This window comes from Flavobacterium gawalongense (assembly GCF_007097265.1).
Lineage (GTDB): Bacteria > Bacteroidota > Bacteroidia > Flavobacteriales > Flavobacteriaceae > Flavobacterium > Flavobacterium gawalongense.
The window spans coordinates 1-57,671 of record NZ_VJZP01000018.1; the positions used below are offsets into that span (position 1 = coordinate 1).

Here is a 57,671-nt window from a genome sequence, read left to right on the forward strand (position 1 = left end):
TTAAAAAAATATTAAACAACCTATTTTTAATAGATTACGACATTTTTTGTCATTTTAACTGGTGCGTTTGCCCTGGCATTCGCTTTTAAAAAATTTGTTATTTCAATTATTCAAATTTTATAAAATCTGCTGGATCTGCTAAATCTGCATGCCTATATTTTCACGCAGATTTACGTAGATTCTAAAATAAAAACCACTTAAAAAATTAATTCATCTTACAGATTAAAAGCTGTTAATTCTAAAAGCGAATGCCTTGCTTAAGCAATTAAAAATCTCTTAACCCCAAATTAATAAAATAATTTCGCGCTGTTAAATAGCTAATGCCGTACTGTGCTTGATTTCTCCCATCACAAAAACACTTTGAGTATTGCCTATATTCTCAATAGTCGATAATTTATTCATTACAAAATCCTGGTAACTGGACATATCTTCAACCAAAATTTTCAGCATAAAATCATAATCCCCTGCTATATTGTAACATTCTATAATTTCAGGAAGGGCTACAATATCTTTTACAAAATTACTTCCCACATTTTTGGCATGTTCCTTTAGCCGAACATTACAAAAAACAGTCATTCCAAGATTTAATTTTTTCTTATCTAACAAGGCAACATATTTCATAATATAGCCATCTCGTTCCAATCTCTTTATACGTTCATAGACTGGTGTAACCGTCAGAAATAATTTACCGGCAAGCTCTTTAGTATTGATATTCGAGTTTTCTTGCAGGTGTTTTAAGATTTGCAAATCAATGTTGTCAATATTTTCCATAGTATTTTTTACTGTTAAAAATCATTTTCAAAGTTTCATTCAGAACTAAAACCTACCATATACCTATATAATACTTTTATTCACTTAAATAATAGGCTAAGTTAAGTTTAAATATCCAATACAATAACTTTGCCTAGTAAAAAATACTGTATATAATGAAAACAAACAATCTAGGTTATCCAAGAATTGGTAGCAACAGAGAATTAAAAAAAGCCTGTGAATCGTATTGGGCAGGAAAAATTTCCGTAGAAGAACTTTTAACTGCAGGCGCAACTATCCGCAAGCAAAACTGGCAGTTACAAGCCGAAGCCGGAATCGATTTAATCCCTTCAAACGACTTTTCGTTTTACGATCAAGTATTGGATTTATCGCTTACATTGGGTGTTATTCCCAAACGTTATCAAGGATTAGCCAAAACAAACTCCACTATCGATTTGTATTTTGCCATGGCCAGAGGTTCGCAAAAAGACGGACAAGATGTGGTTGCCATGGAAATGACAAAATGGTTTGACACCAATTATCATTACATCGTACCCGAATTTACAAAAGATCAAGAATTTAAATTATTCTCCGAAAAAATAATCGATGAATTCAAAGAAGCCAATGCTTTAGGGATTGCAACAAAACCGGTACTTATAGGACCTGTAACTTATTTGCTTCTTGGAAAGGAAAAGGAAGAAGGTTTTCATAGAATAGATCTTATCGATAAATTGCTTCCGGTTTATTTTGAAATTTTGCAAAAACTGGAGGATCAAAAAGTAGAATGGATTCAATTTGACGAACCGTTTTTAGCCTTGAATTTAACCGATAAAGAAAGAAATGCAATCACTTATGTATATAATGAAATCAATAAACGTTTCCCAAAAATCAAACTAATTCTTGCTAATTATTTTGATTGCTTTGGAGAGAATCTTGACACTGTTCTTGCTTTACCCGTTCATACTTTGCATTTAGATTTGGTTCGTTGTCATTCCCAATTGGATGATATTCTGGAATCAGGGCAATTGTCCAGTAATGTAAACCTATCACTTGGTGTTGTAGATGGAAGAAATATTTGGAAAAATGATTTCAAAAAATCTTTAGCCCTTATTAAGAAAGCGACAAATGCACTCGGCGAAAACAGAATCCTGATTGCGCCATCGTGTTCCCTTATTCACTCGCCATGTGATTTGGAATTAGAAACTAACAACGCAACACTAACTCCTGAAATCAAGCAATGGTTGGCTTTCGCCAAACAAAAAACTGAAGAAATAGTACTGCTCAAATATTTTGCTTCGAATGAAATAGACATTAGTAATTCTATTCGCTTTGAAGAAAATACTATCGCCAATGAAAACAGAAAAACATCCGCTTTAATACATAATGATGCGGTGAAAAATCGTGTCGCCAGTATTACAACTGGTGATGATCAAAGAGAAAACCCATTTTCCATTCGTAGAAAAAAACAAATAGACGTATTAAATCTTCCTTTATTTCCTACTACAACTATTGGTTCTTTCCCGCAAACTACCGAAGTGCGCAGCTGGAGAGCAAAGTTCAAAAAAGGCGAATTAAACCAACAACAGTATGATGATTTACTCCAAAAAGAAACCGAAGAAACGATTCGCTTTCAAGAAGAAACAGGAATTGATGTATTGGTTCACGGAGAATTTGAACGCAACGACATGGTCGAATATTTTGGAGAACAATTAGACGGATTTACGTTTACCAAAAACGGTTGGGTACAAAGTTACGGCAGCCGTTGTGTAAAACCTCCCGTTATTTATGGTGATGTTTCCCGTCCAAATCCGATGACTGTGAAATGGGCTGAATTTGCACAATCGCTTACGCCAAAATGGGTAAAAGGAATGCTAACCGGCCCCGTAACTATTTTGCAATGGTCCTTTGTGCGTAACGATCAACCGCGTTCTGAAACCTGCACCCAAATTGCATTGGCGATTAGAGATGAAGTAATCGATTTAGAAAATGCAGGAATTAAGATTATTCAAATTGATGAACCCGCCATTCGAGAAGGATTGCCTTTACGCAAAGAAGAATGGGCAACGTATTTGGATTGGGCAGTAAAAGCCTTTAGAATTTCGGCAAGTGGCGTAAAAGATGACACCCAGATTCATACGCATATGTGTTACAGCGAGTTTAATGATATCATACAAAATATTGCCGATATGGATGCCGATGTAATCACCATAGAATGTTCGCGTTCGCAAATGGAATTACTGGATGCTTTTGCCGATTTCAATTATCCAAACGAAATAGGACCTGGCGTATATGATATTCACTCACCTCGCGTACCTTCCAGTACCGAAATGGTGAAGCTATTAGAGAAAGCTTCGGCAGTTATTCCTGTCGACCAACTTTGGGTCAATCCGGATTGTGGTTTAAAAACCCGTCATTGGGACGAAACTAAAAAGGCTTTAGTCGAAATGGTAGCCGCAGCTCAAGAGATGAGAATAGCTGTAGAAAATATAGCAACTGTTTAATAATTAAATAAAAAACCTAGTAGATTTAAAATTTACTAGGTTTTCTTTTTAAGTGAAACTATTGTCAAACTACGATTTCATCGGATGGATCAAGCAATTTCTTTTTTGCAATAAACTCATGCTTTTTCACCACATAAGTAACTGATAGTGTATCGTGCCATCCTCGTGAGTCGCCTGCTAAAAAGGAAAAAGGCTCAAAAGGGATTAATCTGGATACTGTTCGTATAATAACGCTTTTCATATTTGGTTTTGAACCATCATGCTTTACAACTAGTGTTTCAGTGAAATACTTTGCGAATGTTCTGGAGAAATACATTTCAGTAAGTCCGTAGTAAAAAAACAGGATAATGAGTTCAAAAAAGGAATTTTCAATTAGGCTCAATGATTTAACCCAATTCGAGGCTCCATAACTATGGGTCAAGTCTCCAACTATAATTATGGTTGTTCCAATACTGATTCCGATAATATAAATAATCAATACATCGATAATGAAATTCAGAAGACGCTGGCTTTTGGAAGCTAATAAATCATCTGTAACAGTAAATTTTTTATTTTCCATAGTAGTTAGTTTAGTATAAAAAACGATTACTAATAGCGATAGCTATCTCAAATATAACAAATTAATTCTAAAATATTACTTACAAACTTCATTATTGTGTGAAAGTAAAAAAATACAAACCAATGCTCTAAAATATTTCTTTAGTCTAATTTTGTTCCAATAACAATTTTAAAGCCAATGCTATCTTTATTTATAAATTGTCCCATAATAGGTTTATTGAAAACAGATTGTGACACACCTTCAACTTTAGTATAACCTTGAGATTTGAGGAAATCATTAATTTGATTTGCATATTTAAACGCCTCTGAATCTCCCATTACTGATGATATACCAATGAGTTCATTCTTTTTTTTTAAAATTCCCAAGAGTTGATTTTGTGTTTTTTCATCTAAATTCCGAGGAACAGCACCTATATTGACTTGATTAGCAGTTATTCCTCCACTTTGGTTGTTGCTTGTAACACTAACTGTTGGATTACTATTATTTAATTTTTCATATTGATTAATCTTTTTCTGTTCATTCAATATATTAGAATTAGCATTATTAACTAATTGTTTACTCACCACTTGAGAAGTATTAAATGATTCTTTTTTTACAGTTACAGCAGTATCAAAAGTTTGAATATTTTTGTTGTTTAATTTTTTTTCTGGCTCTAAAGTAAGAAAGTTTGATTTTAATGTATACCCATTAAATACAAGTAATAGAATAATTGCAATTAAAATCAATATTAATGTAAAAGTCATTTTTGAATGCTCTGCAATTAAATCCCAAAATGTTCTTCCTCTGTTATTTTGATTTGTCATAATTAATTATACCTATAAAGTTATTTTAAATACTTATTCCTTTTGAAGATAAATGTCTTAGCCCAGATTGCAGGGAAAATCCTTTTTATTTTTTCTTTAAAAATAAAAAGATTGCAACGGAAAGCGGGAAATAGCTCCAAAAAAAAGCAGTTATCATTACAATAACTGCTTAAAATTTCTCCTTTTCCCGAAGCTTCGGGAGAAATGACAAAGTGTTTTATTTATTACCGTTCTCGATCAAAAATCAAAAATCGTTAATCATCATTCTAAAATCTTTAAGACCCACACATTTCACAATCGTCCGGCCCTGCATTTTTAGAAAGTTCAATCATGGCTCTGTATTCTTCGGCAGTCATCTCTACTTGTTCCGCTATTGCAGGAACAGCGATTGACTGTTCTTGAATTTCAATTGGCTCTGCTTTTTTATCATTGTTCAATGTAAATTTAATCGCATCCACCGCAGCTTTCGTTCTCAAATAATACATTCCGGTTTTCAATCCAGATTGCCAAGCGTAGAAATGCATCGATGTCAATTTAGAATAATTGGCATTTTGCATGAATAAGTTCAACGATTGTGATTGATCGACAAAATAACCACGTTGACGCGACATATCGATAATGTCTTTCATGGACATTTCCCAAACGGTTTTGTACAATTCTTTCAAGTCTTGCGGAATGTCCAGGTCCTGAACAGAACCATTATTTCGCATTAATTCTTGTTTCAAAGTTTCGTTCCACAAACCACGTTCCACTAAATCGTGCAATAAGTGTTTGTTCACCACAATAAATTCTCCCGAAAGTACTCTTCTCGTGTAAATATTAGAAGTATATGGTTCGAATGCTTCGTTGTTACCCAAAATTTGAGAAGTCGAAGCAGTTGGCATTGGCGCTACTAATAATGAGTTTCTCACCCCGTGTTCCATCACTTCTTTTCTCAAAGAAGCCCAATCCCAACGTCCTGATAATTCTTCATCTTTCATTCCCCATAAATTGAACTGAAATTCTCCTTCAGACATTGGCGAACCTTCAAAAGTAGAATAAGGACCTTCTTCTTTGGCCATTTCCATTGAAGCGGTAACGGCTGCAAAATATAAAGTTTCAAAAATTTCTTGGTTCAGTTTTTTAGCTTCGTCGCTCGTAAATGGCAAACGCAACATAATGAAAGCATCGGCTAATCCTTGTACTCCAAGACCAACTGGTCTGTGACGCATATTTGAGTTTTCGGCCTCTTTTACCGGATAATAATTTCTGTCAATAACTTTATTCAAGTTTCTGGTTACGCGTTTGGTAACGGTGAATAATAAGTCATGATTGAATTTTTTGTTTTCCACAAACATTGGCAACGAAAGTGAAGCTAGATTACAAACTGCAATTTCATCTGTAGATGTATATTCCATAATCTCCGTACACAAATTCGAAGAACGAATTGTACCTAGATTTTTTTGGTTTGATTTTCTATTGGCTGCATCTTTATACAACATGTAAGGCGTTCCAGTTTCGATTTGCGATTCCAGGATTTTCTCCCACAATTCATGTGCCTTGATGGTTTTTCTGCCTTTTCCACGTTTCTCGTAATCAATGTACATAGCTTCAAATTCTTCGCCATACACATCATACAATCCCGGACATTCATTAGGACACATCAGCGTCCAATAACTGTCTTCCTGCACTCGTTTCATAAACAAATCTGAAGTCCACATTGCAAAAAATAAATCTCTTGCTCGCATTTCTTCTTTTCCGGTATTCTTTTTCAAGTCTAAGAATTCAAAGATATCCGCATGCCAAGTTTCGATATAAATAGCAAAACTACCTTTACGTTTTCCACCACCTTGATCTACATAACGCGCCGTATCATTGAAAACACGCAACATTGGAACAATTCCGTTTGAAGTTCCGTTTGTTCCACGAATGTAAGAACCAGTTGCTCTCACATTGTGAATAGAAAGTCCAATTCCACCTGCTGATTGGGAGATTTTTGCCGTTTGTTTCAACGTATCATAAATCCCGTCAATACTATCGTCTTGCATCGCCAAAAGGAAACAAGAAGACATTTGAGGTTTTGGAGTTCCAGCGTTAAATAATGTTGGCGTTGCATGCGTAAAGAATTTTTTCGACATTAAGTCGTACGTTTCTATTACCGATTTCAAATCGTCTAAGTGAATTCCAACAGACACACGCATTAACATGTGTTGCGGACGTTCCACGATTTTACCGTTTATTTTTAGCAAATACGATCTTTCCAAGGTTTTAAAACCAAAATAATCGTAGTTAAAATCTCTATTATATATAATATGTGAGTCTAGAAACTCTGCATTATCCATAATTACTTTATGTACTTCCTCAGAAAGTAACGGAGCATATTGACCGTTTCTCGGGTTTACATAATTGAACATATCATTCATCGTTTCCGAGAATGATTTTTTTGTATTCGAATGTAAATTTGAGATTGCAATACGAGCTGCTAATTGAGCATAATCAGGATGCGCAATAGTCATTGACGCAGCAGTTTCGGCAGCAAGATTATCCAATTCAGATGTTGAAACACCATCGTAAAGTCCTTCAATTACTCGCATTGCCACTTTCACAGCATCAACCAAATCATTCAAACCATAACATAGTTTTTTAATTCTATCTGTGATTTTGTCGAACATTACCGGCTCTTTATGGCCATCTCTTTTAACTACATACATACGCTTAATTGTTTAAAAAAACAGAAAATCCCTTTCCCATTTTTGAGTATTTGTTTTATTTTTTTGGGAAGCTAATCCCGCTGTCATTCCAATCTTTCTAGTCCTGAACTTGTTTCAGGATCCTGAAACAAGTTCAGGACTAGAAAGGATATTCCCTTCCATCGGGGCTAAAATACCCGTTGATGCGATAACTACTTTCTAAAAATCAGCGTCAAAACTAATTTTCTGAGCATCTTCATCAGTATTCATTACTCCTGACTTTTGATATTCGGCAACTTTCTTTTCAAAGAAATTTGTTTTCCCTTGAAGCGAAATCATATCCATAAAATCAAAAGGATTTGAAGTGTTGTATTCTCTGTCGCAACCTAATTCTACTAATAATCTATCAGCAACAAATTCTAAATATTGTGTCATTAACACCGCATTCATTCCTATTAAACTCACAGGAAGAGACTCAGTGATAAATTCTCTTTCTATATTTAAAGCATCTACAATAATACTTCTGATTCTTTCTTTTGGCACTTTATTAACCAAATGGTGGTTGTGTAAGTGCACCGCAAAATCACAATGAACACCTTCATCACGAGAAATTAATTCGTTAGAAAATGTCAATCCCGGCATTAATCCACGTTTTTTCAACCAATAAATAGAACAAAATGCTCCCGAAAAGAAAATTCCTTCCACAGCTGCAAAAGCTATCAATCTTTCAGCAAACGAATCCGATTCGATCCATTTCAAAGCCCAGTCCGCTTTTTTCTTAATCGCTGGAAAAACCTCTAAAGCATTGAATAATTCATCTTTCTCCGCTTCATCTTTTACATAGGTATCAATCAATAACGAATACGTTTCACTGTGAATGTTTTCCATCATGATTTGAAAACCATAAAAGAATTTCGCTTCAGCATATTGCACTTCGTTCACAAAATTTTCAGCAAGATTCTCGTTTACAATTCCGTCAGAAGCAGCAAAAAAAGCAAGAATATGTTTTACAAAATAACGCTCCTCATCAGAAAGTTTATTATTCCAGTCGTTTAAATCTTGCGACAAATCGATTTCTTCAGCAGTCCAGAAACTAGCCTCCATTTTCTTGTACCATTCCCAAATATCATGGTGTTTGATAGGAAAAATTACGAAACGATTTTTATTTTCTTGTAAAATTGGTTCAACTTGCGCCATTATAATTGTTTATTTTTTTGAGATTTTAACGAAATTTTATGCATTCCGTGGATTACAAAGATTGTGAAATATTGCCGAAATTAAAAGCCAAACTTATTCACAATCGGACCTAGTTTTTAACAAATGGAAAAAATCAGGACACTTTTCATACAAACCATAAAAAACTGTATATCAGTAGTTTAAAATTTAAAAAAGAGCGTAAAGCACCGTAAAATATAGGATTTTAAAAACAGGAAACAAGAAAAATTTAATTTTTTTTTGGATTTATTTTTTCATGTCCAGAGCCACTTTTTCAAGCTCTGCATACCAGTCTTCTCCAAACTTTCTAATCAATGCTTCTTTAACAAATTTGTAAACAGGAACTTCAAGTTCCTGACCTAAAGAACAGGCCGCATCACAAATATCCCACTTGTCATAATTGACAGCGGCAAACTCTGTAAAATCTTTCACACGGATAGGATATAAATGACAAGAAACTGGTTTTTTCCAATCAATTATTCCTTGATTGTACGCTTGTTCGATACCGCAAAGTGCTGTTTTACCGTCAAAAATCACATAAGCACAATCTTTATTGTCAATCAGTGGTGTTTCAAGATCACCATCAGTTCCTTTTACCCAAGTTCCTTGCGCTTCAATAGCAGCAATTCCTTGTTTACGAAGAAACGGTTTTACCTTAGGATAAATTTCTTCTAATATCTTCGTTTCCTCAACGCTCAACGGAGCTCCTGCGTCACCATCTACACAACAAGCCCCTTTACAGGCTGATAAATTGCAAACAAAATCTTTTTCGAGTATGTCTTCTGAAACGATGGTTTTTCCTAATTGAAACATTATTTTGGGGTACTGTGATTATAAAGCGCAAAGGTAGTCAAAGTAAATTGTATATTTTTAGATAAAAACCAACTTTAACTTTCTTTGCAAACCAACTTATCAATTGACTTTTTAAAGTCATTAACAAACTAATAGTAAACCGTATACAATCTAAAATATCAAAAAAGCAATCAAATAGTAATCCATAAAAAAAGGCTCAAACGTATTGTAATAAAATTCGATTTTAATCAAAAATCTATCGAAAAGTTTAACTTTGCAAACAAAAAAACTATGTTTGAAATCGATTTTAGAGAGATAATTACGGTTGGAATGGTCCTTTTTGCTGTAATTGATATCGTGGGAACCATTCCTATTATTGTTGATTTAAGATCGAAACACGGACATATAGAATCCGAAAAGGCATCAATAGTAGCCGGTATAATTATGATTGTTTTTCTTTTTGTGGGAGAAGAATTATTGAATTTAATTGGGATTGATGTGAATTCTTTTGCCGTTGCAGGTTCGTTTGTATTATTCTTTTTAGCATTAGAAATGATTTTAGGAATTCGTATTTATCGTGACGAAGAAGCAAGTTCCGCCTCAATAGTCCCTCTTGCTTTTCCTTTAATTGCCGGAGCAGGAACTATGACAACTTTACTATCCTTGCGTTCCCAATTTCATACTGTAAATATAGTACTTGCGATAATTTTGAATATTATTCTGGTATATATTGTTTTGAAATCATCCTCCAAAATCGAAAAAATATTAGGAGAAAATGGCCTTGGAGTCATTCGCAAGACTTTTGGAGTGGTACTTCTTGCAATTGCTGTTAAATTATTCGCCGCTAATGTTAAAGGTTTATTTGTCTAAAATAAATTTTCATAAATTTACCCCCATAACGTAATAAATGTAAAATAATTTGATTTTATTTGGACTTAAATTTCCAAAAGAAATATTCCTAACCATCTATTTTATATTAAAAACAAAAACATATCATGAAAATCTTTACTAACATATTAGTGTTTTTAGCCTTAGCTTTAATCATATTTAATGTTACTTTGCTTGATTTCAGAAATCCATTTCAAGGAGACAGTGTTGTTGCTTTTATTGGAATTGCAGCTTCTTTTTGCGCTGTTTTGATTCTTCTAATTTTTAGAATGTCTAAAAAAATTGAAGAAAACTCGAATGACAAACTTTAACATGTTTGACACTCTGATTTTTGGCGGTGGTGTTTCCGGAATGTCTTGCGCCCTTGTTTTGGGTTCAGCAAAAAACAAATCCTTTGCCACTGATAAAAAAATTGGCATTTTTACTCATCAAAAGACATCTGCTCTTCAGGAAGCATTGTTTAATAATGCTTACGGAATAGCAGCAGGCAAATTAGGTTCCGAATTATTGACTGAAAGCGTCCAACATCTTTCCCAAACCTATCCTCACATTACACAAATTCCGGATGAAAAAGTGCTGAAAATTAAAGGGGAATTCCCTGAATTTATGGTTACGACAAATAGGAAAACCTATAAAACTAAAATCATCGTCATAGGCATTGGATCCGCAAATACTTTTACAATAGATGGATTAATGCAATATGTTGAACCGCATCAAAAATCGCTACCTGAAAAACAACGAATCCAATTAAAAAATAGTGACCACAAAGTTGCCGATGGGATTTATGTCATAGGAACTTTAGCAGGCTGGAGAAGCCAACTGGCCATTGCTGCCGGAAGTGGTGCTGCCGTTGCTACCGACATTCTTACTTTATGGAATGGTGGCGTACAAACGCATTGTCACGATAGTATAAGATAAATAGAATTTCATTCTGAAAAATCTCTAGAAAAATAATGGTAGGTTTACACTTTCATTAAATTGTTTTTATGTTATCACTATTATTGAGCTTCACAAGACTCATCATTTTTATAGTATTTGTTTCCTTTTTCTCGATTATTTTCTATTTCATGAGTTTCTTTTGGAGTGAAGAAACTAATTCCAACAAAGCGCTCGTATTGCGCGATTTTTTAATAAGAGTATCTAATATCATTTTAGGGATACGCACAATTGTCTATGGCGAAAAACCCATTGTACAGTGGCTAATTGTAGCCAATCATCGGTCATATTTTGACCCAATCGTTATTGTAAATCTAATCCATGCCTTTCCTGTAGGAAAGAAAGAGGTTGCATCATGGCCACTTATTGGATACATCTGTAAAATATCGGGTGTGTTATTTGTAGACAGAAAGTGCTCAAAAAGCAGACAAGAAACTGCTGAAAAAATTCGAGAAGTTCTTAGCAAAGGATATTCTATCATTAATTTTCCTGAAGGAACAACACATGATTTACCAACGACTGTCGATTTCAATTACGGTTCATTTGTCATGGCCACTAAGATAAAATCAGCAGTTATTCCTATAGCGATCGATTATAAAGAAAAAACGGATGCCTTCATCGGAAACGACACTTTTATTCCGCATTTTTTAAAATGTTTTGGAAAACTTACCACCGAGATTAAAATAACTTTTTTTTTGCCTATTTATTCTGAAGATGCAACCTATTTATTAAATACTTCTAAAAACATGATAGACAAAGAACTCATTCGCTATAGGAAAGATTGGGACAGTGAAAATTAGATTCTGTCCTTTAAAACAGTTACTCTTTTATTCATTTTAATTCTTGAAAACCGCTTTAATCATCGCATCTTCTTTCAGAACAATTTCATAATAATATTTTCCCCCATATACCTGTCGGGCAAATTCTGCGGCAAGGTATCGTTTTACTAATGACTTGCTTTTTCCGAATTTCAAATCCAATCCGTTTTGGAAAATATACTTTTGAAAAGAATTGAAATACAAATCCGTTCCATTCATTTTAGTCATGAATTGTTGAAAAGACAATCCTTTAAAAACATTTCTATTTTTGTCTAATTCTTCGAATACAAAATGGCCTACGATTCCCGATTGCATTAAATAAGCGGTACTTTCATTTCCATGCTCTACTTCAAGTGGCACAAAAACATCAGGAACAATTCCGCCGCCGCCATAAACAATTTTACCTTTTTTGGTTTTAAATTTTAAACTGTCGGAAACCTTTATACTATCCTTTTCAAACAATTCCCCGTTTTCAAAACGAGTATTCGATTCTTTAAAGTACGCTTCATTTCCTTTAGAATATGGTTTTTGAATGGAGCGGCCGGTTGGCGTGTAATATCTGGCAATAGTCAATCGAACGGCCGAACCATCATCAAAATCCATTTCGCGTTGCACCAATCCTTTTCCAAAAGAACGTCGTCCTACGATCGTTCCCCTGTCATTATCTTGTATCGCTCCCGCAAGGATCTCGCTTGCTGACGCACTATTTTCATTAATTAACACAAACACATTTCCGCTTTCGAAACTTCCTCTTTCCGTTGCAAAAGTTTTATCTACATTCCCTTTTTTGTTTTTAGTAAAAACAATTAATTGACTGTCTTTCAATAATTCATCAGCAATTGCGATAGCTTCCTCCATATAACCGCCGCCATTATCGCGAAGGTCAATAATTAATGATTGTGCCCCTTGTTTTTTCAAAGTCGCCAATCCCTTTTTAAACTCGCCATAAGTGGTTTCGGCAAATCGATTTATTTTTATATAACCGGTATTATTTTTCAAAAGCATGGACACATCTACACTTTTTAAAGGAATAACATCTCGCTTTACTGTTAATTTAATTTTTTTACGCTCTGATTTTCTATAAATTGTAAGCTCAATTTCGGAACCCACTGTACCTTTTAGTTTGGAAAACAGACTGTCATTCGGTAATTTTCGTCCAAACAATTTGGTTTTATCGGCATACAAAATCCTATCACCCGCTTTTATTCCTGCTTTTGCCGAAGGGCCATTTTCGACAGGTTTTATTATGGCAACTGAATCCTTATACATATAGAAATTTACGCCTATACCCACAAAATCTCCCCTCATACTTTCAACAACTTCGGTTTGCTCACTCGGAGGAACATATACAGAATGCGGATCTAATTTGGCCAGAATATTGTCAACAGTAAGATTTACAATAGAATCCGTATTCACATCATCTACATATTCGTTATCAATAAAATCAATGAGCTCATTCAGCTTATTTTTCGAACTATTTTTAGTGAAAAAATGATTTTGATTTGGAGTATTTAATACCCCCCCAAGAACAATTCCTATAGCAAGAGCTACACTAATAAGTATAGGCAAGTATTTATTATCGATTTTCATTTTATTCTTCTAAATATTAACAACAAAAAATAAAATTTAAACCCTATGAGGAATATAAGATCATCTAAGTTGAATTGTCAATGATTGGTATTATGTGTCCTTATATTTCTTATATGGTTAACCAAGTTTAATATGCTTTTACGAAATTAGACCTTTAAAAAAATATAAGTTTAAAAAAGCTTTAAACTATAGAACATAGCCAATTTCATTTTATTCTTCTAATACCGGAATATGCTCTACTTCAACTCCCGCTTTTATCAAAAACTGAATTCCGGAATCATCGCGGTACCCATTGTGATATACCACTCTTTTTATTCCAGATTGATGGATTAATTTACTACATTCTTTGCAAGGCGAAAGCGTAATGTATAACGTCGCACCCTCACAAGATTGCGTGGATCGTGCTACTTTTAGGATTGCATTGGCTTCTGCGTGCAATACATCCCAACGCGTTAAACCTTCCTCGTCTTCACAACAATTTTCAAATCCCGATGGTGTTCCGTTATACCCATCAGAAATTATCATTCTATCTCTTACTATGATGGCCCCCACTTGCTTTCTTTTACAATAAGACAAAAGTCCCCATTCAGTTGCAATTCTAAGATACGCTTTATCGTATTTATTTAATTTTTTTGTATTCATTTTTTTATCTAATCCAGATTTCACTTTCAATAATCATTGGCAAAACTACTCCTATTATAAATGCTGACATCACCAAAGTCCAATCCCGTTTTGAAAACCTAAAAACAGTTTGAACAATGTAAGATAAAACCAACACAACGAAAACCACAACAATTTGAGCAGCTTCTATACCTAATGCAAATTCTCCCAAAGGCAATAATTTAGAAGTTGCGCTTCCTCCCAAAATTGACTTAAAATAGTTTGAAAAACCCAAACCATGAATAATCCCAAAGAAAAGTGTAATAAAGAATACCAAATTTATACTTTCTTTTTTACCTGATTTTCCAGCCGTAAAAAGATTGAACAGCGCCGTTATTAATATCGTTATCGGAATTAACAACTCAACCACATTTACTTTAATGGCAATTATGTCAAAAACGGAAAGCAATAAAGCCACTGTATGTCCTATTGTAAAAAGGGTTACCAGCAGCACTATTCGTTTCCAATCCTTGAAAGAGAAAGGAACGGCTAATGCTATTAAAAACAAAACGTGGTCATACGCATGAATATCCAAAACGTGTTTTAATCCTATTTGAAAGTAAATCCAAAATTCTGACATAGGTAATTTATTAAATTGATATTGGGGCTGTAAACTTACGATTAATTTTGAAAACGATTGATTTGAAAATATAAATCATTACTTAAAAAATGATTTAAAAACGCCCTAATTCACGAACAAAATTTAAAATAAAAAATTAATAATTTAAAAATAGACTTATCTTTGTAAGATAAAAAATTAATAATTATGTCATTTTCAGATTTATTTGATAGCGAATTCAAACAAAGAAATAAAGGTCATTTTTCAGCCATAGTTCGTGTAGCACTTGCCGACGAGAAGTTTGTTCCGGAAGAAAAAATGTTTTTAGACAAACTGGCCGTTAAACTAGAAATTTCTCAAGCAGAATATGTAGAAATTTTAGAAAACCCATTAAAATACCCTATCAATCCTCCGTATTTACATGAGCAAAGATTGGAGCGTTTGTATGATTTAGCCAGAATGGTTCATGTTGATCATCAGTTAGGAGACAAACAAGAATTATTATTAAGAAAAATTGGTTTAGCATTAGGTTTTACTCCTGAAAACGTAAATTATATCGTAGCCAAAGCGTTATCATTGGTAGATAAAAAAGTAGACTTAGATACTTTCATTTTCGAAATGCAAAACATGCATAAATAAAAATCATAAAAAAGCTTCCGCCGTGGCGGAAGCTTTTTTTATACTTACTTTTAGTACTTGCTTAATTTAGCTTTGTGCATAAAATCTTCCGCTTTCTCTACCATATTATAGCTTCCACAGAAAAAAGGAACACGTTGATGTAATTCCGTAGGCACAATTTCCATTATACTTGCAAAACCATCAGATGCTTTACCTCCTGCCTGTTCTACAATAAACGCCATAGGATTGCATTCATATAACAAACGTAATTTTCCTTTTGGAGCTTTGGAACTTGTTGGATAAATATAAATTCCGCCTTTTATCATATTTCTATGAATGTCAGAAACCAAACTTCCTATATACCGTGAGGTATAAGGTCTATCCCCTTCTTCTAGCTGACAATATTTAATATAATCTTTTACACCTTGCGGAAAATGAACATAATTTCCTTCATTAATGGAATAAATATTTCCATCTTTGGAAAACTGCATGTTTGGATGTGATAAATAAAAGGTTCCAATTGCCGGATTTAATGTAAATCCATTTACGCCATGACCTGTAGTATAAACCAGCATTGTTGACGTACCATAAATCACATAACCTGCTGCAACTTGATTGATTCCAGGCTGTAAAAAATCTTCGATTGTAACCGGAGTACCAATTGGAGTAACGCGTCTGTACACTGAAAATATTGTTCCTACCGAAACATTTACATCAATATTTGACGAGCCATCAAGAGGATCCATCAAAACTACATATTTATTGTTGTGGCTTTTATCACTTCCTTCCACTGTAATAAAGTCATCATTTTCTTCGGAAGCGATTCCACATACAATTTCACGATTGATTAAAGTTTGAATAAAAATATCATTGGCATATACATCCAGTTTTTGCTGGTCTTCCCCTTGTATATTTTGTTCCCCGGCGGCACCAATTATATCTACCAGTCCAGCTTTGTTTACTTTGTAATTGACCACTTTTGCAGCCAGCCGAATTGAATTGATAATCCGGGATAATTCGCCTGATGAATATTGAAAAGCATTTTGGTTTTCGATGATAAATTCACCTAGTGTTGTGTTGCGTTCTTCCATTACGAAATCGTTGTAGTTAATTTGAAGTCACAAATATCGGATTTTTTGTGAAAATGAATTGAATAATATTTACTTAGTTTGGCAGTATTGTATATTTGCTTATAAAATAGTTGAATAATGAATGTAAAATGCTTTATTTTGAGCAATTCAACATTTAAAATAAGAATTTATGAAATGAGCATTACGGGAGTTTGATGCAAACACCAATAAAGATATGCGAATTCCATATTCAAAAAAAAATAAACACAAACTACGTATGAATATCAGAAAAGGAAATCCCGAAGACATGCAATCAGTGCTAGGACTTATACAAGAATTAGCAGACTTTGAAAAAGAGCCTGACGCCGTTCTTGTAACGGTAGCTGATTTAGTGCGTGATGGTTTTGGTCCAACTCCTTTATTCCATGTTTTTGTTGCCGAAGTGGAATCGGAAATTGTGGGTATTGCTTTGTATTATTATCGTTATTCTACTTGGAAAGGAAAAATAATTCATTTAGAAGATTTAGTGGTAAAAGACAAGATGAGAGGTACCGGATTGGGCTATGCTTTGTATTCTGAAATCATCAAACAAGGCAAGAAAGACAATGTTCGAAGAATTGACTGGCATGTTCTTGACTGGAACACTCCTGCTATAGAATTTTATGAAAAATCAGGAGCAAAAGTGTTAAAAGATTGGTATGTGGCACAAATGGACGAAGCAGGAATTAACTATTTTGTAGATAATAGATTGAAATAGAATTACAAATTTTTTTGTTTAAAAAAGTATGAGAGTATTCAAATTTGGTGGTGCTTCTGTAAAAGATGCAGCAGGAATAAAAAACGTATATGACGTTTTACAAAAAGTAGGTTATGAGGATGTATTATTGGTCGTTTCTGCAATGGGGAAAACCACGAATGCTCTTGAAATAGTAATAAAAAACTATTTCGATAAGTCGCCTGAATTAAATTCATCTGTTCAGGAAGTAAAAAAATACCACAATCAGATTCTGATGGATTTGTTTGAAGAAGAGAAAAACGAGGTTTTTACTGCTGTAAATGCTCAATTTTCTGACTTAGAATATTTTTTGGCTCATAATAAATCTCCAAATTATAATTTCGTTTACGATCAAATCGTTAGTTATGGCGAATTAATTTCTACCACTATCCTGAGCCATTTTATGAGCTTTATGGGAATAAAAACACAGTGGCTAGATGTGCGAAATTTTATAAAAACCGATGCAAATTACAGAGATGCAGAAGTGGATTGGGAATTGACACAAAAGAATATTGCCAAAAACGTAAAAAGAAAAATATTAAATATTACTCAAGGTTTCTTGGGTTCTGACGAAAATAACTTTACTACTACTTTAGGTCGTGAAGGTTCAGATTATACTGCTGCAATTTTTGCCTATTGCCTGAATGCGGAAAGTGTAACCATCTGGAAAGATGTTCCTGGAGTTATGAATGCTGACCCCAGGTATTTTGAAAATGCAAGTTTGCTAAACCAAATTTCGTACCGTGAAGCGATTGAATTGGCTTTTTACGGCGCAACAGTTATTCACCCGAAAACCTTACAACCTTTACAAAAAAAGGAAATTCCTTTGTTTGTAAAATCCTTTATAAATCCATTATTACCAGGAACTCGCGTTGCCAAAGGTGCCGATTTAGAGCCTTATTTACCTTGTTTTATTGTCAAAAGAAACCAACTTTTAATTTCGCTTTCGTCAATAGATTTTTCCTTTATTATGGAAGAACACATCAGCGAAATTTTTGCTTTGTTTCACCAATTCAAAATAAAAGTGAATCTAATTCAAAATTCAGCCATTAGTTTTTCAGTATGCGTGGAAGATAAATTTGAAAATTTTAAAGCTTTGAACGCCATTCTATCCAAAAAGTTTAAAGTTGATTTTGATGAAAATGTTACTTTATACACCATTAGACATTTCAACGATAAAGCGGCACAAACTGTCGAAGAAAACAAAGTTGTTTTATTAAAACAAGTCAGCCGCGAGACGATGCAAATTATAACGAAAGAAAGTTAGAAATCCTTTTCTATCTAAAGTTTCGACTTGTACTTATTGTTTTACAGAATACACTACTTTTGATGCATAGACGTTATACTATCTATGTTGAAAAAAGTAGTGTTTTTGGTTCTAATGATGTGTTTTTCCGGACTACAAGCCCAGGAAACTAATTCGTTATACAAAACCAAAAAAATCCCAGCTACCCGCGATACTATTCATCTTGAAAATAAAAGTCTCAATTCCAATTACTTCAAAGTGCTTGACGCCAATGAAAAATCTATTGATTCTGTTTTTTATAAAATAGATTTCCAAAAAGCACTCTTAATTTTCAATGAAAATTTCGCTCCATATTCAGATTCCATAACGGTTCATTATCTCAAACTTCCTGAAATTCTAACCAAAGAATATCGCATTTACGATTCGAGCCGAGTAGTAAGTAACGAAGCCATTTCAGGAAAATTATATAAAATCGAAACAAATCCCAGCAAAAAGAACATCCCTTTTGACGGATTAAACACTTCCGGAAGTATCATGCGTGGAGTAACTATTGGCAACAATCAAAATACGGTTTTAAATTCGAATCTGGATTTACAAATAACCGGAAAATTATCCGAAAAAGTAAGTCTGAGGGCTTCATTACAAGACAGCAATATTCCGTTACAAGATGGCGGCTATTCCCAAAAACTAGATCAGTTTGACAATATTTTCATGGAACTTTTTAGTGATAAATGGAACATTAGAGCCGGTGATATCTTTCTTGAAAACAAAAAAACGCAATTTCTTAATTTCAATAAAAAAGTACAGGGACTTGCCACTAATTTCGATTTTGGAACAGAAGATAGTAAAACCAATGTTTTTGCATCGGCCGCATTAGTTAAAGGACAATATGCCAAAAGTAATTTTGTGGGTCAGGAAGGCAATCAGGGTCCCTATAAATTAAAAGGTCAAAATGGTGAATTATATGTTCTCGTTATTTCAGGTTCAGAACGGGTTTATGTAAACGGCATTTTATTGAAACGAGGAGAAAATAATAATTATACCATTGATTATAATGCCGGAGAAATAGTATTTACGCCACTTTTCACTATTACTTCCGAAATGCGAATCGCTATAGAATACCAATATTCGGATAGGAATTACTCTCGATTTGCAACCTATGCCGGAGCTTCGCACGAAAACGAGAAATGGAGTTTTGGAGGCTATTTGTATTCCGAAAGTGATTTAAAAAACCAACCTTTACAACAAAATCTTTCTCAAGAACAAGCCCAGATTTTAGTTAATGCCGGTGACAATCCGGATTTGATGACGGCGCCTTCCGCTTATGCAGATGCGTATTCGGATAATAAAGTATTGTACCAAAAAACAACAATTAATTCTATTGAAGTTTTCGAATATTCGAACAATCCCGAAGACGAACTCTTTAATGTTCGATTTACTTTTGTGGGGGCAAATAAGGGAAATTATATCTTGAAAAACTCATCAGCTAATGGTCGAATTTATGAATACATCCAACCAATTAATGCTATTCCGCAAGGAAATTATGAGCCTATAATACAATTAGTTTCTCCAACGAAAATTCAAGTGGCAACATTTTTAGGAAAATATAAACCAACAGAAAAAACAGCCTTTGGTTATGAAATAGGAATCAGTAACAATGATAAAAATCTTTTCTCCTCAACAAATGATTATGATAACCGTGGCTTAGCAGCCAAAATAAATGCAAAGCAACGCTTATTTTCAAAAAAATGGAATGTTGACGCTTTTGCCAGTTATCAATTTATCCAGAAAAATTTCAAATCTGTAGAACGTCTTTACAGCATTGAATTTGACCGAGATTGGAATTTAGGAATTACTGCCATCGGAAATCAAAGTTTGTTAGTTTCAGGATTGCATTTCGAATTAAATCCAAAAGAAAATCCCCAGAACAAAGGACTGCTAAACTATCAATTTGAAAAACTGGATTTCTCAGAAAGTTTTTCCGGAAGCAGACATAGCATTGATGGAGCATTTAAATTGAAAAATTGGACGATTCAAAATCATGGCAGTTTCTTAAAAAGCGATGGAATTGAATCCTCTTCTAAATTTTATAGAAACCAAACGCAAACTCGTTATCATTTTAATAAGAACTGGATTGGCACCAGCCTAAGATTAGAAGACAATCAGGAAAAAGTTAAAACCACCAATCAATTTTCGGCTTTAAGCCAAAGATTCACTGAATACAGTCTTTTTACAGGTCGTGGCGACAGCACTAAAGTATTTGTAGAATTGGGGTATTTAAGACGAAAAAATGACAGCTTGCAAAATGGATTGATACAACGCGTAAATGCATCCCAAACTTATTTTTTGAAATCGAAATTAATCCAAACAAAGAAAAGTGATTTAACCGCTTATGTGAATTATAGAGTACTTGATTTTGCAGACATTACAAAGAAAAAGGAGTCCTCATTAAATTCCAGAATAGTTTACACTGATCGTTTTTTCAATCAATTGATTCAAAGCACAACCGTTTATGAAACCAATTCAGGAAGTATTCCACAGCAGGAATTCACCTATCTTGAAGTTCCGACAGGACAAGGAGTTTATACCTGGAATGATTACAATGCTAATGGAATTCAGGAAATACAAGAGTTTGAAGTTGCACCATTTATTGACCAGGCAAAATACATTCGGATATTTTTACCGAATCGAATTTATATAAAAACACATCAAAATAAGTTCTCCCAATCCGTAACTATAAATCCAAATCAATGGCAAAATGAACTTGGAATAAAAAAACTGCTTTCTTATTTCTATAACCAAACTTCATTTATAATTGATCGAAAAATAAAAAGTGAAGGCGATAATTTCGAATTAAATCCTTTTAAATCCAATAAGGAAAATGTGTTGGGATTGAATTCCAGCTTCAGAAATAGTTTGTTTTATAACCGAGGAAAACAAAACCATTCCATTACGTATTCCTATTTGCAAAACAAAACAAAAAACTTGCTATCCATAGGATCTCAAGAAGCCGCAAACGATTCCCATCAATTACAATATGCTCATTTATACAAGAAAAGTTGGCTGTTTGGCTTTTTTGCCAAAACAATACAGACGATCATAAAATCCGAAAATTATCCTGAAAAAAACTACGCTATTGATGGCTATTTATTGGCTCCAAAAATCAGTTACCTTTTTTCAAAAAATACCAGTTGGGATTTATTCTATGAATTACAAAATAAGGAAAATCAAATTGGAAGCTTGGAAAGGCTACTTCAAAACCGATTAGGAACTTCCTTTTCTTACGCGGGTGATAAAAAAATAACCATCAATGGAGAGGTTTCCTTTTATCAGAATAAGTTCACGGGAAATGAATTCTCTTCCGTAGGATTTCAAATGCTCGAAGGATTACAAACAGGCCAAAACTTGACTTGGAGATTACTGTTACAAAAAAATCTGACCCAATTTCTGGACATAAACTTAAATTATCAAGGCCGGAAAAGTAAATCCAGCCAAGCCATTCATACAGGAAATGTACAATTGAGAGCTTATTTTTAATTTACTATTTGATATTATTTTATGACGTATCGTTTTTTTAGAACTAGACAAAAAACAGAAATAGCAAAGTACATTTACAGGAATAAATTAATAGTTTGGTAATGCCTTAGAAATATAAAAAACCACTTCATTGAGTAACTTTCAAATTTAAATAACGAACATATATATATTGCCAAATGGATTTGAATGCTAACAATAAGACTATTTTGATTGCTCCATTGAATTGGGGTCTGGGACACGCTACCCGCTGCATCCCTATTATTAAGGCTTTACAAGAAAATGATTACATCCCAATAATCGCTTCAGATGGCATTGCACTGGAATTACTGCGAAAAGAATTTCCTTATTTACAAACACTGGAATTACCTTCATACGAAATAGAATATTCCAAAAATGGTAAAAATTTTAAATGGAAATTATTGAAGAATTGTCCAAAAATGATTGAAGCCGTTTGGAATGAAAAAAAATTAGTAAAGAAATGGATTAAAAAATATTCCATTGACGGTGTGATATCTGATAACAGGCTTGGGGTATTTAGCCAAAAAGTGCCTTCGGTATTTATGACACATCAATTGAATGTGATGACCGGGAATACAACCTGGATTACTAGTATGCTCCATCAGCATATTATAAAAAAATACAAAGAATGCTGGATTCCGGATTTAGAAGAAACCCCAAATTTGACCGGTAAATTAGGACATATAAAAAAGGCAGATTTTGAAACTAGATACATTGGGCCATTAAGCCGAATGCAAAAACGTGAGACTCCAAAACAATACGATTTGATGATTATTTTATCAGGACCTGAACCTCAACGAGGTTTGCTTGAAGATAAATTAAGGACTGAAATCTTAAAATATAATGGGAAGGTTGTTTTTATAAAAGGTATTATAGAAAAAGACCAGATAAAGGAGCAAATTAATAATGTCACGTATTATAACTTTATGAATACGCGCCAACTCGAACAAACTTTTAACGGAAGTGATAAAGTATTGTGCAGGTCCGGATATACCACCATTATGGACTTGGCAAAACTGAACAAGAAGGCTTTTTTCATTCCTACTCCCGGTCAATATGAACAGGAATATCTAGCAAAAAAATTAAAAAAAGAAGGATTAGTTCCTTATGCAGAGCAAAACGATTTTAGAATAGAAAACCTCGAAGAAATTGACTTATATAAAGGTCTGCCACGATTAGATACGGCATTAGACTGGAAAACATTGTTTCAGGTTTTTGAAAAGAATTAATGTTTTTTTAGAGATGTACTTTGAAAGATTACTGATTTATATCTCTTTTACAATCAAAAAACACACTAATTACCATACTTTCAAAGTATCTAATTAGTGTGTTTTTATATAAATCTACAAATTAATTGCAGATTGTCTACATCAAATTAATTATCTGATTTCTTATCACCAAATTTTTCGTGTTTGATAATTTTGGCATTAATCATAAAATAAACATACTCTGCAATATTCGTACAATGCTCAGAAATACGCTCTAAATGTTTTAAAACAATCACAAGATTTGTTCCAGAAACTACGGTCTTAGAATTTGACTTCATTTCATTGATGATATTATGTATTGCATCATCGGATTCATTTTTTATGGTATTGTTCAAAATAAAGATCTCACCAATGGTGTTTTCATTACGAGTTAAAAAACATTCATTCGTTTTTATGGTAATAACCTCAACTTGTCTGGCTATATCAGTAATATTAAACTTAACAATTAAGTCATGCTTATCTTTAATATTCTTAGCTTTTTTTATGATGCTTATCGCCAAATCACCAATTCTTTCTATCTCATTGCTAATTTGCATGGCTGACATAATAAAACGTAAATCAGAAGCGACAGGCTGTTGCAAAGCAAAAATACTTTGACAAATTTCATCAATCTTCACATCTAATTTATCAATCTTATTTTCTGTTTTTTTTACTTCTTTACCTTCAGCAACAGGTTCTGACAGCAAAGCGTTTACGGATCCACTCACTTGAATTTCTGCAAGCTTACCTATTTTTACAATTACATTTTTTAGTTTTTCTAATTCTATTTCAAAGTGTGATGCCATGTTTTTTTATTTAAAAATTTAAAAGATTAAAAAATCAAAATACGCTTTTTAGAAAGTCTATTTCTATTTATATACCTTTTATCCAAATCTTCCTGTGATATAATCTTCAGTCTGCTTTTGTTCTGGTTTGGTAAATATAGTATTAGTTTTACCAATTTCAATCAATTCTCCCAAGTAAAAGAACGCAGTATAATCACTGGTTCTTGCAGCTTGTTGCATGTTATGGGTAACAATTATTATTGTGTACTGTTCTTTCAACTCATGAACTAATTCCTCTATTTTTGAAGTAGAAATAGGATCCAATGCACTCGCAGGTTCATCCATAAGAATAATATCCGGGCTTACCGCCAAAGTTCTGGCGATACACAAACGCTGTTGTTGTCCACCTGAAAGACCCATTGCGGAATCATCCAAACGATCTTTCAATTCATCCCAAATAGCAGCCTGGCGCAATGAAGTTTCAACGATTTCGTTTAACTGTGCTTTGTCTTTTATCCCATTAATTTTAGGACCATAGGCAATATTTTCATAAATAGATTTTGGGAAAGGATTTGACTTTTGAAAAACCATTCCAATTTTTTTTCTAATATTTACAACATCTACGTCTTTATTGTAAATATCCACACCTTCAACCAGCATTTCACCAGTAATTTTCACACTCGGAATAAGATCATTCATTCTATTGATGCATCTCAAAAAAGTAGATTTACCACAACCCGAAGGTCCTATTAATGCAGTCACTTTATTCGCCGGGATTTGCATTGAAATTTCCTTTAAGGCCTTTTTATCACCATAATATAACGATAAATCTTTAACCTCTATTTTTATATCTCTCATGTTTTCTTTATTAAATCTAAAATAATTAGGTTGTCTTTGGAATTATTTTGCTCTTCTTCTAATTCTTGATCTGATGATTACCGCAACCAGATTTAATGATAAAGTAAGAATTAATAATACCAATGTGGTTGCGAACTGAATAGGCATTGTTTTCTCTACATCCGAAGATTGTGTGGACATAATATAAACATGATATCCCAGATTCATAAATTGATCGCTCAAAGATTCCGGCAAAGTGGCTAAATAATAGGCCGCTCCTGTAAATAAAATAGGGGCAACCTCTCCTGCACCTCTACTCACGGCAAGAATAGTTCCTGTCATAATTCCAGAGATAGAACCTGGAAAAACTACTTTTTTAATGGTTTGCCATTTTGTAGCTCCCAAAGCCAAACTGGCCTCCCTTAATTCTCGGGGGATCGTTTTTAAGGATTCTTCCACAGAAACGATAATCACAGGAAGCGTCAATAATGCCATAGTCAAACTTGCCCAAAGAATATTAGGCTGTCCCCAATGCAATTCACCATCATTGAAAGCAGAATCCATTCCTGTTCCAACAAATTGGATAAAAAATCCAAGTCCGAAAAGACCAAAAATAATAGAAGGCACTACTGCCAATGTTCTAATTGAAAATCGTACTGCTGCAGCAAATTTTGAATTTTCTTTGGCATATTCCGTTAAATAAATGGCTGTTATAGTTCCAAAAGGAACTGCCGCTATCGACATGACAATAACCAATATAAAAGTCCCTATCAAAGCAGGAAAAATACCTCCTTTGGTCATTCCATCGGTTGGAAAGGAACTTATAAATTCCCATGAAAATTTTTCACGCCCTTGGTAAATAATAATACCTAAAATTATAAACAAGATGGCAATAATTAAAAGAACTGCGATTTGTGTCAATCCGACAACTGCGTTTTCTTTTATATTTCCACCCGTTTTTTTAGTCTTATAAAACGGGTTTTCTGATACACTGATTGCTTTTTCCATGTTTATTTACCTTGGAATTTTTTAATTAATTTTCCTTTAACATAAAATTCTGCCACTGCATTTAATATAAATGAAAAAATGAAAAGCAAAGACCCAATAAAAAACAACACACTATAATGGGTTTCCCCAAAAACAGTCTCCGCCATTTCTGAACCAATTGTCGCAGCAAAAGTACGTACACTTTCAAAAGGATTTGCAGACAAAAGTGCTGCATTCCCTGTTGCCATTAATGCAATCATAGTTTCGCCAAAAACTCTACCTATACCTAACAATATAGCAGCAAAAATACCTGGAGTTGCAGCGGGAAGAATCACAAAAAATGCAGTTTGTGCCTTACTCGCTCCCAGCGCTAAACTGGCCTCGGTAAATGTTTTAGGGACTGCCGATAAGGCATCTTCTGAAATAGTATAAATAATTGGAATAGCTGCTAATGCCATAGCAACACCTCCTATAAAAGCATTCAATCGCGAATCATATCCAAAAATATCCTGAAAAAAAGTGGCCAAAACCATCATCGCAAAAAAACCAATTACCACTGATGGAAATGCCGCTAACATTTCGATAATAGGTTTTATGATTTCCTTTCTTCTATTAGAAGCAAAACATGAAGTGTAAACCGCTGCTAATATTGCCAAAGGACCTGCAATCAATATGGCAATTATAGTAACTTTTAAAGTTCCAACAAGTAATGCTAACAAACCAAAACGTGGATTATCGGAAACCGGAACCCATTCTGTAGAGAAAAAAGTACTCCAGGTTCTATCGGCTCCTTCTTTGTTTTCTGTGGCTTTTTCATCAATAATAACTTCCTTACCCGTTGCTGTTTCTGGGTTCAAATCTTCGGTTGGAGCCCCATAGGTATCAGGCTCTAGTTCTTCTGAAGTTTGTGTTTCTTGAGTTACTGGATTTAAATCTTCAGTAGGTGCTCCGTATGTCTCTGGCTGAATTTCTTCTGTTGAAGTTTCCGCTCCCTCATAGCTTTCTACTTTTACATCCGAAGTAGTTTGTATTTCGGTTTTTACTTTGTCTTTTTTACCAAAACTAAATAACGGCATTGATTCTTTGAAAACAAAAATAAATATCAAAAAGATAATGGCTATCGACAAAAAAGCTACAAAAGAAATAACTTTCTCGGCTAGGAACTCTGAAAGTCTAAATTGTTTTTTCAAACTCTCTTTGGTGAAAATTTGTTTACTTGGAAGTGGAGAATTCATTTAATTAATTTAAGAATTCATAAATTTTTAAAAAAAATCCCTCCATAATTAAAGAGAGGGATATTTTATAGTTTTTATTTTACGGGAAAATATCCTACTGTTGTAATCATCTTTTGACCTTCTGGACCCAAAATCCAATCTATAAAAGCTTTAGTATCACCTGTTGGCTTAGATTTCAAATACATGTACAAGTATCTTGAAATTGGATAAGTTTTGTTTTTTATGGTTGCAGCAGTTGGCAAATACCCTTTACTTTTAGCGTCTTTCTTAACTTTACAATCTTTCACACCTTCAGCATAAGCAGCACCACCATATCCAATACTATATTTGTCTTTTTTTACTGCATTCACGATAGCTGCTGTTCCTGGTAAGGTTTGACAGGTAGGAGAAAAATCAGTTTTGACTACATGCTCTTTAAAAAATTCAAAAGTACCTGAACTACTCTCTCTACCATACAATTGTATTTTGGCATCAGCACCACCTACTTGTTTCCAGTTTGTAATCTTTCCGGAGAAAATATCTCCTAACTGTTGTATTGTCAATTCCGAAACCGTGTTTCCTTTGTTAAGGAAAACTGACAAACCATCTTTGGCACATGGAATTTCAACAGCATTTTTTTTGTATTTCGCTTTTATTTTTTCTAATTCAGACGGTTTTATAGGACGACTTGAATTTGCGATATCAGTAGAACCATTGATTAATGCCGCAAGACCTACTCCTGATCCGCCACCAGTTACTTGAATTGTTGTCTCTGGATGTTTTTTCATATATGCTTCAGCCCATTGTTGTGATAAAATTACCATCGTGTCTGAACCTTTAATTGTTATTTTACTCAATGAAGTAAACGAATATCCAATAGCCATTATGACCAATAAGATTGCTGCAATTTTTAATTTTGTTGTTTTCATTTTTTTTTAATTTAAATAATATGTTTTTATTGTTTTTTAATTAAAAGTTGAACTGAGCTTGTAATCTCAATAAATTTCCCCGTTGTCTGTTATTAGGTAGCGCGCTATCTTCAAACGTTCTATCAGCAATTACCCATTCTGCTACCAATTCAAATGCTTTAATAGGCTGCCATTCTATTCCTAACTCGTAATCTCTTACCACATAGCTTCTGGCGTCTTTCTCAAATTTCTTCCCACCATCATAATATTGGAATTTGGCAAAAGGATAAATATATTGGTGTTTAGGCAAGTCCCATTTGTAATTTAAAGTCACATATCCTCCTTCTAAATCAGAAGATTCTACCGTATTAGTCAATTTATCATAGCGAGGTCCTTTCCCGATATTATATTCCGCCTGAACTCCAAATGGCTTAGGATAAAGAATAAATGAAGCCGCAACCCTTTGGTCTATTGTATACAACTTATCTGGCGTAGTCACTCCTGTAGAAAGCTCATTAGTAAAAGCCCATTTCCCAGTATACGCTTGTATGCCCGGCTCTATAATTTGACTTCCTACCTCAAATGGATAACTTACTCTTGTCACTACATGTAAGTTTCTATTTGCTTCAGACTTGTTTGCCGTTTGCCCATTATATGCCCCAAACGCAAATACTCCATAATCTCCAGAACCTTTATATCCATCTTTTACCAGCATTGCAAAACGATCTCTGATTTTACTAGGAGCCCAGTAAAAAAACACTCCTAAATCTCTTTCGTTTGCCACCGCACTATTCAAACCATCATTACGATCTAAAGTCAAACGGTTTTGACTGGATTGTAAATTTTCAAATCCAAAAGGCACTTTACTTTGTCCAATTCTCACACGAAACTCTTTCTTGGCATCAAATGACAAATCAAAATAGGCATCTCTAATTTGGGCAAAATTATTTATCCCAGTCGATGGCGAACTTGCAAAATCCGGCTGAATATAAACATATACATTAGGATGAACTTGTCCTGAAAACACGATACGGGCTCGTCTTATAAAAAGACCATTATTTGATTTCGCATCGATTGCCGTTGATGTAGTTCCCCAAGATTTGTCACACTGATCACAGGAGACTTTGTCATTAGAAGAAAGCAGCCCATTATATCTTACCTGCACGTAACCTCTGATTCCTATATTATCGTACCAATGTTCCTTCTTAACCTTCGTTTTTTCTTCCGCTACCTTCACCTTATTTATAGAGTCCAAAACACGAACCACTTCTTTTGCGATTTCATCTTTCTTCACCTCTTGTGCATTAGCCATACATGATAGAACAACCAAACCTGCAAATAAAATTTTTTTCATCTTTGTTATATGATTTAATTTTTTGCAAAGGTCACGCTAGTATGTTAAGCTAATGTTAACAAATTATTATGTTGGTGATAAATTATCGTTTCGTAAAGGTTTCCAATCCTATTTTACAGGATTTTTTTTTAAATTTTTTAAACTTATTATTTATTTTAATTATTGATTTTAAGTGATTTATTTTAATTTTTGTCCGATTCTGATTTTTTCAATCTGGCCTTCTCAATTGTAAAGGAAAATTCAGACCCAATACCAAACTCACTCTCCACATATATTTTTTCTTTATGTGCTTCTATGATATGTTTCACAATCGCTAATCCTAAACCAGATCCTCCTTCTGAACGTGAACCACTTTTATTTACTCTGTAAAAGCGTTCAAAAAGCCTTGAGATATTTTGTTTCTCTATTCCTTCACCATTGTCTGTTATTCGAACCAAGACCTTTTTCTTTGTCAAATTGACGATAGCGACTTCTGTAAGTCCGCCTTCTTTACCGTATTTTATTGAGTTCACAATTAAGTTTTCGACAACTTGCTGTATCTTATCTTCATCTCCATGCACTAGAATAGGCTGTATCCGATCATTTTCAAAAGCCAGTGTAATTTTCTTTTTATCTGCTTTCATTTCCAATAAATCGAAAACGTTCTGTATCAATTCTACAATATCAAAATCAGAAACCTCCAGATTCAAATCACCAGATTCTAATTTTGTGATCATATCTAAATCTTCTACAATGTAGATTAATCGCTCTACTCCTTTCTCGGCACGTTTTAGATATTTTTTTCGAACTGCTTTATCATCCATCGCTCCATCAATAAGTGTAGATAAATACCCTTGAACTGTAAACAAAGGGGTTTTAAGTTCATGGGAAACATTGCCAAGAAATTCTCTTCGGTATTCTTCTCGAACCTGCAACATTTCTATCTCCAATTTTTTATCGGTGGCAAATTTCTTAACTTCTCGCGTCAGCGTTTCCATATCGGTAGTAATAGGCTGATTGATAAACGAACTGGATTCCAGCAAGGAGACATCATCGTATATTTTTTTGACACGTCTGTAAATAAACCGTTCGACACGATATTGTAAAACCACAAAAGAGAATAAATAAATGATGACAAGAGAAACGATTCCAAACAACAGTAAATTATTGACTTTGGACCCAAAGAATAGTAAGACCATTAATACGACAAATCCAGTAGCAAAAAGGCTAATGAACAAAGCAGATTTTATGGCAAATTTATAGGTTTTCTTAAAATTTATTTTCATTACATTTATGCCTCGCTTTTAAAGCAATTTGTTATTCTTGTAAAAAGCATATCTAATTACACTTCAAATTTATAACCCACTCCTTTAATCGTTTTGAAAAAATCTTCTCCAATTTTTTCACGCAATTTTCTAATATGCACATCTATGGTTCTTCCGCCAACTACGACTTCATTCCCCCAAACTTTATCTAGAATCTCATCGCGTTTGAATACTTTTCCTGGTTTTGAAGCCAACAAGTAAAATAATTCAAACTCTTTTCGAGGCAAAGCTATTTCAACATTGTCTTTTCTTATTTTATATTCTTCCCGATTGATCTCAATTCCTCCTACATTAAGTGTTTCACTATTTTGCTCTTGCTCTTTCAAGCGGCGCAACAAAGCTTTCACTTTACTGACCAATAATTTTGGTTTAATTGGTTTTGTAATATAATCATCTGCACCAGCATCAAAACCGGCCACTTGCGAGTAATCTTCACTTCTTGCCGTCAAGAAAGTAATAATCACATTATTCAGTTCCGGAATTTTTCTAATATTTTCACAAGCTTCCATACCATCCATTTCCGGCATCATTACATCCATGATAATAAGGTCAGGCAATTCCTTTTTAGCTTTTGCTATTGCTTCTTTCCCATTAGCCGCCGTAACGATTTGATACCCCTCTTGAGCGAGATTATACCCTACAATTTCTAGAATATCCGGCTCATCATCTACTAATAGAATCTTCGTATTTTTTTTCTTCATAAAGCCCAAAAAATTATTTTTGAATTGTAAATGTAATAATAAATGAGCTACTGAAAAGGAGTTAACGATAATTTAATGTTCTGTTCATCTTGCAGCGCAAAACAAAACACAACCATAACAAACAAGTAACTTACGTTTTACATTTAGTCCATTACTTTGCAAAAAATTAAAACACAATGAAATTCAAATTAATATTTTTTACGTTATTAATAACAGCTATTTCTTTTTCACAGAATAAAGGTACGGTTTCTGGAATCCTAACAGATAAAGACTCAAACAATCAATCATTGCCATTTGCAAACGTACTTATAAAAGGAACCACTATAGGAACCAATACTGACATTGATGGCAAATACGCCATCGCTATTGCACCTGGAAATTATACTGTTCAATTCAGCTTTGTTGGTTATGAATCTGTAGAAATCCCTGTAACGGTAACAGCAAATGAAACAGTAACTTTGAATCAAGCAATTGGTTCCGGAAGTTACAAACTGGAAGATGTAGTTATAAAAAATACGGCAAGTAGAGAAAAAGAAACAGCCTTATTGCTAGACCAAAAGAAAGCAGTTGTTATCAAACAAAGTATTGGTGCCCAAGAAATGGCTCGTAAAGGAGTTAGCGATGTAGAGGAAGGTTTGACAAAAATAACCGGAATTACAAAAGTAGGCTCAAGAGGTTTATTTGTACGCGGACTGGAAGACCGATACAACAACTTACTGATAAATGATCTAGCTGCGCCAACTAACAATCCTTTCAAAAAAATTATTCCATTAGACTTATTTTCTACCGATATTGTAGGTGTTATTGAAGTATACAAAACTTTTAACCCAAACATTTATGGAGATTTTGCCGGAGGAACTTTTAATATACAAACATCTAAAGGTTCGAAAAGCGTAACTAAATTAAATATTGGAATTGGCTACACTGTAAATAACAATTTAGAAAAGTTTTTAATTTCTAAAGATGCTAATTCTACCAAAGGATTATTTGGCTTGACCGGAAACGACAGAAAACTTCCAGGATTATTGGGAAACAGACCTTCAAGTTACACGCTTACTGCAGATCAATCTTTGAGATCTTTTAAAAGTGGATTTGATGTTTCAAAAATCAATAGTCCTTTAAATTCAAGCATTGGCTTGCTTCATTCCGAAAAATTTAACCTGAAAGACGATAAGACTTTTTCTTACTTACTTTCCATCAATTTTGATAACAATTATTCTATTAGAAACGGAGTAGAAAGAACGTTCACTAACAATCCTTCCGGATTTACTTATAGAAACGACTTCGACAATACGGAATACCGATATAAAACATCGTTATCTTCTTTGGTAGGATTAAATTACACTACAGACAGACTGAAACTTTCTTATAATACTCTTTTCATCAGAACTACTGAAAATCTAGTTAAAGATCAATTTGGAGTAGCTGATTCAAACTCAAGCAACAATAACACTTTAATTAGAACCAATCAATTAGACGAATCTAATTATTTAAACAACCAGTTATTGGGTGAATATGCATTGAATGAAGATAAAACTCAAAACGTAAAAGCAGCAGTTTCGTATGCGATTACTAAATATGCACAACCGGACAGAAAATTCTTTTCAGGAACAAGATCAGGAACAGAAGATATTTTAGTTTCTGTTGCTGGAAATAATTTCATCAAACAATACTTAGATATTTCTGGTGATTCTTATTTTTCAGGATTAGCAGAGTACACTTTGAAATTTGGCAAAACTGAAAAAAATAATATTTTCACAGCTGGATATAATGGCAACATGTCTGACATGACCTCATCCTATCGTTTTATCACACCAATAAATAACAGCGCTCCAAATAGCTTCACCACACCATTGAATACTGTAGACACTCAATTGAATAACTACATCGCTTCAAATGCTGTTAGTTTTAGAGAAAGTTCTAATGCAACGTATCAGGCAAAATTAAAGGAATCCGCTAATGCCGGTTATGCTAACTTACTTTACAAATTTGGAGAAAAATGGGAAGTAAACGGAGGAATTCGTTTAGAAAGCACCATGCGAGAAACCAAATACAGAACTCAAGGTTCTTTCTCAGATCCATTTAAAACTTTAAAATATGACAACTTGTATGTTTTACCTGCTTTGAATGTAAAATATGGTTTGAATGAAAATTCGAATCTTCGTTTTGCCACTGGAAAAACATATACAAGACCAGTTGTAATGGAATCTTATCCTATTGAATATATCAATGCTGATGGAACTTCGACAAAAGGAAATCCATTTTTAGAAAATAGCAACAACTACAATGTTGATTTAAAATACGAATTGTTCCCAACATCAAAAGAAGTTGTTGTATTAGGATTGTTTGGTAAAAAAATTGATCAGCCTATTGAAAGAACATTCATCTCTAATGCTGCGAATTCAACCATCACAACCTATTTAAATTCTGACAATGCCGTTTTATATGGAGCAGAAATTGAATTCATATTAGATTTTGCAAGAATTAACGAACGTTTATCTGATTTCTCTTTTGGGTTTAACACTTCTTTGATGCACACAAAAGTAGATGTGAAGCCAACCACTACTGATAGTGACGGTAATGTGACAACATCAATCGAAACTTTTAGAAGCAGAGAACTTCAAGGAGCTTCAAAATGGTTAATCAACTCCGATTTAAAATACCAATTTAATTTAAGGGAATCCTGGAACAACACGGTTTCATTAGTTTATTCTGTATTTGGAAAGAGAATTTATGCAGTGGGAACAGGAGGATTAGACCATATTTATGAACTACCGGTTCAACAATTAGATTTTATTTGGAGTAGCAAATTATCAGATCATTTCGATTTAAAATTTAGTGCTGATAATTTACTTGATCCTATTCGCAAATCTGAACAAGGAAATAATGGAACTTCTTCCATTGTAGAACAATCAAACATAACAAACAGTTATAAAAAAGGAAGAGGCTTCTCAATAAACTTAGGATACACTTTTTAACATAATGCTTAAAACCAAAAAGCTCTAATTTATTTAGAGCTTTTTTTATGCTTAAAACTCACATAACACACTTAACATTCTCTTCACATTTTGGTATTTTTTTAGTAACCGTATTGTAATATTCAGCTAACACCCTTTATGAAGTTATCCTATAATTTTGACAAAAATAAAAAACAATAAATAATACAATAAACTATGAAAACTAAATTTTTTGCTTTAGCACTTGCTACAGGGTTATTTCTAAATTCTTGCTCAAGTAGTGATGATCCAACTCCTGTTACACCACCGGCAACAGGCGAAATCACAGGTACAATAACCGCAAATAAAACTTTTGCATACGGAAATTACACTTTAAAAGGTATTGTTAAAGTTGCTTCAGGAGTAACAGTAACTTTCGAAGCAGGTTCTACAATTACTGCAAACAAAACTACTGGAGACAACGCATTAGTTGTTTTAAACGGTGGAAAATTAAACATTAGCGGTACTGCTGACAAACCAGTTGTATTTACAGAAGCATCTGCAACTCCAGGTTCTTGGGGAGGAATCATCATGTACGGTGATGCTCCAATCAAAGCAATTGGTGGTGTGACTACTTCAACTTCAGAAGATGGAAACGCTTTACCATACGGAGGAACAAATGCTACTCACAACGGAGGTTCATTAAATTATGCCAGAGTTGAATATGCTGGAGCAAAATTAGCTGATGGAACAAAAGAAAATAATGGATTTACATTTTATTCAGTAGGTTCAGGAACAACATTAGACCACTTAGTTTCTTACAAAGGTGCTGATGATGGATATGAATTTTTTGGAGGAACTGTAAGTATGACAAACGCTATTTCCTATGGGAACTACGATGATGCTTTTGACTGGCAAGATGGATGGCAAGGTCAAAACAACTCTAACTGGTATGCATACCAAACTGGTAAAGGGAATTTCGGAATGGAGATTGAATGTTCAAATAATAACAATGCATTCTGGCCAAAAATAACTAACATCACTTTAAAAAGAGAAGCAGGATGTGTACCAGAAGTTGCTGGTGATATTCAAGTTGATGCTTTCCAATTCAAAAAAGAAGGAAATGGAGATTATAGTAACATCATTATCTCAGGATACGGAAATTATACTGAAGGAACAACTGTTTACAATGGTGCAGCAGTAAAAATCCAAGATGCCACTACAAATACAAATCAAGTTAATGGATCAAAATTAAAATTAACTAATGTGACTATCTCTTCAACTACTCAAGTTGTACCTGTAGGAGCAACTTCTGCAATTGTAGTTAATTTCCCAGTTGGTAATTTTACACCAAGTACATCTGCAACAGGTGCTTCATTAACTGCTGGTACATGGGCAACAGTTGGTGGTACTAGCTTGATTAAATAGTTTAAAACTAAAAAAGAATAAAATATATTACCTAAACACCTCTTTTTCTGAGAGGTGTTTTTTTTTGTGGTACAATATTTGAAATATTTTTTATATATTTACATAACAAATATTTATCATGGTAAAAAACTACTTTTATATTACTATCTTATTGGTTTTTTTCTTTTCGATGAGCCTCTCCGCTCAAGAGAATAAGCAACAGCCAAGAACACAAGAAACTGCTTCGATAGAGGGACTGAGTTTGTACCCAAATCCCGTAAGCAATGGTAAGGTTTACATTTCTTCAAAAAACGACTTAGATAAAGAAATAATTATCTTCGATGTTTTAGGAAAAAAAGTGCTCCAAACAATGATTAGTTCACGAGAACTAAATGTCTCAAATCTTACTCCAGGTGTTTATATCATCAAAATAAATGAAAATGATGCATCTGCTACGAGAAAATTAATTGTGCGATAATAATTATCACTGACAAATTCAAAAGCTCCAATTCTGTTGGGGCTTTTTTTATAATAAAACGCGGCTGGTTTTTACCAAATTGAGTAAAGCGCTTGCAAAGACTTTGAGTGGTAAAGTGCCTACAAATTTTTTACTTACTTTTGTAAAAAAAAATTCTTGATTCCAACTACCGATATATTTGCCATTTCAAGCCAAAAGCAATTTGAAAAAACAGCCTTAAAAGTGTTTCGTTTTCAATACGAAAATAACTTAGTGTATCAAGAGTTTTGTAATTTTTTGAAAACAGATCCCCATAAAGTAAAATCATTACATCAAATTCCCTTTTTACCTATTCAATTTTTCAAGAGTCACCAAGTAGTTTCTAATACAAACGCGATTGAAGAAACATTTACGAGTAGCGGAACAACCGGAATGATTACCAGCAAACATTTAGTAACTGACGCTTCCATATATGAGGAAAGTTATCGCAAAGGATTTTCCCTGTTTTACGGAAACATCGAAGATTATGTCGTTTTGGCTTTACTTCCTTCTTATCTTGAAAGAGAAGGCTCTTCGTTAATCTATATGGTTGAGGATTTAATTCAATTATCTAATCATCCGGAAAGCGGTTTTTATCTGCATAATCATGACGAACTTACACAGAAGCTTATTGCTTTAGACCAAGCCGGTCAAAATGTCATTTTGATTGGTGTCACCTATGCTTTATTAGACTTAATCGAGAAACATCCTTTTCAACTGCAAAACACCATAATCATGGAAACGGGTGGAATGAAAGGCAAACGAAAAGAAATGATTCGGGAAGAACTGCACGAACAATTGTGTAAAGGCTTTGGCGTTTCAGCCATTCATTCTGAATACGGAATGACCGAATTACTGTCTCAAGCGTATTCTTTAGGAAATGGCGTATTTGAATGCCCTTCCTGGATGCAAATCCTCATTCGTGACACCGAAGACGCTTTGACGTACATCCAAGACGGAAAAACGGGTGGAATCAACGTAATCGATTTGGCTAATATCAATTCCTGTTCTTTTATCGCCACGCAAGATTTGGGCAAAAAAAATCCCAACAACTCTTTCGAGGTATTGGGACGTTTTGATAATTCTGATATTCGAGGTTGTAACCTTATGGTTCTTTAGGTTATTTGTTTAATCGTTAAAACAAAAGAACAGATAAACGAATTAACAATTAAACCACTCTAACCACAAAATAATTTTTCTTTCCACTTTGCAACAATACAAATTGATTATTGATTAAATCTTTGGCTGAAAGCACAAAATCTTCTTTTACTTTTTCTTTATTTACGGATATAGAATTTGCAGTCAAAGCGCGTCTTGCTTCGCCATTCGATTTCATAAAACCTGTTTTTTCATTCAAAACAGCAACGATATCAATTCCTGCTTCGATTTCATTTCTGGCAATGTCTGCTTGAGGAACACCATCAAAAACATCTAAGAAAGTCGCTTCATCCAATTGTTTCAAATCATCTGAAGTAGAATTCCCAAACAAAATATTCGATGCTTTAATCGCATTTTCTAAATCTTCCGCCGAATGCACCATTATTGTAGTCTCTTCTGCCAAACGTTTTTGTAATAAACGTAAATGCGGCGCTTCTCTATGTTTTTCGGTTAAAACCTCAATTGCTGAATTCGATAAGAAAGTAAAAATCTTAATATATTTTTCAGCATCGACATCAGAGGTATTTAACCAATATTGGTAAAATTTATAAGGCGAAGTTCTTGCTGAATCTAACCAAATATTTCCACCTTCTGATTTTCCAAATTTTGTTCCATCTGCTTTTGTAATCAACGGACAAGTCAATGCATATGCTTTCCCACTTGCTATTCTACGAACTAATTCCGTTCCTGTGGTGATGTTTCCCCACTGATCACTTCCACCCATTTGTAGTGTACAATTTTTATTTTTGTACAAATGCAAAAAGTCATATCCTTGAACCAATTGATACGTAAACTCCGTAAATGACATTCCTTCGGCAGCTTCAGAAGACAAACGTTTCTTTACCGAATCTTTCGACATCATATAATTTACCGTAATGTGCTTTCCAATATCCCGAATGAAATCAAGAAACGAAAAGTTCTTCATCCAGTCGTAATTATTCACTAACTCCGCTGCATTAGCCGTATTAGAAGTAAAATCTAAAAAACGAGCCAATTGACCTTTTATAGCTTCTTGATTGTGACGCAATGTCGCTTCGTCAAGTAAATTTCTTTCATTCGATTTTCCTGATGGATCGCCTATCATTCCAGTTGCACCGCCCACTAATGCTAATGGTTTGTGTCCGGATAGTTGAAAATGCTTCAATAACATCACGCCTACTAAATGTCCAATATGCAATGAATCGGCAGTTGGATCAATCCCCACATACGCCACACGCATTTGTTCCATCAAATGTTCTTCTGTACCGGGCATAACATCGTGGAGCATTCCTCTCCAAGTCACTTCTTCAATAAAATTCTTCATCTTTTTAATCAATTTGCACAAAGATAGTTTTAATTGCATAATTTGAAAATCTATCGTTATAAAATCGAACAATCTATTATCTTTACCAAATGATTTTAGTCACAGGAGGAACAGGTTTAGTAGGCGCACATGTATTGCTTCATTTAATTGAAAGCGGAGAAAATGTCCGTGCTATTTATCGCGATACGAAAAGCATAGAAAAGACTAAAAATCTATTTAATTTATACAAAAAGCCTGGTTTATTTGCTACTATCGAATGGATTCAAGCTGATATTATTGACATTCCTGCGTTAGAAAAAGCTTTTGACGGAATTGATTACGTTTATCATTGCGCCGCTTTGATTTCTTTTGATCCAAAAGACGAAGATTTAGTTCGGAAAACCAACATTGAAGGAACCGCAAATATTGTCAATTTTTGTATTGCCAATACAATAAAAAAACTGTGTTTTGTGAGTTCAATTGCTGCCCTTGGCGATATTGCCCCACATGAAAATTACATCACAGAGGAAACCGAATGGAATCCCGAAAAGCCGCACAGCGATTATGCCATTTCTAAATATGGCGCCGAAATGGAAATATGGCGTGGACAACAAGAAGGATTGAACGTAATAATTGTAAATCCAGGCGTTATTATTGGTCCTGGTTTTTGGGAACAAGGAAGCGGACAACTTTTTATGAAAGTAAAAAAAGGATTATCATTTTACACCTTGGGAAGCACTGGATTTGTTGCCGTGACTGATGTAGTGCGAATCGCAACCCAGTTAATGAAAAGCGAAATTCGTAACGAACGTTTTACCCTAATTGCTCAAAATATGGTTTTTCGAGATGTATTAAATACTATTGCCGATGCGCTTAAAGTAAAAAAACCTACAATTCATGCAAAACCTTTCCTGATCGAGTTTGGCTGGAGAATGGACTGGCTTATGTCAACTATTTTTCAACAAAAAAGGGAATTAACCGAAGCTACAGCAAAGGCATCTTATTCTAGAAAAGAATACTCTAATGAAAAAATAAAAACGTTCTTAAAAACGGATTTTCTAGACATTCATCAATACATTAAAGAAATTTCAGCCTTGTAACTAAAGCCTTTTTCTTTGGTTGATTTCCAATGAATCTATCATTTTACTGGTTGGTGAAACTGACTTTTCAACTGGTTTTTTCTTCTTATTCTTCTTCGCTTCGGCCTTAATCAAAGCGGCTATTGCTGTTTTATTTTTAGTTAACCTGTCGTTTACTTGATCAATAATATTTGCATATTCTTCATAATTAGAAGCATAATACGTATTGCTTTTAGCAAATTGCAGACTGTCAACCTTGTACTTTTTATAAATATATTTTTTAGGATTTATTTTAAATGTATCCAAAGAGGTCGGATTTTGATATTTAATACCTTCCAAAAGCGATAAATCATACATAATATTAACCATTTCGTCTTTTTCTATAAGACGATTTGGTTTCTTTACGGTCTCATCCTTACAGCTTACAAGTACTAAAAAAATCGCTAAAAGTGATATTATTTTCTTCATATTCTGCCTTTTTATCTATCAAATAACAATCGTTTACCCGCACGAATTTCTTTTACTTTAAAAGCCGTATACACTAATTGTCCGTTTACAAAAGTATGTGTTATTCTGGATTTAAAAGTAAATCCTTCAAATGGTGACCATCCACATTTAGAAAGAATATTTTCTTTTTTAACACTCCATGGCAAACCTGAGTTTATAATCACCAAATCCGCATAATAGCCTTCTTTTATAAAACCACGCTTTTCTATTTTGAAAATCTTGGCCGGATTATGGCACATTTTTTCGACAATTTTTTCAATGCTGATTTTACCTTGATGATATGCTTCAAACATTGCTACAACAGCATGTTGCACTAATGGACCACCAGAAGGAGCTTTTAGATACGGTAGTTTCTTTTCTTCCAGTGTATGTGGTGCGTGATCGGTGGCAATCACATCAATTCTGTCATCAAGTAACGCTTCCCATAATACTTTTCGGTCATTAGCAGTTTTTACTGCAGGATTCCATTTTATTAAATTGCCTTTGGTTGCATAATCATCATTGGTAAACCATAAATGATGAATACAAACTTCGGCAGTAATTTTCTTGTCTTCCAATGGAATTTTATTGGTAAACAAATCCATTTCTTTTGCTGTAGAAAGATGGAAAATATGCAAACGCGCACCTGTTTTTTTAGCAAGAGCAATCGCTTTTGAAGAAGATATATAACATGCTTCTTCACTTCTAATTAGATGATGAACCGTTACAGGAACATCTTCTCCAAACTCTTCTTTGTATTTTTCTAAATTATTTTTGATAGTCGTTTCATCCTCACAATGAACCGCAATAAGCATAGGCGTACTAGAGAATATTTTTTCTAAAGTAGCTTCATTATCCACCAACATATTTCCAGTTGAAGATCCTAAAAATATTTTTATTCCCGCAACATTCTTCGGATTTGTTTTTAGAACTTCTTCTAAATTATCGTTTGTTGCACCCATCATAAAAGAATAATTGGCATAGGATTTCTCTGCAGCAATTTGATATTTTTCTTCTAAAATTTCTTGAGTTACCGCATTAGGAACCGTATTGGGCTGCTCTATATAAGAAGTAATTCCACCGGCAATCGCAGCTTTAGATTCTGATTCTATATCGCCTTTGTACGTAAGACCCGGCTCCCTAAAATGAACCTGATCGTCTATAGCACCCGGAATTAGGTAATTCCCTTCGGCATCGATGATTTTACATTGAGAAGATTTTGCGCTAATGCTTTCTGCAATTTCAACAATTAAGTCATCTTCAATTAATACATCACCTTCAAAAATCGTTCCTTCATTTACTATTTTGGCATTCTTAATTAAAATCCTGTTCATCGTATCTTCTTCTTATAATGTGTTGACTAATTTTTTTAATCTAAGTGAAATAACCCCAAAAACTGCTTCAACAATTATAGAGTTACTCATTTTGGATTGTCCTTTTGTTCTATCCGTAAAAATGATGGGAACCTCAACAATTTGGAATTTCTTACAGTAGGTCCTGTATTTCATTTCAATTTGAAAGGCATATCCAACAAATTTTATCTTATTTAAATTGATACTTTCCAGCACTTGTCTTTTGTAACAAACAAAACCTGCCGTGGCATCATGAATTTTCATTCCGGTTATTAACTTAACGTAAACGGATGCAAAATATGACATTAACACACGACTTAAAGGCCAGTTAACCACATTTACACCGGTTACATATCGGGAACCAATTGCTAAATCGGCATCTCCTAAATGACAAGCATCATACAATTTTTCTAAATCATTTGGGTTGTGCGAAAAATCAGCATCCATTTCGAAAATAAAATCATATTTACGTTCCAAAGCCCATTTAAAACCATGTACGTAAGCGGTTCCTAACCCCGATTTTTTAGCTCTTTTTTCTAAAAACAATTTGTTTTCAAATTCAGACTGAAGCATAACTACTTTATCCGCAGTACCATCAGGCGAATTATCATCAATAATAAGAACATGAAAAGGCTTGTGTTGAGAAAGCACTGTTCTGATAATGCTTTCGATATTTTCAATTTCGTTATAGGTAGGAATTATAACAATACAATCGTTCATATTTTGAGTAATTTCAACGCAAAAGTAAACTTTTTATGCCATTTGATTCATAATAAATTTATAATAAAAAAGAATGATGTAAAAAATTAGTAATTTTGTATCGCTATGATTGAACATGTACTTCATCCAAGAATAACCGAAAATAAAGACTGGGCTACGCTTTTATTTGTGTTGTCTTTTGCTATTATTGCTATTACCAAATCCGTTTTTGAAAATCGTTTTGGTGATTTTGCAAATTTAATTTTTTCAAATAAATACACCAAAATATACAGAGACAGCAGTCACCTTAAAAGTGGCTTTACCGTTTCCTTGTTTTTTGTTCAGGTTATTTCCTTTGCATTTTTTATTCAACTGGCTTTGAGTCATTTTGGCTATGCTTCAAAAACAGATTGGATTCTATATATTCAAATAATTACTTTCCTTATATTTTTTGTTTTATCAAAATATTTAATAGAAAAAATTATTGGCACAGCATTCAATATAGAGGAATTTGTGGAACAATTTAACCTTCAAAAAGTAACTTACAGGACCTATATTGGATTATTTATACTTCCAATCAATATCATTTTGTTCTATTACGACACAATAACAAGAAATATTCCATTATTTATTATTTCTATAATATTGATAATAAACATAATAACATATTTAATTTCAATAAAAAACTATCAAAATTTAATATTCGGTAAGTTGTTTTATTTTATTTTATATCTTTGCGCACTTGAAATAGCCCCCTATTATTTTATGTATTATTGGTTTACAAAAGGGAGCGCGTAGAAAATGTTAAAATATGAAAGTGAAAACAATTTTGGTGTCACAGCCCGAACCTAAAGTGGAAAATTCCCCTTACTTTGAGCTTCAACAAAAGCATAAAGTTAAAATTGATTTCAGACCTTTTATTCATGTAGAAGGCGTTAATGCAAAAGAGATTAGACTTCAAAAAATTGATCTTAATCATTACACGGCAATTATTTTAACAAGCAAGAATGCTGTTGATCATTTCTTCAGAGTTGCTGACGAAATGCGTTTTAAAGTTCCTGAAGGATTAAAATATTTCTGCCAATCAGAAGCCATTGCTTTTTACCTGCAAAAATATGTAGTGTATCGAAAACGTAAAATTTACGTAGGTCCTAAAGATTTTGCCGATTTATCTCCGCTGATAAAAAAATACAAGGACGAAAAATTCTTATTACCTGCTTCAGACCAATTGAATGCCGATGCGCCAATAACGCTAAATGCATTGAAAGTTGACTGGACTCCAGCCGTTTTTTACAAAACAGTAATGAGTGACTTATCTGATTTGGCCGATGTATATTATGATGTTTTGGCTTTCTTTAGCCCAACCGGAATAAAGTCATTATTTATGAACTTCCCAGACTTTGAGCAAAACAATACCAGAATTGCAGTTTTTGGAAGCACAACTCAAAAAGAAGCTTTAGAGCATGGATTACGTATAGACATTATGGCTCCAACTCCTGGAACACCTTCTATGACAATGGCTTTAGAAAAATACATTGCAGAAGCAAATAAAGGAAAATAGAAAAATTACTTTTCGAGATAAAATTACAAAAAGCCACGATCACAATCGTGGCTTTTTTAATGCCCCGATTTTTAATTAAAATCCTCAACTTCTGTTTATTTACTGTTTTTTACTTAAATTTGATTCTCAATTCAAACTAAATTCCATTTTTTAGTTTAAGACAACAACTTATGAAAATCAACTCCCTGATAGTAGAAATAGACGGTATCGATAAAGAAATTTTACGCGACCTGATGGAAGATGCCCGGAAACCAATTCTTCAAATCGCCAATAAAATAGGGATTTCTGGAGCCGCTATTCATCAACGGTTGCGAAAACTGGAGCAATCCGGCGTGATTTCGGGTTCTAAGTTTACTGTAAATCATAAGATTTTAGGTTATAATACGATGGCGTTTGTTGGAATTTATTTAGATAAAGCCGCTCGAAACCCGGAAGCTGTGAGGGATTTAAAGAAAATTCCCGAAGTATTGGAATGTCATTATACCACAGGAAACTGGTCGATTTTGATAAAAATTATTTGTCGGGATAACGAACATTTAATGCACCTACTCAACACAAAAATTCAGGCTATTGAAGGTGTTTCCAGAACAGAAACCTTTATTTCCTTAGACCAACAAATTGACAGACAGATTCAGCTTTAGTTTTTTTGGTTTAATCGGTTAATCGTCAATTTGGTTATTTGACAAAAAAAATCCGTCTCGTTTAAAAAACAAGACGGATTACTATATTTTAAAGGATTTAATCTCTTCTACTGCCGCCCATATAAATCGAAATGTAATACAACAATGTTGCAATTGATCCCAAAGCAGCTACTACATAGGTTCTTGCAGCCCATTTTAGAGAATCTTTCGCTCCTGCCTGTTCTTGCTGCGTCAACATTCTTTTGTTTTCTAACCAAGCCAAGGCGCGATGACTCGCATCATATTCTACCGGTAAAGTAACAATAGAAAACAAGGTTGTTGCTGCAAAAATTACGATTCCAATCAATAATAACGACGGAAAAGTTTTAATCATCAAGATTCCCGCAAGTAAAATCCATTGCATATAGGTTGATGCCACATTAACCACCGGCACTAATTTAGATCGCATAGTCAACCACTGGTATCCCACAGCGTGTTGTACGGCGTGTCCGCATTCATGTGCTGCAACAGCAGCTGCAGCCGCATTTCGTTGGTTATAAACCGCCTCGCTTAGATTCACCGTTTTATCAACTGGACTGTAATGATCCGTTAACTGTCCCGCAACCGAGATTACTCGCACGTCACGAATTCCGTTATCGGCAAGCATTTTTTCGGCAATCTCAGCGCCAGACATTCCGTTTTGTAATTGTAATTTAGAATAATGTTCAAATTTGCTTTTTAGTCTTGAACTAACTAACCAGCTAAACAACATAATTGCTCCAGCAAGAATCAAATAACCCATTCCCATATTTTTGTTTGTTTTTTTAATGTTTAAAATAAAACATCAAATTTTGAACCATTTTTTTACAATGTCAATTTGGCATTCATGAAATGGAACACGGATAACACAGATTAAACGGATTTACACGGATTTGCTTAAATTTTAAAAAAAATCCAAATTCTAATAAATAGAATTTAAATTTCAATATGTTCATGGTGATGATCATATCGTAGAGACGCACTGCGGTGCTTCTCTACAATGGACATTACCCAACCAAATTAATGATTTTTCCCGGAACAATAATCACCTTGTTTGGTGTTCTTCCTTCTAATTGTTTGATGGTTCTTTCGTCTTTCATTACAATTTCCTCGATTTGCTCTTTGGTTAAATCCAAAGGTAAAACCATAGTGAAACGCATTTTTCCGTTGAAAGAAACCGGATATTCCTTGCTACTTTCTATCAGATGTTGCGCGTCAAATATTGGGAAATCAACAGTGGCAATCGAACCCGAATTTCCTAATAATGACCATAATTCCTCGGCGATGTGTGGCGCATAAGGTGAAATCAAGATCGCTAATGATTCCAAGATTGCACGAGAATGACAGTTTTGAGTTGACAATTCATTCACACAAATCATAAACTGTGAAACTGACGTATTGAAAGAGAAACTCTCAATATCCTCCGCCACTTTTTTGATGGTTTTGTGTAATGATTTTAAGTTTTCTTTGGTTGGCTCGTCATTGGTAACAATTAAACCATTATCATCAAAATACAAACGACACAATTTTTTCAAGAATCCAAAAACTCCCGAAATTCCTGCTGTATTCCAAGGTTTGGCTTGTTCCAATGGTCCTAAGAACATTTCATACAAACGCAACGTATCCGCACCGTATTCATTACAAATATCATCTGGCGTTACCACATTGTATTTGGATTTCGACATTTTTTCGATTTCACGACCGACGATGAACTTTCCGTTCTCTTCGGTAATAAATTCTGCATTTACAGATTCTTCTCTCCATTTCTTGAAAGCTTCAGTATCTAACTCGTTTGATGCATTTACGAAAGAAACATCAGTATGAAGTTTTGATATATTAGGTCCTCCACCATTAAACCCTTCATATTTTAAAAAATAATTTCCAAAGTCTAAAAGAATATTCTTTTCCTTATTTTCAGAAATAAATACTTTATTCTTCGACTTAAACCTATGCACTATACCTTCATCAAAATCTCGAGTTTTTTCATGCGTAAATTGTATTCCTTCATAAACAAAGCCATTTTCAACTAATTCTGTCAATGGTTTTTTTGTTTGTATCTGAATACTATCAAGTCTATAAACAAACGCACTCATCCCCAAAATCATTCCCTGATTAATCAATTTTTTGAAGGGCTCTTCAGTAGGTGCAAAACCTTTGTCTTTTAGGAATTTGTTCCAAAAACGGGAATACAATAAATGTCCGGTTGCGTGTTCGCTTCCGCCAATGTATAAATCTACGCTTTCCCAGTATGCCAATGCTTCCTTGCTTGCAAATTCGTTTTCATTATGCGCATCCATATAACGCATCCAATACCACGAACTTCCCGCCCAACCCGGCATTGTGTTTAGTTCCAAAGGAAATACAGTCACATTATCTACTAACTGAGTACTAACCACTGAACACTGAACACTGTCCCAAGCCCAAACCGTAGCATTTCCTAAAGGAGGTTGTCCGTCTTCGGTTGGCAAGTATTTCTCCACTTCCGGCAAGATGATCGGCAAATGTTGCGCATCAATCATTTGCGGCAAGCCATTCACATAATATACCGGAAACGGTTCTCCCCAATAACGCTGGCGAGAGAAAACAGCATCACGCAAGCGATAATTCGTTTTTCCTTTTCCTTGGTTTAATTTTTCTAATTCCTCGATAACTTTTTTGGTCGCCTCTTTGTAATTCAATCCGTTTAGGAAATCAGAATTAGCGATAATTAAATTGTCTTTCGAACCGTAAGCTGCTTCAGAAATATCCACATTTGCAAAAATGTTTTTGATTTCCTGCATGCCTTGTTGCCCTTTGAAGAAATTAGCAAAAGCATAATCTCTTTCGTCACCACAAGGAACCGCCATAACAGCGCCTGTTCCGTAACCCGCCAAAACATAATCCCCAATCCAAACCGGAATTGGCTCTTTTGTGAAAGGATGTTCCGCATACGCTCCCGTAAACACACCCGAAATAGTTTTTACATCGGCCATACGTTCTCTTTCGGAACGTTTGGATGAGGCTAAAATATAATCGTTTACTTTATCTAAATATTCAGGAGTTGTTATTTCTTGAACCAAAGGATGTTCTGGTGCCAGTGTCATAAACGTAACTCCGAAGATGGTGTCAGGACGAGTTGTGAAAATCCCCACCCCAACCCTCCCCGAAGGGGAGGGAGACGGCACGTTTACTGTGTCAATAAGACTTTCATTTAATTGATGTCCATTATTACCTTTACTATCCCCAAAGTTATCGACTCTGGTTCCTCCCCCTTCGGGGGAGGTTAGGAGGGGAAACGTTACCATCGCTCCAACGGATTTTCCAATCCAGTTTCTTTGACTTTCTTTGATGCTTTCGCTCCAATCAATATCATTTAATCCTTGCAACAAACGTTCCGCATAAGCAGAAATTCGCATGCTCCATTGAGTCATTTTCTTGCGAACCACTGCAAAACCGCCACGTTCTGAAACACCATTTACGATTTCATCATTCGCCAAAACGGTTCCTAATCCCGGACACCAGTTCACTTCAGTCTCGGCTAAATAAGTCAATCTGTATTGCAGCAAAATTCTCTCCTGCTGTTCTTTTGCGAAAGCGTTCCATTCATTTGCTGAAAAGCTTTCAATATTATCATCGCAAACTGCATTGACGTTCGTATTTCCTTCTGTTGAAAAAATGGAAACTAAAGTCGAAATGTCTTCTGCTTTATCGCTGTTTTTATTGTACCAAGAATTGAATAATTGGATGAAAATCCATTGGGTATGTTTGTAATAATCGGGATTTGAAGTGCGCACTTCTCTGCTCCAATCGAAGGAGAACCCAATTTTGTCCAATTGCTTTCTGTATCCGGCAATTTTATTTCCTTCCTTATCAGTTCCTCCGTCAATATTTACCGAAGTAGTATCTTCCGGACGTTGACCCGTTTGAATAGCATATTGTTCCGCAGGCAATCCAAAACTGTCGTAACCCATTGGGTGCAACACATTAAAACCTTGATGTCTTTTGTATCTTGAATACACATCAGAGGCAATATATCCCAGCGGATGTCCTACGTGTAATCCCGCTCCAGATGGATAAGGAAACATATCAAGTACGTAATATTTAGGTTTTGTTGAATTGTTTTCGGCTTTAAACGTTGCGCTGTCTAACCAATATTTTTGCCATTTGGCCTCTATTTCGTTCGGATTGTATTTCATTCCTATTTCTTAATTGTTTTTTTAATGGAGTTATGCTATCGCCTACTCAAGTCATTTTTATAAAAAGTTGTAAAGTGAGCCACAAAGACTTTTTCACGATGACTATTTTAGGTGCCAAATTTACGTTTATTGTACATTGTACCAAAGCTATTTCTTTGACAAAGAAGGAAAATAAATAAATAATTCAATCTTGACTACGTAAAAATACTTATATTTGTGTTTGAAAAAATATTTTTCTTATCTATTTTGTTTTTCATTATGTTTTTAAAAACACAATGATCAAGTAATAAAAACTAAAACCAGAAGCAATGAAAATAAATAAACTACTTTTTTTAACGGCCTTAGTTCTTTTACTATTTACATTCAATAGTATCAGAGCGCAACAAAAAATTACCGTTGTTGCGGCTTCTGACCTAAAATTCGCATTAGATTCTATTATAAATGTATATCAACAACGAAACCCTGATAAAGAAGTACAAGTTACCTACGGTTCATCGGGCAAATTTTTTGAACAAATACAAAACGGAGCTCCCTTTGATGTTTTTTTCTCCGCTGATAAAAGTTATCCACAAAAATTAAAAGAAAAAGGATTTACTAGCTCTGATGTAAAAATTTACGGCATTGGTAAAATTGTAATCTGGAGTAAAAAAATTGATCCGAATACATTCAAAATAAACAGTTTGTCACTTCCTCAATTAAATAAAATCGCAATTGCCAACCCCGACCATGCTCCTTATGGCGAAAAGGCTGTAGAAAGCATGAAGTACTATAAAGTGTATGAAAAAGTTAAAAACAAATTAGTTTTCGGCGAAAATATTGCGCAAACCGCTCAATTTGTACAGTTAGGCACTGCTGATATTGGCATTATAGCTTTATCTTTAGCTTTATCTCCCAACATGAAAAAAGAAGGAGGCAAATATTACATTATTCCCGAGAAAAGCCACAAACCTTTAGAACAAGGGTATGTAATTTTAAAAAAGGCTGCTAGCAATTCAAGCGCAGTAAAATTCTATAATTTTATGGCGACACCAACGGCTATAGCAATTTTAACACACTTCGGATTTACACAAAAAAAGAAATGAACACACTAAACGGAACCATCACAACCATTCAGTCGCACGAAGGGATATCATTAGTTAAAGTAAAATCGGGCAATACCATTTTTACTTCAATTGTACTTGACTCGCCGGAAACAGTCAGTTATCTGAAAACAGACTATCCAGTAAAAATTCTTTTTAAAGAAACGGAAGTCATTATTGCTAAAGATTTCAATCCGAATATCAGCATCCAAAATCGGATACTTTGTAGCATTCAATCCATAAAAAAAGGGGTTATACTCAGTCAGATCAATTTAGTATCAGATAAAGTAAGTATAAAATCCATCATAACCAGTAATGCCTGCAACCAACTCGAATTAAAAGAAAATGATACCGTAATAGCATTAATAAAAACAAACGAAGTAAGCTTATCTCCCAATGATTGATTTAGAACCATTATGGCTAACGGCAAAATTGGCATTGATTACCACTATCATTTTATTAACGGTATCCATTCCTCTTTGCTATTGGTTAGCCTACAGCAAATTTAAATTTAAAGCAGCTGTAGAAGCTATTGTTAGCCTGCCTCTGGTTTTGCCCCCTTCAGTTTTGGGATTTTATTTATTGTTAGCATTTAGTCCGAAAAATACATTTGGAAAATTTTTAGATCAGTATTTTGATGCACACTTAGTTTTTACCTTTGAAGGATTAATTATCGCATCGGTACTTTATAGCTTGCCTTTTATGGTTCATCCTATCCAATCGGGATTGAAAAATCTGCCTATTTCCTTAAAAGAAGCAGCTTTTACCTTAGGGAAATCTAAATTTACCACTCTTACAAAAATTTTACTACCCAACATTAAATCATCCATTTTAACTGGAATAGTGTTAACCTTTGCACACACGGTTGGCGAATTCGGAGTGGTTTTAATGATTGGTGGTAGTATTCCTGGAGAAACAAAAGTAATGTCTATTGCTATTTATGATGAAGTACAATCTATGAACTACTATACTGCCAACGTATATGCAGCAATACTTTTTAGCTTCACCTTTTTAATACTTTTAGGAGTTTACCTCCTCAATAATTCGTTTAGTAAAACCAATCCCTTAAATGATTAATTTTTATACACATAAAATGCTGCAAACGGCTGATGGCAAATTGCCTTTGGATGTTTCTTTTACAGTTGAAAAAGGGCAGTTTCTATCCATTTACGGAAATTCAGGAGCCGGAAAAACGACCATCCTCAGAATATTGGCAGGACTTACCGAGGCTGAGAAAGTAGACATTGAAGTAGAAAATGAAGTTTGGGATAATTCTCAAAAAAAATACCATCTGCCCGTTCAAAAACGTTCCATTGGTTTTGTTTTTCAAGATTTTGCATTATTCCCAAACTTAACCGTAAAGGAAAATTTAGAGTTTGCTTTGCAAAAAAACGATACTCCCCATATTGTAGCCGAATTAATAGAACTTATGGAATTACAATCCTTACAAAACAGCAAACCGCAAAATTTATCTGGTGGACAAAAACAGCGCGTGGCACTAGCAAGGGCAATTGTCCGGAAACCAAAAATTCTTTTATTAGACGAACCACTCTCTGCTTTGGATGATGAAATGCGATTTAAACTTCAGGATTATATTATCAAAATACACCAGCACTATCAATTGACAACGCTGATGATCAGTCATACTATTGCTGAAATATTCAAACTCTCAGATAAGGTTATCATTCTTGACAAAGGAAAAATAGTAAAAGAAGGAACACCAAGCAGTGTGTTTTCTGAAGAAAAAATAAGCAGTAAATTCAAATTAACAGGAGAAATAATTAGCATCAGCAAAAGCGACATCGTTTATGTGGTTCAGGTACTTTCAGGAAATAATATTGTAAAAGTAATCGCGACCGAAGACGAAATAAAAGACTTTAGAATAGGCCAAAAGGTATTAGTGGCTTCAAAAGCATTTAATCCTATAATTCAGGTTATTTCATAAACTCAAGTCTCTAAATATTTAGAACACTGAGTACTAAATACTTATGCCACAAAAGAACTAAGCCGATGAATTAAAGGATTATTATGTTTGATATATTTTACAAAATTAGTTGCGTTCTACGTAAAAATACTTATATTTTCAAAATCATATCTAAGTATTTAAATTTATCAAATCTTACAGAATTTTATTTATAGGCAGTTAGTTGCTTTTCACTATATTTTTTAAAACATACTGATGGAAGAAAATAAAAAATACACCATAGCGGTCAGAATCTGGATTGAAGAAGCTGATGGTCCCTTTTTAGGCATTGGTAAGATATGGTTGCTGGAGAATATCGCAAAAACGGGTTCGATCACTAATGCAGCCAAAGAAATGAAAATGGCGTATCGACAAGCGTGGCAATTAGTTGAAGAAATGAACAAACGTGCCGAAAAACCACTGGTCGAAAAATTACTTGGCGGCAAAGGTGGTGGTGGTGCCAGATTGACCGAAGCCGGAGAAAGAGCCATTCAGACCTTCTATGAATTAGAAAAGAAAATTCAAGATTTTGCCAGAAAAGAAACGTTGAATTTGAAATTTTAAAAAATTTGAACAGCAGTATTCCTTTTAAAACATACTGAAAAAAAACCACCCTTTATGAAATCAAAATTATATCTGATTCTAGTATTACTAAGCTTAAAAAGCTTGGCACAGTCCCAAAAGGAAAATTCAAAAACAAGCCAAGACAGCATCAAAAAAGAAATACTTAAAGAAGTAGTCGTCACCGCTTCCCGTACCCAAGAAACGTTTTTACGCTCGCCTATAAGTATTGAACAATTAAAATCGGCTGATGCAAAAAACATGGGTTCCCCATCCTGTTTTGATGCACTTGAAAACTTAAAAGAAGTTCAAATTATTACACCAAGTTTAGGTTTTAAAGTCATAAACACGAGAGGATTTGCTAACACAACCAATGTTCGTTTTGCCCAATTAGTAGACGACATAGACAACCAAGCACCACATCTGGGTGCGCCCATTGCAAATGCACTTGGAGCAAACGACCTTGACATCGATAAAATTGAAGTCATTCCCGGAGCAGCTTCTGCACTATACGGAATGAATGCCATCAATGGATTAGCAAATATTCAAACCAAAAATCCATTTGAATATGAAGGATTGAGCATTCAGCAATTAACTGGTGTGAATCATGTTGGGCATATAGACCGTTTCTCCCCACAGCTTTATAACCAGACTAATTTACGTTATGCTAAAGCAATTAATTCTAGAATAGCTTTCAAAATAAACGGTTCCACAACCGCAGGAACGGATTGGATTGCAGACAACAGAACCGATTTGGCTCCAAACATTAATGCTTCAACTAATTTATACGGTGCTGACAATCCTGCTTTTGACGAAGTAAATGGCTATGGAAACGAATCGGCAAACCGAAGAACATTAACGCTGAACGGTAAAAAATATGTAGTTTCCAGAACGGGTTACAGAGAAACCGACATTGCAGATTACAACATCCAAAACTATAAAGGCGATGTTGGGTTGTATTTCCGTCCAAAAAAAGATCAGGAATTGGCCATAACTTATAAAGGTGCTTTAATTAATACGGTCTACCAACGTTCGAATCGGTTTAGACTAGAAGATTACACCTTAAATCAATATAGCATTGATTATCATACCAATATTTTTCAGATACGAACCTATTTAACCCAAGAAAACACGGGAAAATCATACAACATGCGTTCCCTTGCCGAAAACATGGATCGGGCTTTTAAATCGGACGATCAATGGTTTGCCAATTATACTACAGCCTATAACAATGCGGTTACTAATGGGACTACCGTTGCAGATGCCCATAGAATGGCTAGAGCAACATCCGATCAAGGAAGATTTATTCCCGGCACTGACGCTTATAATCAAAAGAAAGCAGCGCTAGTGAATACCAACAATTGGGATTTTGGCGCTGCTTTGCGCGTAAAATCTTCTTTAGTGCATGCGGAAGGTTTGTTTAATTGGGATAAAGCTTTTGCTGACTTTTTCAAAAAAATCGACACACAACTCTTAAGTGGTTTTGATTATAGAACGTACATCATTGTTCCCGATGGAAATTACTTTATAAATCCAGTTGATGACAGCAAAAACCTAACCTATGGAAAAACAGGGGGATTTACCCAGTTAAGCAAGGATTTATTTGACAAAAAATTACGCCTGAGTGCAACCCTTCGCGCAGACAAAGCAGACTTTTTCGATTTGAAATTTACCCCTCGATTTACGGCTGTGTTTTCTCCAAAAGAGGAAATTAACTTTAGAGCTTCTTACCAAAGCGGTTATCGATTCCCGAGTATTTTCGAAGGATTTTCTAACGTTAACAGCGGCGGTGTAAAACGCGTTGGCGGATTACGCATCATGTCTGACGGGATTTTCGAAAATTCGTACACAAAAGCATCCATAGACAAATTTCAGGCACAGGTAACCAGCGACATCAATACCCTGGGACTCACACAGGCAGCGGCAATTGATAAAAACAAGGGCATTATCCAGAAAAACCCGTATACCTATTTACGACCTGAATTTGTACGTTCTTTCGAATTTGGATTTAGAGGAGTTACCCTAAATAAGAGTTTGTTTATCGACACCGATTTTTATTACAACTCGTATGCCAATTTTATCGCACAAGTGGAAGCAAGTATTCCTAACACTGCAGATATCCCAACAGCCCTCTATTCTAAAAATACGCAAAGTCGCTACCGTTTGTGGACCAATTCTAAAAGTAAAATCTACAATTATGGTGGCAGCTTAGGATTGAAATACAAATACAACAATGTGTTTTCATTTTTAGGTAATGTAACCTACACAAAATTAGACCGAACGGATGACAAAGATGGACTGGAAGATGGTTTCAATACGCCTAAATTTATCGTGAATGGAACAGTCATAACAGAAAATTTATGGAAAAACCTTGGAGCAAGCATAACCTATCGCTATCAAAATAAATATGATTATGTTTCTTTCCTTGTTAGTGGCGAAGTACCTGCCTATTGGTCCATGGATGCCCAAGTAAATTATAATTTTAAAAAACCAGGCGTAACTGCTAAACTGGGAGGAACAAATTTTCTTAACAAAACGTATTATTCTATGTTGGGCGGACCATCAATTGGTGGATTGTATTATTTATCATTGACTTGGGATGTTGGTAAAATCTAAAAAAAGAGTCTTTAAAAGATTGGTTTGCTTTTGAAATTTACGTTTATTGTACGAAAGTTAAAACTTTGAGCGTTATTAACTTTAAATAAAGAAATTCTTTATTATTTTTACCCCATAATTACAATAAACTATGACTTCTAACTTTGATAAATTTCAAAAACGCAGATTAATTTCCTCTTATTTTTCGGTTGTACTAAGTGTATTCTTGGTGTTATTCCTATTAGGAATGTTAGGATTTTTCATTATAAATTCTAAAAAACTGGCCGACGACTTCAAAGAAAAAATTGCCATGACGGTGTTTTTCAAAAACGATGCAAATGACAGTATCTTGAAAGCTTTTGGAACCGAATTAAAAACAGCTCCTTTTGCAAAATCATACGTTTATGTCACTAAAGAAGCTGCAGCTAAACAACATACTGATATCATAGGGGAAGATTTCATGGAATTTCTAGGTGAAAATCCGTTGCAAAACTCTTACGACATTCACTTAAAAGCAGATTATGTAATCAAAGACAGTATTGCAAAAATCGAAACTCGCTTACGCAAAAATGCCATGATTTCGGATATTGTTTATGACAAACAATTAGTGAATCTGGTAAACGACAATATCAAAAAAGTCAGCATGTGGATTTTAATAATCAGCGGATTTTTCACCGTTATCGCCGTTTTATTAATCAACAGCTCTTTACGTTTGTCGATACATTCGAATCGATTTATCATCAAAACCATGCAAATGGTTGGCGCTACAAAAGCCTTTATCAGAAAACCATTTGTGATGCGAAGCATAAAACTGGGGATGATTGGTGCAGGTTTGGCCATTTTAGCGTTGATTGGCGTTTTGGTTTACGTTCAAACTAATTTTCCTGACCTTGGCATTCTTGACGACAAATTACTGGTTGGATTAGTTTTATTAGGGGTTTTAGGTATTGGTATTTTGATTACTTGGTTAAGCACTTATTTTGCAACACAACGCTTTTTGAACTTAAGGACAGACGACCTTTATTAATTTTAGATTGCAGATTAACGATTTTTGATTTCAGAATTTAAAAAAACAGCATGAAAGATAACGACCAAAAACAAGAATTTCTTTTTGACAAAATAAATTATAAAATTCTATTAATTGGGATTGGAGTAATTGCTTTGGGATTTATTCTAATGTCAGGTGGCGGAAGTAATGATCCAAAAGTATTTAGTGAAGCAATCTTTGATTTCAGAAGAATTCGTTTGGCTCCAACTACCGTTTTAATCGGTTTTGGAATCACTGTTTATGCAATTCTTAAAAACCCTAAAAAACAGTAAACAGTGAACAGCAATAAGTTTGCAGTAATAAGCAACCTAAATCAACTGAACACTAAAAACTGAACACTGACCACTATAAAATGAATACATTACAAGCTATTATTCTTGCCATTATTGAAGGGGTTACTGAATTTTTACCTGTTTCTTCAACTGGACACATGATTATCGCATCTTCTTTTTTTGGAATTGCACATGATGATTTTACAAAACTGTTTACGATTGTCATTCAATTGGGAGCTATTCTTTCAGTTGTAGTTTTATATTTTAAACGATTCTTTCAATCCTTTGATTTTTATTTCAAACTGCTTGTTGCTTTTATTCCTGCAGTAGTTTTTGGACTGCTTTTCAGCAAAAAAATAGATGCTTTACTAGAAAGTCCGGTTACTGTTGCCGTTTCTCTTTTGATAGGGGGAATTATTTTACTAAAAGTAGATGATTGGTTTGCAGTGCCAGAAGTTGGTTCTCCAGTCAGTAAAGAAATTACCTATTTTCAAGCGTTTAAGATTGGTTTATTCCAGTGCCTCGCCATGATTCCCGGTGTTTCACGAAGTGGCGCCAGTATTGTAGGCGGAATGTCTCAGAAATTGTCTCGAACTACCGCAGCAGAATTCTCCTTTTTTCTTGCCGTTCCCACCATGTTGGGCGCAACGGCAAAAAAATGTTATGATTATTACAAAGACGGATATGTATTGACGCACGATCAAATTAACTTTCTTATCATTGGTAATGTGGTGGCATTTATTGTGGCACTTTTAGCAATAAAATCATTCATCGGTTTTTTAAGCAGAAAAGGATTTAAACTATTTGGTTATTACCGAATTATAGCTGGAATCGTATTATTGATAATCCACTTTTTTATTCATCCCTTGACCATTATTTAATGACAGCCGAAGACTTTCAAAACGGACAAATCATACTCATTGACAAACCTTTGCATTGGACTTCCTTTCAGGCAGTAAACAAATTAAAGTGGGCTTTGATAAGCAAGCTGGATCTTCCAAAAAAATTTAAGATTGGCCATGCCGGAACTTTAGATCCTTTGGCAACCGGATTGCTTTTAGTTTGCACCGGAAAATTTACCAAAAGAATTACGGAACTTCAAGGTCAAGCCAAAGAATATACAGGAACGTTCTATATAGGAGCGACAACGCCTTCGTATGATTTAGAAACCGAAATTGACCAGACATTTCCAACTGAACATATTGATGAGGCTTTAATTCAGGAAACCATAAAACAATTTCTAGGTGAAATAGACCAAAAACCACCTATTTACTCCGCTATAAAAAAAGATGGCGTTCGCTTATACGAACATGCCCGAGCAGGAGAAACAATTGAAATTGCAACAAGGAAAACGACCATTCACGAATTTGAAATCACCCGAATCGCACTTCCTGAAGTCGATTTCAGAGTAGTTTGCAGCAAAGGAACCTATATTCGTTCTTTAGCTTACGATTTTGGAAAAGCCATGAATTCAGGTTCTCATTTAACCGTTTTACGCCGAACAAAAATTGGCGATTATGAT

At 34.2% G+C, this 57,671-nt stretch carries 52 protein-coding genes (1 of these 52 running past the window's edge); 28 read left to right on the forward strand and 24 right to left on the reverse strand.

Going from position 1 to position 57,671, the window contains the following annotated elements; translation table 11 throughout:
- Nucleotides 1-309: 309 nt before the first annotated feature.
- Nucleotides 310-771 (reverse strand): Lrp/AsnC family transcriptional regulator, encoded by a 462-nt coding sequence (locus FNW38_RS10510; protein ID WP_143387530.1) that lies wholly within the window; start codon nt 769-771, stop codon nt 310-312.
- Nucleotides 772-926: 155 nt separating this feature from the next.
- On the opposite strand from FNW38_RS10510, the gene metE reads away from it, so the two are divergent.
- Entirely contained in the window at nt 927-3,251 is a 2,325-nt protein-coding gene (gene metE / locus FNW38_RS10515; protein WP_143387531.1) for a 5-methyltetrahydropteroyltriglutamate--homocysteine S-methyltransferase, read from the forward strand.
- A 64-nt stretch (nt 3,252-3,315) separates the two neighbouring features.
- On the opposite strand, the gene FNW38_RS10520 is transcribed toward metE, so the two are convergent.
- The 5 genes from FNW38_RS10520 to FNW38_RS10540 all read right to left on the reverse strand — a co-directional run bounded on the left by FNW38_RS10520 (nt 3,316) and on the right by FNW38_RS10540 (nt 9,310).
- Nucleotides 3,316-3,810 (reverse strand): RDD family protein, encoded by a 495-nt coding sequence (locus FNW38_RS10520; RefSeq protein ID WP_143387532.1) that lies wholly within the window; start codon nt 3,808-3,810, stop codon nt 3,316-3,318.
- 140 nt (nt 3,811-3,950) lie between these two features.
- Nucleotides 3,951-4,613, reverse strand: coding sequence for a hypothetical protein (locus FNW38_RS10525; RefSeq protein ID WP_143387533.1), 663 nt, complete (start codon nt 4,611-4,613; stop codon nt 3,951-3,953).
- Between the two features lie 275 nt (nt 4,614-4,888).
- Nucleotides 4,889-7,303: a ribonucleoside-diphosphate reductase subunit alpha gene (locus FNW38_RS10530; protein WP_143387534.1), complete on the reverse strand. Its 2,415-nt coding sequence runs from the start codon at nt 7,301-7,303 to the stop codon at nt 4,889-4,891.
- A gap of 198 nt (nt 7,304-7,501) precedes the next feature.
- Nucleotides 7,502-8,479: a ribonucleotide-diphosphate reductase subunit beta gene (locus FNW38_RS10535; RefSeq protein ID WP_143387535.1), complete on the reverse strand. Its 978-nt coding sequence runs from the start codon at nt 8,477-8,479 to the stop codon at nt 7,502-7,504.
- Between the two features lie 264 nt (nt 8,480-8,743).
- Nucleotides 8,744-9,310, reverse strand: a complete 567-nt coding sequence (locus FNW38_RS10540; protein ID WP_143387536.1) for a DUF3109 family protein — start codon at nt 9,308-9,310, stop codon at nt 8,744-8,746.
- A gap of 270 nt (nt 9,311-9,580) precedes the next feature.
- Here FNW38_RS10540 and FNW38_RS10545 point away from each other — a divergent pair, with 270 nt between their 5' ends.
- The 4 genes from FNW38_RS10545 to FNW38_RS10560 all read left to right on the forward strand — a co-directional run bounded on the left by FNW38_RS10545 (nt 9,581) and on the right by FNW38_RS10560 (nt 11,913).
- A complete protein-coding gene (locus tag FNW38_RS10545; protein ID WP_143387537.1) occupies nt 9,581-10,159 on the forward strand; it encodes a MarC family protein in 579 nt (192 codons plus the stop codon).
- 125 nt (nt 10,160-10,284) lie between these two features.
- The gene (locus FNW38_RS10550; RefSeq protein ID WP_143387538.1) at nt 10,285-10,488 is read left to right on the forward strand and encodes a hypothetical protein; all 204 of its coding nucleotides are present in this window, start codon (nt 10,285-10,287) and stop codon (nt 10,486-10,488) included.
- Between the two features lies 1 nt (nt 10,489).
- On the forward strand, nt 10,490-11,095 hold the full coding sequence (locus FNW38_RS10555; RefSeq protein ID WP_143387599.1) for an FAD-dependent oxidoreductase: 606 nt from the start codon (nt 10,490-10,492) through the stop codon (nt 11,093-11,095).
- A 68-nt stretch (nt 11,096-11,163) separates the two neighbouring features.
- Complete coding sequence (locus FNW38_RS10560; protein ID WP_143387539.1) at nt 11,164-11,913, forward strand: lysophospholipid acyltransferase family protein; 750 nt, start codon at nt 11,164-11,166, stop codon at nt 11,911-11,913.
- Between the two features lie 36 nt (nt 11,914-11,949).
- On the opposite strand, the gene FNW38_RS10565 is transcribed toward FNW38_RS10560, so the two are convergent.
- The 3 genes from FNW38_RS10565 to FNW38_RS10575 form a co-directional block, all read right to left on the reverse strand.
- Nucleotides 11,950-13,521, reverse strand: a complete 1,572-nt coding sequence (locus tag FNW38_RS10565; RefSeq protein WP_143387540.1) for a S41 family peptidase — start codon at nt 13,519-13,521, stop codon at nt 11,950-11,952.
- 210 nt (nt 13,522-13,731) lie between these two features.
- On the reverse strand, nt 13,732-14,163 hold the full coding sequence (locus FNW38_RS10570; protein WP_143387541.1) for a deoxycytidylate deaminase: 432 nt from the start codon (nt 14,161-14,163) through the stop codon (nt 13,732-13,734).
- 4 nt (nt 14,164-14,167) lie between these two features.
- Nucleotides 14,168-14,761 (reverse strand): HupE/UreJ family protein, encoded by a 594-nt coding sequence (locus FNW38_RS10575; RefSeq protein ID WP_143387542.1) that lies wholly within the window; start codon nt 14,759-14,761, stop codon nt 14,168-14,170.
- A gap of 186 nt (nt 14,762-14,947) precedes the next feature.
- Between FNW38_RS10575 and FNW38_RS10580 the strand changes: the two genes are divergently transcribed.
- A complete protein-coding gene (locus tag FNW38_RS10580; RefSeq protein ID WP_143387543.1) occupies nt 14,948-15,379 on the forward strand; it encodes a tellurite resistance TerB family protein in 432 nt (143 codons plus the stop codon).
- 50 nt (nt 15,380-15,429) lie between these two features.
- Here the strand turns inward: FNW38_RS10580 and fbp are convergent, their stop codons facing one another.
- Nucleotides 15,430-16,449, reverse strand: a complete 1,020-nt coding sequence (fbp, locus tag FNW38_RS10585; protein ID WP_143387544.1) for a class 1 fructose-bisphosphatase — start codon at nt 16,447-16,449, stop codon at nt 15,430-15,432.
- Nucleotides 16,450-16,705: 256 nt separating this feature from the next.
- On the opposite strand from fbp, the gene FNW38_RS10590 reads away from it, so the two are divergent.
- The 4 genes from FNW38_RS10590 (at nt 16,706) to FNW38_RS10605 (ending at nt 23,233) form a co-directional block, all read left to right on the forward strand.
- On the forward strand, nt 16,706-17,185 hold the full coding sequence (locus tag FNW38_RS10590; RefSeq protein WP_143387545.1) for a GNAT family N-acetyltransferase: 480 nt from the start codon (nt 16,706-16,708) through the stop codon (nt 17,183-17,185).
- A 28-nt stretch (nt 17,186-17,213) separates the two neighbouring features.
- Nucleotides 17,214-18,470, forward strand: coding sequence for an aspartate kinase (locus FNW38_RS10595; protein ID WP_143387546.1), 1,257 nt, complete (start codon nt 17,214-17,216; stop codon nt 18,468-18,470).
- 84 nt (nt 18,471-18,554) lie between these two features.
- Entirely contained in the window at nt 18,555-21,986 is a 3,432-nt protein-coding gene (locus FNW38_RS10600) for a hypothetical protein (RefSeq protein WP_143387547.1), read from the forward strand.
- A 176-nt stretch (nt 21,987-22,162) separates the two neighbouring features.
- A complete protein-coding gene (locus FNW38_RS10605; protein WP_143387548.1) occupies nt 22,163-23,233 on the forward strand; it encodes a glycosyltransferase in 1,071 nt (356 codons plus the stop codon).
- Between the two features lie 146 nt (nt 23,234-23,379).
- Here the strand turns inward: FNW38_RS10605 and phoU are convergent, their stop codons facing one another.
- From phoU to FNW38_RS10645, 8 genes are all read right to left on the reverse strand, one after another.
- The gene (phoU, locus tag FNW38_RS10610) at nt 23,380-24,057 is read right to left on the reverse strand and encodes a phosphate signaling complex protein PhoU (RefSeq protein ID WP_143387549.1); all 678 of its coding nucleotides are present in this window, start codon (nt 24,055-24,057) and stop codon (nt 23,380-23,382) included.
- 78 nt (nt 24,058-24,135) lie between these two features.
- Nucleotides 24,136-24,894: a phosphate ABC transporter ATP-binding protein PstB gene (gene pstB / locus FNW38_RS10615; protein ID WP_143387550.1), complete on the reverse strand. Its 759-nt coding sequence runs from the start codon at nt 24,892-24,894 to the stop codon at nt 24,136-24,138.
- A 42-nt stretch (nt 24,895-24,936) separates the two neighbouring features.
- Nucleotides 24,937-25,881 carry a phosphate ABC transporter permease PstA gene (gene pstA / locus FNW38_RS10620; protein ID WP_143387551.1) on the reverse strand — a complete coding sequence of 315 codons (945 nt, stop codon included), beginning with the start codon at nt 25,879-25,881 and terminating at the stop codon, nt 24,937-24,939.
- A 2-nt stretch (nt 25,882-25,883) separates the two neighbouring features.
- Nucleotides 25,884-27,095: a phosphate ABC transporter permease subunit PstC gene (pstC, locus tag FNW38_RS10625; RefSeq protein WP_143387552.1), complete on the reverse strand. Its 1,212-nt coding sequence runs from the start codon at nt 27,093-27,095 to the stop codon at nt 25,884-25,886.
- Between the two features lie 74 nt (nt 27,096-27,169).
- On the reverse strand, nt 27,170-28,003 hold the full coding sequence (locus FNW38_RS10630) for a phosphate ABC transporter substrate-binding protein (protein WP_143387553.1): 834 nt from the start codon (nt 28,001-28,003) through the stop codon (nt 27,170-27,172).
- A gap of 40 nt (nt 28,004-28,043) precedes the next feature.
- A complete protein-coding gene (locus FNW38_RS10635) occupies nt 28,044-29,336 on the reverse strand; it encodes a porin (RefSeq protein ID WP_143387554.1) in 1,293 nt (430 codons plus the stop codon).
- Between the two features lie 182 nt (nt 29,337-29,518).
- The gene (locus FNW38_RS10640) at nt 29,519-30,601 is read right to left on the reverse strand and encodes a sensor histidine kinase (RefSeq protein WP_143387555.1); all 1,083 of its coding nucleotides are present in this window, start codon (nt 30,599-30,601) and stop codon (nt 29,519-29,521) included.
- A gap of 56 nt (nt 30,602-30,657) precedes the next feature.
- Nucleotides 30,658-31,341, reverse strand: coding sequence for a response regulator transcription factor (locus FNW38_RS10645; RefSeq protein ID WP_143387556.1), 684 nt, complete (start codon nt 31,339-31,341; stop codon nt 30,658-30,660).
- Nucleotides 31,342-31,517: 176 nt separating this feature from the next.
- On the opposite strand from FNW38_RS10645, the gene FNW38_RS10650 reads away from it, so the two are divergent.
- The 4 genes from FNW38_RS10650 (at nt 31,518) to FNW38_RS10665 (ending at nt 37,299) form a co-directional block, all read left to right on the forward strand.
- The gene (locus FNW38_RS10650; protein WP_143387557.1) at nt 31,518-34,319 is read left to right on the forward strand and encodes a TonB-dependent receptor; all 2,802 of its coding nucleotides are present in this window, start codon (nt 31,518-31,520) and stop codon (nt 34,317-34,319) included.
- 195 nt (nt 34,320-34,514) lie between these two features.
- Nucleotides 34,515-35,705 (forward strand): hypothetical protein, encoded by a 1,191-nt coding sequence (locus FNW38_RS10655; RefSeq protein ID WP_143387558.1) that lies wholly within the window; start codon nt 34,515-34,517, stop codon nt 35,703-35,705.
- A gap of 118 nt (nt 35,706-35,823) precedes the next feature.
- A complete protein-coding gene (locus FNW38_RS10660) occupies nt 35,824-36,162 on the forward strand; it encodes a T9SS type A sorting domain-containing protein (RefSeq protein WP_143387559.1) in 339 nt (112 codons plus the stop codon).
- Between the two features lie 156 nt (nt 36,163-36,318).
- Entirely contained in the window at nt 36,319-37,299 is a 981-nt protein-coding gene (locus FNW38_RS10665; protein WP_143387560.1) for a LuxE/PaaK family acyltransferase, read from the forward strand.
- Between the two features lie 49 nt (nt 37,300-37,348).
- On the opposite strand, the gene tyrS is transcribed toward FNW38_RS10665, so the two are convergent.
- Nucleotides 37,349-38,641 carry a tyrosine--tRNA ligase gene (tyrS, locus tag FNW38_RS10670; protein ID WP_143387561.1) on the reverse strand — a complete coding sequence of 431 codons (1,293 nt, stop codon included), beginning with the start codon at nt 38,639-38,641 and terminating at the stop codon, nt 37,349-37,351.
- A gap of 89 nt (nt 38,642-38,730) precedes the next feature.
- Here tyrS and FNW38_RS10675 point away from each other — a divergent pair, with 89 nt between their 5' ends.
- Nucleotides 38,731-39,720: an NAD-dependent epimerase/dehydratase family protein gene (locus FNW38_RS10675; protein ID WP_143387562.1), complete on the forward strand. Its 990-nt coding sequence runs from the start codon at nt 38,731-38,733 to the stop codon at nt 39,718-39,720.
- On the opposite strand, the gene FNW38_RS10680 is transcribed toward FNW38_RS10675, so the two are convergent.
- The 3 genes from FNW38_RS10680 to FNW38_RS10690 are packed head-to-tail and all read right to left on the reverse strand — an operon-like array spanning nt 39,721 to nt 42,257.
- Nucleotides 39,721-40,167 carry a DUF4296 domain-containing protein gene (locus FNW38_RS10680; RefSeq protein ID WP_143387563.1) on the reverse strand — a complete coding sequence of 149 codons (447 nt, stop codon included), beginning with the start codon at nt 40,165-40,167 and terminating at the stop codon, nt 39,721-39,723.
- Nucleotides 40,168-40,178: 11 nt separating this feature from the next.
- Nucleotides 40,179-41,519, reverse strand: coding sequence for a dihydroorotase (locus tag FNW38_RS10685; protein ID WP_143387564.1), 1,341 nt, complete (start codon nt 41,517-41,519; stop codon nt 40,179-40,181).
- Nucleotides 41,520-41,531: 12 nt separating this feature from the next.
- Nucleotides 41,532-42,257 carry a polyprenol monophosphomannose synthase gene (locus FNW38_RS10690; protein WP_143387565.1) on the reverse strand — a complete coding sequence of 242 codons (726 nt, stop codon included), beginning with the start codon at nt 42,255-42,257 and terminating at the stop codon, nt 41,532-41,534.
- 105 nt (nt 42,258-42,362) lie between these two features.
- Between FNW38_RS10690 and FNW38_RS10695 the strand changes: the two genes are divergently transcribed.
- The 3 genes from FNW38_RS10695 (at nt 42,363) to FNW38_RS10705 (ending at nt 44,438) form a co-directional block, all read left to right on the forward strand.
- A complete protein-coding gene (locus FNW38_RS10695) occupies nt 42,363-43,034 on the forward strand; it encodes a DUF4271 domain-containing protein (protein WP_143387566.1) in 672 nt (223 codons plus the stop codon).
- A 13-nt stretch (nt 43,035-43,047) separates the two neighbouring features.
- The gene (locus FNW38_RS10700) at nt 43,048-43,797 is read left to right on the forward strand and encodes a uroporphyrinogen-III synthase (protein WP_143387567.1); all 750 of its coding nucleotides are present in this window, start codon (nt 43,048-43,050) and stop codon (nt 43,795-43,797) included.
- 170 nt (nt 43,798-43,967) lie between these two features.
- A complete protein-coding gene (locus FNW38_RS10705) occupies nt 43,968-44,438 on the forward strand; it encodes an Lrp/AsnC ligand binding domain-containing protein (protein ID WP_143387568.1) in 471 nt (156 codons plus the stop codon).
- A 97-nt stretch (nt 44,439-44,535) separates the two neighbouring features.
- On the opposite strand, the gene FNW38_RS10710 is transcribed toward FNW38_RS10705, so the two are convergent.
- On the reverse strand, nt 44,536-45,225 hold the full coding sequence (locus FNW38_RS10710) for a zinc metallopeptidase (RefSeq protein ID WP_143387569.1): 690 nt from the start codon (nt 45,223-45,225) through the stop codon (nt 44,536-44,538).
- A 238-nt stretch (nt 45,226-45,463) separates the two neighbouring features.
- Nucleotides 45,464-48,631, reverse strand: a complete 3,168-nt coding sequence (locus tag FNW38_RS10715) for a leucine--tRNA ligase (protein ID WP_143387570.1) — start codon at nt 48,629-48,631, stop codon at nt 45,464-45,466.
- Between the two features lie 308 nt (nt 48,632-48,939).
- Here FNW38_RS10715 and modA point away from each other — a divergent pair, with 308 nt between their 5' ends.
- The 10 genes from modA to truB form a co-directional block, all read left to right on the forward strand.
- Nucleotides 48,940-49,713 carry a molybdate ABC transporter substrate-binding protein gene (modA, locus tag FNW38_RS10720; protein ID WP_143387571.1) on the forward strand — a complete coding sequence of 258 codons (774 nt, stop codon included), beginning with the start codon at nt 48,940-48,942 and terminating at the stop codon, nt 49,711-49,713.
- Nucleotides 49,710-50,114 carry a TOBE domain-containing protein gene (locus FNW38_RS10725; protein WP_144064826.1) on the forward strand — a complete coding sequence of 135 codons (405 nt, stop codon included), beginning with the start codon at nt 49,710-49,712 and terminating at the stop codon, nt 50,112-50,114. The genes modA and FNW38_RS10725 overlap by 4 nt, the downstream gene beginning before the upstream one ends.
- Complete coding sequence (gene modB, locus FNW38_RS10730) at nt 50,107-50,787, forward strand: molybdate ABC transporter permease subunit (RefSeq protein WP_144064827.1); 681 nt, start codon at nt 50,107-50,109, stop codon at nt 50,785-50,787. The genes FNW38_RS10725 and modB overlap by 8 nt, the downstream gene beginning before the upstream one ends.
- The gene (locus tag FNW38_RS10735) at nt 50,780-51,655 is read left to right on the forward strand and encodes an ABC transporter ATP-binding protein (RefSeq protein WP_144064828.1); all 876 of its coding nucleotides are present in this window, start codon (nt 50,780-50,782) and stop codon (nt 51,653-51,655) included. The genes modB and FNW38_RS10735 overlap by 8 nt, the downstream gene beginning before the upstream one ends.
- Before the next feature lie 234 nt (nt 51,656-51,889).
- Nucleotides 51,890-52,237, forward strand: a complete 348-nt coding sequence (locus FNW38_RS10740; protein WP_144064829.1) for a winged helix-turn-helix domain-containing protein — start codon at nt 51,890-51,892, stop codon at nt 52,235-52,237.
- Between the two features lie 54 nt (nt 52,238-52,291).
- Nucleotides 52,292-54,850: a TonB-dependent receptor gene (locus FNW38_RS10745; RefSeq protein WP_144064830.1), complete on the forward strand. Its 2,559-nt coding sequence runs from the start codon at nt 52,292-52,294 to the stop codon at nt 54,848-54,850.
- Between the two features lie 130 nt (nt 54,851-54,980).
- Nucleotides 54,981-55,856 carry a cell division protein FtsX gene (locus FNW38_RS10750; protein ID WP_144064831.1) on the forward strand — a complete coding sequence of 292 codons (876 nt, stop codon included), beginning with the start codon at nt 54,981-54,983 and terminating at the stop codon, nt 55,854-55,856.
- 50 nt (nt 55,857-55,906) lie between these two features.
- Nucleotides 55,907-56,149, forward strand: a complete 243-nt coding sequence (locus tag FNW38_RS10755) for a DUF3098 domain-containing protein (RefSeq protein ID WP_144064832.1) — start codon at nt 55,907-55,909, stop codon at nt 56,147-56,149.
- Between the two features lie 80 nt (nt 56,150-56,229).
- On the forward strand, nt 56,230-57,030 hold the full coding sequence (locus FNW38_RS10760; protein ID WP_144064833.1) for an undecaprenyl-diphosphate phosphatase: 801 nt from the start codon (nt 56,230-56,232) through the stop codon (nt 57,028-57,030).
- Nucleotides 57,030-57,671: the 5' portion of a tRNA pseudouridine(55) synthase TruB gene (gene truB / locus FNW38_RS10765; protein WP_144066698.1), read on the forward strand. It continues 57 nt past the right edge of the window; only the first 642 of its 699 coding nucleotides appear in the window; the start codon lies at nt 57,030-57,032; its stop codon lies beyond the right edge, outside the window. The genes FNW38_RS10760 and truB overlap by 1 nt, the downstream gene beginning before the upstream one ends.

Bases quoted from the DNA above. Each gene is read 5' to 3' on its own strand.
- FNW38_RS10510 (WP_143387530.1), bottom strand. From the start codon at position 771: ATGGAAAATATTGACAACATTGATTTGCAAATCTTAAAACACCTGCAA.
- metE (WP_143387531.1), top strand. From the start codon at position 927: ATGAAAACAAACAATCTAGGTTATCCAAGAATTGGTAGCAACAGAGAA.
- FNW38_RS10520 (WP_143387532.1), bottom strand. From the start codon at position 3,810: ATGGAAAATAAAAAATTTACTGTTACAGATGATTTATTAGCTTCCAAA.
- FNW38_RS10525 (WP_143387533.1), bottom strand. From the start codon at position 4,613: ATGACAAATCAAAATAACAGAGGAAGAACATTTTGGGATTTAATTGCA.
- FNW38_RS10530 (WP_143387534.1), bottom strand. From the start codon at position 7,303: ATGTATGTAGTTAAAAGAGATGGCCATAAAGAGCCGGTAATGTTCGAC.
- FNW38_RS10535 (WP_143387535.1), bottom strand. From the start codon at position 8,479: ATGGCGCAAGTTGAACCAATTTTACAAGAAAATAAAAATCGTTTCGTA.
- FNW38_RS10540 (WP_143387536.1), bottom strand. From the start codon at position 9,310: ATGTTTCAATTAGGAAAAACCATCGTTTCAGAAGACATACTCGAAAAA.
- FNW38_RS10545 (WP_143387537.1), top strand. From the start codon at position 9,581: ATGTTTGAAATCGATTTTAGAGAGATAATTACGGTTGGAATGGTCCTT.
- FNW38_RS10550 (WP_143387538.1), top strand. From the start codon at position 10,285: ATGAAAATCTTTACTAACATATTAGTGTTTTTAGCCTTAGCTTTAATC.
- FNW38_RS10555 (WP_143387599.1), top strand. From the start codon at position 10,490: ATGTTTGACACTCTGATTTTTGGCGGTGGTGTTTCCGGAATGTCTTGC.
- FNW38_RS10560 (WP_143387539.1), top strand. From the start codon at position 11,164: ATGTTATCACTATTATTGAGCTTCACAAGACTCATCATTTTTATAGTA.
- FNW38_RS10565 (WP_143387540.1), bottom strand. From the start codon at position 13,521: ATGAAAATCGATAATAAATACTTGCCTATACTTATTAGTGTAGCTCTT.
- FNW38_RS10570 (WP_143387541.1), bottom strand. From the start codon at position 14,163: ATGAATACAAAAAAATTAAATAAATACGATAAAGCGTATCTTAGAATT.
- FNW38_RS10575 (WP_143387542.1), bottom strand. From the start codon at position 14,761: ATGTCAGAATTTTGGATTTACTTTCAAATAGGATTAAAACACGTTTTG.
- FNW38_RS10580 (WP_143387543.1), top strand. From the start codon at position 14,948: ATGTCATTTTCAGATTTATTTGATAGCGAATTCAAACAAAGAAATAAA.
- fbp (WP_143387544.1), bottom strand. From the start codon at position 16,449: ATGGAAGAACGCAACACAACACTAGGTGAATTTATCATCGAAAACCAA.
- FNW38_RS10590 (WP_143387545.1), top strand. From the start codon at position 16,706: ATGAATATCAGAAAAGGAAATCCCGAAGACATGCAATCAGTGCTAGGA.
- FNW38_RS10595 (WP_143387546.1), top strand. From the start codon at position 17,214: ATGAGAGTATTCAAATTTGGTGGTGCTTCTGTAAAAGATGCAGCAGGA.
- FNW38_RS10600 (WP_143387547.1), top strand. From the start codon at position 18,555: ATGTTGAAAAAAGTAGTGTTTTTGGTTCTAATGATGTGTTTTTCCGGA.
- FNW38_RS10605 (WP_143387548.1), top strand. From the start codon at position 22,163: ATGGATTTGAATGCTAACAATAAGACTATTTTGATTGCTCCATTGAAT.
- phoU (WP_143387549.1), bottom strand. From the start codon at position 24,057: ATGGCATCACACTTTGAAATAGAATTAGAAAAACTAAAAAATGTAATT.
- pstB (WP_143387550.1), bottom strand. From the start codon at position 24,894: ATGAGAGATATAAAAATAGAGGTTAAAGATTTATCGTTATATTATGGT.
- pstA (WP_143387551.1), bottom strand. From the start codon at position 25,881: ATGGAAAAAGCAATCAGTGTATCAGAAAACCCGTTTTATAAGACTAAA.
- pstC (WP_143387552.1), bottom strand. From the start codon at position 27,095: ATGAATTCTCCACTTCCAAGTAAACAAATTTTCACCAAAGAGAGTTTG.
- FNW38_RS10630 (WP_143387553.1), bottom strand. From the start codon at position 28,003: ATGAAAACAACAAAATTAAAAATTGCAGCAATCTTATTGGTCATAATG.
- FNW38_RS10635 (WP_143387554.1), bottom strand. From the start codon at position 29,336: ATGAAAAAAATTTTATTTGCAGGTTTGGTTGTTCTATCATGTATGGCT.
- FNW38_RS10640 (WP_143387555.1), bottom strand. From the start codon at position 30,601: ATGAAAATAAATTTTAAGAAAACCTATAAATTTGCCATAAAATCTGCT.
- FNW38_RS10645 (WP_143387556.1), bottom strand. From the start codon at position 31,341: ATGAAGAAAAAAAATACGAAGATTCTATTAGTAGATGATGAGCCGGAT.
- FNW38_RS10650 (WP_143387557.1), top strand. From the start codon at position 31,518: ATGAAATTCAAATTAATATTTTTTACGTTATTAATAACAGCTATTTCT.
- FNW38_RS10655 (WP_143387558.1), top strand. From the start codon at position 34,515: ATGAAAACTAAATTTTTTGCTTTAGCACTTGCTACAGGGTTATTTCTA.
- FNW38_RS10660 (WP_143387559.1), top strand. From the start codon at position 35,824: ATGGTAAAAAACTACTTTTATATTACTATCTTATTGGTTTTTTTCTTT.
- tyrS (WP_143387561.1), bottom strand. From the start codon at position 38,641: ATGAAGAATTTTATTGAAGAAGTGACTTGGAGAGGAATGCTCCACGAT.
- FNW38_RS10675 (WP_143387562.1), top strand. From the start codon at position 38,731: ATGATTTTAGTCACAGGAGGAACAGGTTTAGTAGGCGCACATGTATTG.
- FNW38_RS10680 (WP_143387563.1), bottom strand. From the start codon at position 40,167: ATGAAGAAAATAATATCACTTTTAGCGATTTTTTTAGTACTTGTAAGC.
- FNW38_RS10685 (WP_143387564.1), bottom strand. From the start codon at position 41,519: ATGAACAGGATTTTAATTAAGAATGCCAAAATAGTAAATGAAGGAACG.
- FNW38_RS10690 (WP_143387565.1), bottom strand. From the start codon at position 42,257: ATGAACGATTGTATTGTTATAATTCCTACCTATAACGAAATTGAAAAT.
- FNW38_RS10695 (WP_143387566.1), top strand. From the start codon at position 42,363: ATGATTGAACATGTACTTCATCCAAGAATAACCGAAAATAAAGACTGG.
- FNW38_RS10700 (WP_143387567.1), top strand. From the start codon at position 43,048: ATGAAAGTGAAAACAATTTTGGTGTCACAGCCCGAACCTAAAGTGGAA.
- FNW38_RS10705 (WP_143387568.1), top strand. From the start codon at position 43,968: ATGAAAATCAACTCCCTGATAGTAGAAATAGACGGTATCGATAAAGAA.
- FNW38_RS10710 (WP_143387569.1), bottom strand. From the start codon at position 45,225: ATGGGAATGGGTTATTTGATTCTTGCTGGAGCAATTATGTTGTTTAGC.
- FNW38_RS10715 (WP_143387570.1), bottom strand. From the start codon at position 48,631: ATGAAATACAATCCGAACGAAATAGAGGCCAAATGGCAAAAATATTGG.
- modA (WP_143387571.1), top strand. From the start codon at position 48,940: ATGAAAATAAATAAACTACTTTTTTTAACGGCCTTAGTTCTTTTACTA.
- FNW38_RS10725 (WP_144064826.1), top strand. From the start codon at position 49,710: ATGAACACACTAAACGGAACCATCACAACCATTCAGTCGCACGAAGGG.
- modB (WP_144064827.1), top strand. From the start codon at position 50,107: ATGATTGATTTAGAACCATTATGGCTAACGGCAAAATTGGCATTGATT.
- FNW38_RS10735 (WP_144064828.1), top strand. From the start codon at position 50,780: ATGATTAATTTTTATACACATAAAATGCTGCAAACGGCTGATGGCAAA.
- FNW38_RS10740 (WP_144064829.1), top strand. From the start codon at position 51,890: ATGGAAGAAAATAAAAAATACACCATAGCGGTCAGAATCTGGATTGAA.
- FNW38_RS10745 (WP_144064830.1), top strand. From the start codon at position 52,292: ATGAAATCAAAATTATATCTGATTCTAGTATTACTAAGCTTAAAAAGC.
- FNW38_RS10750 (WP_144064831.1), top strand. From the start codon at position 54,981: ATGACTTCTAACTTTGATAAATTTCAAAAACGCAGATTAATTTCCTCT.
- FNW38_RS10755 (WP_144064832.1), top strand. From the start codon at position 55,907: ATGAAAGATAACGACCAAAAACAAGAATTTCTTTTTGACAAAATAAAT.
- FNW38_RS10760 (WP_144064833.1), top strand. From the start codon at position 56,230: ATGAATACATTACAAGCTATTATTCTTGCCATTATTGAAGGGGTTACT.